At 60.2% G+C, this 56569-nt stretch carries 52 protein-coding genes and 1 pseudogene (1 of these 53 running past the window's edge); 24 read left to right on the plus strand and 29 right to left on the minus strand.

What is annotated here, in order from left to right; genetic code table 11:
- Positions 1–161 precede the first annotated feature (161 nt).
- Positions 162–1664, plus strand: a complete 1503-nt coding sequence (gene ppx, locus ACYZT8_RS28655) for an exopolyphosphatase (protein ID WP_461982643.1) — start codon at positions 162–164, stop codon at positions 1662–1664.
- A 164-nt stretch (positions 1665–1828) separates the two neighbouring features.
- On the opposite strand, the gene ppk1 is transcribed toward ppx, so the two are convergent.
- Both ppk1 and hemB read right to left on the minus strand, forming a co-directional pair.
- Positions 1829–4051: a polyphosphate kinase 1 gene (gene ppk1 / locus ACYZT8_RS28660; protein ID WP_131060759.1), complete on the minus strand. Its 2223-nt coding sequence runs from the start codon at positions 4049–4051 to the stop codon at positions 1829–1831.
- An 18-nt stretch (positions 4052–4069) separates the two neighbouring features.
- The gene (gene hemB, locus ACYZT8_RS28665; protein WP_059403946.1) at positions 4070–5083 is read right to left on the minus strand and encodes a porphobilinogen synthase; all 1014 of its coding nucleotides are present in this window, start codon (positions 5081–5083) and stop codon (positions 4070–4072) included.
- A 206-nt stretch (positions 5084–5289) separates the two neighbouring features.
- On the opposite strand from hemB, the gene ACYZT8_RS28670 reads away from it, so the two are divergent.
- Positions 5290–5913, plus strand: a complete 624-nt coding sequence (locus ACYZT8_RS28670) for a DedA family protein (protein WP_131060758.1) — start codon at positions 5290–5292, stop codon at positions 5911–5913.
- On the opposite strand, the gene ACYZT8_RS28675 is transcribed toward ACYZT8_RS28670, so the two are convergent.
- Positions 5894–7129 (minus strand): sterol desaturase family protein, encoded by a 1236-nt coding sequence (locus ACYZT8_RS28675; RefSeq protein ID WP_461977732.1) that lies wholly within the window; start codon positions 7127–7129, stop codon positions 5894–5896. The two genes, ACYZT8_RS28670 and ACYZT8_RS28675, sit on opposite strands and share 20 nt — an antisense overlap.
- Before the next feature lie 116 nt (positions 7130–7245).
- On the opposite strand from ACYZT8_RS28675, the gene elbB reads away from it, so the two are divergent.
- Positions 7246–7914, plus strand: coding sequence for an isoprenoid biosynthesis glyoxalase ElbB (elbB, locus tag ACYZT8_RS28680; RefSeq protein WP_461977734.1), 669 nt, complete (start codon positions 7246–7248; stop codon positions 7912–7914).
- A 126-nt stretch (positions 7915–8040) separates the two neighbouring features.
- Here the strand turns inward: elbB and ACYZT8_RS28685 are convergent, their stop codons facing one another.
- From ACYZT8_RS28685 to ACYZT8_RS28705, 5 genes are all read right to left on the minus strand, one after another.
- Positions 8041–8496 carry a YaiI/YqxD family protein gene (locus ACYZT8_RS28685; RefSeq protein ID WP_131060755.1) on the minus strand — a complete coding sequence of 152 codons (456 nt, stop codon included), beginning with the start codon at positions 8494–8496 and terminating at the stop codon, positions 8041–8043.
- 108 nt (positions 8497–8604) lie between these two features.
- A complete protein-coding gene (locus ACYZT8_RS28690; RefSeq protein ID WP_461977737.1) occupies positions 8605–10503 on the minus strand; it encodes an FTR1 family protein in 1899 nt (632 codons plus the stop codon).
- 150 nt (positions 10504–10653) lie between these two features.
- On the minus strand, positions 10654–11286 hold the full coding sequence (gene rhtB, locus ACYZT8_RS28695; RefSeq protein ID WP_461977739.1) for a homoserine/homoserine lactone efflux protein: 633 nt from the start codon (positions 11284–11286) through the stop codon (positions 10654–10656).
- Between the two features lie 269 nt (positions 11287–11555).
- Positions 11556–12137, minus strand: a complete 582-nt coding sequence (locus ACYZT8_RS28700; protein ID WP_461977741.1) for a mechanosensitive ion channel domain-containing protein — start codon at positions 12135–12137, stop codon at positions 11556–11558.
- On the minus strand, positions 12137–14047 hold the full coding sequence (locus ACYZT8_RS28705) for an ATP-binding cassette domain-containing protein (RefSeq protein ID WP_461977743.1): 1911 nt from the start codon (positions 14045–14047) through the stop codon (positions 12137–12139). The genes ACYZT8_RS28700 and ACYZT8_RS28705 overlap by 1 nt, the downstream gene beginning before the upstream one ends.
- Before the next feature lie 50 nt (positions 14048–14097).
- On the opposite strand from ACYZT8_RS28705, the gene ACYZT8_RS28710 reads away from it, so the two are divergent.
- Positions 14098–14562, plus strand: coding sequence for a TIGR02444 family protein (locus ACYZT8_RS28710; protein ID WP_461977745.1), 465 nt, complete (start codon positions 14098–14100; stop codon positions 14560–14562).
- On the opposite strand, the gene ACYZT8_RS28715 is transcribed toward ACYZT8_RS28710, so the two are convergent.
- Positions 14559–15635: an AlgP family protein gene (locus ACYZT8_RS28715; protein WP_461977747.1), complete on the minus strand. Its 1077-nt coding sequence runs from the start codon at positions 15633–15635 to the stop codon at positions 14559–14561. The two genes, ACYZT8_RS28710 and ACYZT8_RS28715, sit on opposite strands and share 4 nt — an antisense overlap.
- A 192-nt stretch (positions 15636–15827) precedes the next feature.
- Between ACYZT8_RS28715 and ACYZT8_RS28720 the strand changes: the two genes are divergently transcribed.
- Entirely contained in the window at positions 15828–16493 is a 666-nt protein-coding gene (locus ACYZT8_RS28720; RefSeq protein ID WP_461977749.1) for an FKBP-type peptidyl-prolyl cis-trans isomerase, read from the plus strand.
- 93 nt (positions 16494–16586) lie between these two features.
- On the opposite strand, the gene rsd is transcribed toward ACYZT8_RS28720, so the two are convergent.
- The 8 genes and pseudogenes from rsd to ACYZT8_RS28760 form a co-directional block, all read right to left on the minus strand.
- Positions 16587–17045, minus strand: coding sequence for a sigma D regulator (rsd, locus tag ACYZT8_RS28725; protein WP_461982645.1), 459 nt, complete (start codon positions 17043–17045; stop codon positions 16587–16589).
- Positions 17046–17222: 177 nt separating this feature from the next.
- On the minus strand, positions 17223–17774 hold the full coding sequence (locus ACYZT8_RS28730) for a disulfide bond formation protein B (RefSeq protein WP_461977751.1): 552 nt from the start codon (positions 17772–17774) through the stop codon (positions 17223–17225).
- A 336-nt stretch (positions 17775–18110) separates the two neighbouring features.
- Positions 18111–19349, minus strand: a complete 1239-nt coding sequence (locus ACYZT8_RS28735; protein WP_461977753.1) for a heme biosynthesis HemY N-terminal domain-containing protein — start codon at positions 19347–19349, stop codon at positions 18111–18113.
- Complete coding sequence (locus tag ACYZT8_RS28740) at positions 19346–20488, minus strand: uroporphyrinogen-III C-methyltransferase (protein ID WP_461977755.1); 1143 nt, start codon at positions 20486–20488, stop codon at positions 19346–19348. The genes ACYZT8_RS28735 and ACYZT8_RS28740 overlap by 4 nt, the downstream gene beginning before the upstream one ends.
- 16 nt (positions 20489–20504) lie before the next feature.
- Entirely contained in the window at positions 20505–21272 is a 768-nt protein-coding gene (locus ACYZT8_RS28745; RefSeq protein WP_461977757.1) for a uroporphyrinogen-III synthase, read from the minus strand.
- Positions 21269–22210, minus strand: a complete 942-nt coding sequence (gene hemC / locus ACYZT8_RS28750; RefSeq protein ID WP_461977759.1) for a hydroxymethylbilane synthase — start codon at positions 22208–22210, stop codon at positions 21269–21271. The genes ACYZT8_RS28745 and hemC overlap by 4 nt, the downstream gene beginning before the upstream one ends.
- Positions 22211–22348: 138 nt before the next feature.
- Complete coding sequence (locus tag ACYZT8_RS28755; RefSeq protein ID WP_461977761.1) at positions 22349–23095, minus strand: LytR/AlgR family response regulator transcription factor; 747 nt, start codon at positions 23093–23095, stop codon at positions 22349–22351.
- Positions 23092–23414: pseudogene (locus ACYZT8_RS28760) on the minus strand (sensor histidine kinase); the annotation flags it as partial. The gene ACYZT8_RS28755 and the pseudogene ACYZT8_RS28760, both read right to left, overlap by 4 nt.
- Before the next feature lie 142 nt (positions 23415–23556).
- Between ACYZT8_RS28760 and argH the strand changes: the two are divergent.
- Positions 23557–24951, plus strand: a complete 1395-nt coding sequence (gene argH, locus ACYZT8_RS28765; protein ID WP_461977763.1) for an argininosuccinate lyase — start codon at positions 23557–23559, stop codon at positions 24949–24951.
- Between the two features lie 122 nt (positions 24952–25073).
- Here argH and ACYZT8_RS28770 read toward each other — a convergent pair whose 3' ends face one another.
- Complete coding sequence (locus ACYZT8_RS28770; protein WP_461977765.1) at positions 25074–25733, minus strand: glutathione S-transferase family protein; 660 nt, start codon at positions 25731–25733, stop codon at positions 25074–25076.
- 126 nt (positions 25734–25859) lie between these two features.
- Here ACYZT8_RS28770 and ACYZT8_RS28775 point away from each other — a divergent pair, with 126 nt between their 5' ends.
- The 3 genes from ACYZT8_RS28775 to ACYZT8_RS28785 all read left to right on the plus strand — a co-directional run bounded on the left by ACYZT8_RS28775 (position 25860) and on the right by ACYZT8_RS28785 (position 29784).
- Positions 25860–26144 carry a hypothetical protein gene (locus ACYZT8_RS28775; RefSeq protein ID WP_007894899.1) on the plus strand — a complete coding sequence of 95 codons (285 nt, stop codon included), beginning with the start codon at positions 25860–25862 and terminating at the stop codon, positions 26142–26144.
- A 357-nt stretch (positions 26145–26501) separates the two neighbouring features.
- Positions 26502–26747, plus strand: coding sequence for a TIGR02647 family protein (locus ACYZT8_RS28780; RefSeq protein ID WP_094470036.1), 246 nt, complete (start codon positions 26502–26504; stop codon positions 26745–26747).
- 193 nt (positions 26748–26940) lie between these two features.
- A complete protein-coding gene (locus ACYZT8_RS28785) occupies positions 26941–29784 on the plus strand; it encodes a class I adenylate cyclase (RefSeq protein ID WP_461977768.1) in 2844 nt (947 codons plus the stop codon).
- A gap of 5 nt (positions 29785–29789) precedes the next feature.
- On the opposite strand, the gene rnk is transcribed toward ACYZT8_RS28785, so the two are convergent.
- The 3 genes from rnk to cyaY all read right to left on the minus strand — a co-directional run bounded on the left by rnk (position 29790) and on the right by cyaY (position 30913).
- On the minus strand, positions 29790–30200 hold the full coding sequence (rnk, locus tag ACYZT8_RS28790) for a nucleoside diphosphate kinase regulator (RefSeq protein WP_046045088.1): 411 nt from the start codon (positions 30198–30200) through the stop codon (positions 29790–29792).
- A gap of 157 nt (positions 30201–30357) precedes the next feature.
- Positions 30358–30576, minus strand: coding sequence for a DUF1289 domain-containing protein (locus ACYZT8_RS28795; protein WP_461977770.1), 219 nt, complete (start codon positions 30574–30576; stop codon positions 30358–30360).
- Positions 30577–30580: 4 nt separating this feature from the next.
- A complete protein-coding gene (gene cyaY / locus ACYZT8_RS28800) occupies positions 30581–30913 on the minus strand; it encodes an iron donor protein CyaY (RefSeq protein ID WP_461977772.1) in 333 nt (110 codons plus the stop codon).
- A gap of 337 nt (positions 30914–31250) precedes the next feature.
- Here cyaY and lptM point away from each other — a divergent pair, with 337 nt between their 5' ends.
- From lptM to ACYZT8_RS28830, 6 genes are read left to right on the plus strand one after another with little or no spacing between them, the layout of a single operon-like run.
- Positions 31251–31427, plus strand: a complete 177-nt coding sequence (lptM, locus tag ACYZT8_RS28805; protein ID WP_149630712.1) for an LPS translocon maturation chaperone LptM — start codon at positions 31251–31253, stop codon at positions 31425–31427.
- Positions 31428–31436: 9 nt separating this feature from the next.
- Entirely contained in the window at positions 31437–32684 is a 1248-nt protein-coding gene (gene lysA, locus ACYZT8_RS28810) for a diaminopimelate decarboxylase (RefSeq protein ID WP_461956266.1), read from the plus strand.
- 4 nt (positions 32685–32688) lie between these two features.
- A complete protein-coding gene (dapF, locus tag ACYZT8_RS28815; RefSeq protein WP_461956267.1) occupies positions 32689–33519 on the plus strand; it encodes a diaminopimelate epimerase in 831 nt (276 codons plus the stop codon).
- 13 nt (positions 33520–33532) lie between these two features.
- Entirely contained in the window at positions 33533–34258 is a 726-nt protein-coding gene (locus ACYZT8_RS28820; protein ID WP_461977774.1) for a DUF484 family protein, read from the plus strand.
- 2 nt (positions 34259–34260) lie between these two features.
- The gene (gene xerC / locus ACYZT8_RS28825; RefSeq protein ID WP_461977775.1) at positions 34261–35160 is read left to right on the plus strand and encodes a tyrosine recombinase XerC; all 900 of its coding nucleotides are present in this window, start codon (positions 34261–34263) and stop codon (positions 35158–35160) included.
- The gene (locus tag ACYZT8_RS28830) at positions 35157–35864 is read left to right on the plus strand and encodes an HAD family hydrolase (RefSeq protein WP_461977777.1); all 708 of its coding nucleotides are present in this window, start codon (positions 35157–35159) and stop codon (positions 35862–35864) included. Before xerC ends, ACYZT8_RS28830 begins: the two co-directional genes overlap by 4 nt.
- A gap of 186 nt (positions 35865–36050) precedes the next feature.
- Here ACYZT8_RS28830 and sutA read toward each other — a convergent pair whose 3' ends face one another.
- The 4 genes from sutA to glnK all read right to left on the minus strand — a co-directional run bounded on the left by sutA (position 36051) and on the right by glnK (position 38832).
- Positions 36051–36377 (minus strand): transcriptional regulator SutA, encoded by a 327-nt coding sequence (gene sutA / locus ACYZT8_RS28835; protein WP_461977779.1) that lies wholly within the window; start codon positions 36375–36377, stop codon positions 36051–36053.
- Positions 36378–36478: 101 nt separating this feature from the next.
- Positions 36479–36904, minus strand: coding sequence for a secondary thiamine-phosphate synthase enzyme YjbQ (locus tag ACYZT8_RS28840; RefSeq protein ID WP_461956272.1), 426 nt, complete (start codon positions 36902–36904; stop codon positions 36479–36481).
- A gap of 214 nt (positions 36905–37118) precedes the next feature.
- A complete protein-coding gene (locus ACYZT8_RS28845; RefSeq protein ID WP_461977781.1) occupies positions 37119–38456 on the minus strand; it encodes an ammonium transporter in 1338 nt (445 codons plus the stop codon).
- A 37-nt stretch (positions 38457–38493) separates the two neighbouring features.
- Entirely contained in the window at positions 38494–38832 is a 339-nt protein-coding gene (gene glnK / locus ACYZT8_RS28850; protein WP_002555808.1) for a P-II family nitrogen regulator, read from the minus strand.
- A 420-nt stretch (positions 38833–39252) separates the two neighbouring features.
- Here glnK and ACYZT8_RS28855 point away from each other — a divergent pair, with 420 nt between their 5' ends.
- Both ACYZT8_RS28855 and ACYZT8_RS28860 read left to right on the plus strand, forming a co-directional pair.
- Complete coding sequence (locus ACYZT8_RS28855) at positions 39253–39513, plus strand: accessory factor UbiK family protein (protein WP_010465113.1); 261 nt, start codon at positions 39253–39255, stop codon at positions 39511–39513.
- 409 nt (positions 39514–39922) lie between these two features.
- Positions 39923–40450, plus strand: coding sequence for a BRO-N domain-containing protein (locus ACYZT8_RS28860; protein WP_461977783.1), 528 nt, complete (start codon positions 39923–39925; stop codon positions 40448–40450).
- Here the strand turns inward: ACYZT8_RS28860 and ACYZT8_RS28865 are convergent.
- The 3 genes from ACYZT8_RS28865 to ACYZT8_RS28875 all read right to left on the minus strand — a co-directional run bounded on the left by ACYZT8_RS28865 (position 40447) and on the right by ACYZT8_RS28875 (position 42708).
- Positions 40447–40590: a helix-turn-helix transcriptional regulator gene (locus tag ACYZT8_RS28865; protein ID WP_461977785.1), complete on the minus strand. Its 144-nt coding sequence runs from the start codon at positions 40588–40590 to the stop codon at positions 40447–40449. The genes ACYZT8_RS28860 and ACYZT8_RS28865 overlap by 4 nt on opposite strands.
- Positions 40591–40715: 125 nt before the next feature.
- Positions 40716–41618: a hypothetical protein gene (locus tag ACYZT8_RS28870; protein WP_461977787.1), complete on the minus strand. Its 903-nt coding sequence runs from the start codon at positions 41616–41618 to the stop codon at positions 40716–40718.
- A 1-nt stretch (position 41619) separates the two neighbouring features.
- The gene (locus ACYZT8_RS28875) at positions 41620–42708 is read right to left on the minus strand and encodes a type IV toxin-antitoxin system AbiEi family antitoxin (RefSeq protein ID WP_461977789.1); all 1089 of its coding nucleotides are present in this window, start codon (positions 42706–42708) and stop codon (positions 41620–41622) included.
- Positions 42709–43183: 475 nt separating this feature from the next.
- On the opposite strand from ACYZT8_RS28875, the gene ACYZT8_RS28880 reads away from it, so the two are divergent.
- Positions 43184–44677: a YifB family Mg chelatase-like AAA ATPase gene (locus ACYZT8_RS28880; RefSeq protein WP_461977791.1), complete on the plus strand. Its 1494-nt coding sequence runs from the start codon at positions 43184–43186 to the stop codon at positions 44675–44677.
- 5 nt (positions 44678–44682) lie between these two features.
- Here ACYZT8_RS28880 and ACYZT8_RS28885 read toward each other — a convergent pair whose 3' ends face one another.
- The gene (locus ACYZT8_RS28885; RefSeq protein ID WP_461977793.1) at positions 44683–45897 is read right to left on the minus strand and encodes an aldose 1-epimerase family protein; all 1215 of its coding nucleotides are present in this window, start codon (positions 45895–45897) and stop codon (positions 44683–44685) included.
- A 267-nt stretch (positions 45898–46164) separates the two neighbouring features.
- Here ACYZT8_RS28885 and ACYZT8_RS28890 point away from each other — a divergent pair, with 267 nt between their 5' ends.
- The 6 genes in view from ACYZT8_RS28890 to ACYZT8_RS28915 are tightly spaced (at most 17 nt apart) and all read left to right on the plus strand, a layout consistent with a single transcriptional unit that may run on beyond the window.
- Complete coding sequence (locus ACYZT8_RS28890) at positions 46165–47535, plus strand: SrfA family protein (RefSeq protein ID WP_461977795.1); 1371 nt, start codon at positions 46165–46167, stop codon at positions 47533–47535.
- Positions 47536–47552: 17 nt separating this feature from the next.
- Positions 47553–50618, plus strand: coding sequence for a virulence factor SrfB (locus tag ACYZT8_RS28895; protein WP_461977797.1), 3066 nt, complete (start codon positions 47553–47555; stop codon positions 50616–50618).
- Positions 50615–53326 (plus strand): putative virulence factor, encoded by a 2712-nt coding sequence (locus ACYZT8_RS28900; RefSeq protein ID WP_461977799.1) that lies wholly within the window; start codon positions 50615–50617, stop codon positions 53324–53326. The genes ACYZT8_RS28895 and ACYZT8_RS28900 overlap by 4 nt, the downstream gene beginning before the upstream one ends.
- 3 nt (positions 53327–53329) lie before the next feature.
- Positions 53330–54346 carry a hypothetical protein gene (locus tag ACYZT8_RS28905; RefSeq protein ID WP_461977801.1) on the plus strand — a complete coding sequence of 339 codons (1017 nt, stop codon included), beginning with the start codon at positions 53330–53332 and terminating at the stop codon, positions 54344–54346.
- On the plus strand, positions 54346–56337 hold the full coding sequence (locus ACYZT8_RS28910) for a vWA domain-containing protein (protein WP_461977803.1): 1992 nt from the start codon (positions 54346–54348) through the stop codon (positions 56335–56337). Before ACYZT8_RS28905 ends, ACYZT8_RS28910 begins: the two co-directional genes overlap by 1 nt.
- Before the next feature lie 10 nt (positions 56338–56347).
- Positions 56348–56569, plus strand: partial view of an ABC transporter ATP-binding protein gene (locus ACYZT8_RS28915; protein ID WP_461977804.1) — the 5' end (the start) only. 480 nt of this gene lie beyond the right edge of the window; the window shows 222 of its 702 coding nt (coding positions 1–222); it begins with the start codon at positions 56348–56350; its stop codon lies beyond the right edge, outside the window.

Genomic DNA, 56569 nt, shown 5'->3' on the forward strand with positions numbered 1-56569 from the left:
ACAGGGGGTACGCATTCCAATGTGGGAGCTAGCCTGCTAGCGATTGACCGCGCAGCGGTCACCCTGTTTCCTGCACTGGATCAAGCCTTTGAACGCTGTGCGTTGGCGTCAGCCTTTGATCGTGGCACGATGTCGAGGTTATCGACTGAGACCCCATGACCATGCCGCAATCCCAAGCCAAGAATCTGTCCCTGATCGCCGCAATCGACCTGGGCTCCAACAGCTTTCACATGGTCGTGGCCAAGGCCCAGAACGGCGAAATCCGTATTCTCGAGCGTCTCGGGGAGAAGGTTCAGCTGGCCGCCGGCATCGACGAAGAGCGCCACCTCAACGAAGAATCCATGCAGCGCGGGCTCGATTGCCTGAAGCGTTTTGCCCAACTGATCAACGGTATGCCCCCTGGTGCCGTGCGGATCGTCGGCACCAACGCCCTGCGTGAAGCCCGCAACCGCGGCGAATTCATCCGCCGCGCCGAAGAAATCCTCGGGCACTCGGTGGAAGTCATCTCCGGTCGTGAAGAAGCACGCCTGATCTACCTCGGCGTGTCCCACACCCTCGCCGACACGCCGGGCAAACGCCTGGTCGCCGACATCGGCGGCGGCAGTACCGAATTCATTATCGGTCAGCGCTTCGAACCGCTGCTGCGCGAAAGCCTGCAAATGGGCTGCGTCAGTTATACCCAGCGCTATTTCAAGGACGGCAAGATCACCCCGGCCCGCTACGCCCAGGCGTACACCGCAGCGCGGCTGGAGATCATGAGCATCGAACACGCCCTGCACCGCCTGACCTGGGATGAAGCCATCGGCTCCTCGGGCACCATCCGCGCTATCGGCCTGGCGCTGAAGGCCGGCGGGCATGGCACGGGCGAGGTGAATGCCGAAGGCCTGGCCTGGCTCAAGCGCAAACTGATCAAGCTGGGCGATGTCGAGAAAATCGACTTCGAAGGCATCAAGCCTGACCGCCGCGCGATCTTCCCCGCTGGCCTGGCGATTCTCGAAGCGATCTTCGACGCCCTCGAACTGCAACGCATGGACCACTGTGAAGGCGCCCTGCGTGAAGGCGTGCTCTATGACCTGCTGGGCCGTCATCATCACGAGGACGTCCGCGAACGCACGCTCAGTTCGCTGATGGAGCGTTATCACGTCGATCTGGAACAAGCGGCGCGGGTCGAACGCAAAGCCCTGCATGCCTTCGATCAAGTCGCCGCGGATTGGGATCTGGATGACGGAGTCTGGCGCGAACTGCTCGGCTGGGCCGCCAAGGTCCATGAAGTGGGCCTGGACATCGCTCACTATCAGTACCACAAGCACGGCGCCTACCTGATCGAGCACTCGGACCTGGCCGGGTTCTCCCGCGAAGACCAACTGATGCTCGCACTACTGGTGCGTGGCCACCGCCGCAATATTCCCCGGGACCGGTTTGCCGATTTTGGCGATGAGGGCATCAAGCTGATTCGCCTGTGCGTGCTGCTGCGCTTTGCGATCCTGTTCCATCACATCCGTGGCACCCAGGAAATGCCGCAGGTGGTATTGCACGCCAACCGCGACAGCCTCGATGTGTTGTTCCCGGAAAACTGGCTGGACGAAAACCAACTGACCCAGGCCGACTTCGCCCTGGAAGCGGAGTGGCTGACCCGGGTCAGCTTCACGCTGAACGTCCGCTAAACCTTGTGGCGAGGGAGCTTGCTCCCGCTGGACTGCGCAGCAGGCCTTCTTTTGGGGCCGCTTCGAAGCCCAGCGGGAGCAAGCTCCCTCGCCACAGGTTACTCAGGCGGGATAAAAAAATGGCGATCCGCAGGGATCGCCATTTTTTATACCCGACTTGTGCGTTAGCGAACGGTCAGGATCGGGCTGCCCAATCGCTCCAGCAGCGTTGCCTGCGCACTGCGCGGGTTCTGGTTGCCGGTCGGCGTGTTGCGGATGTAACGACCGTCCGCCTGCAGGCTCCAGCTGTGAGTGTTATCGGTCAGATAAAGCTCCAGCTCTTTCTTGACCCGCATGATCAGCTTTTTGCCCTCGACCGGGAAGCAAGTCTCGACGCGCTTGTCGAGGTTGCGCTCCATCCAGTCGGCGCTGGACAGGAACATCTGCTCTTCGCCGCCATTGAGGAAGTAGAAGACCCGGGTGTGCTCGAGGAAACGCCCGATGATCGAGCGTACGTGGATGTTGTGCGAAACCCCGGCAATGCCTGGTCGCAGGCAGCACATGCCGCGCACCACCAGATCGATTCGCACTCCGGACTGACTGGCCTTGTACAGCGCGCGAATGATCTTCGGATCGGTCAGCGAGTTGAACTTGGCGATGATGTGCGCCGGTTTGCCGTCGAGGGCGAACTGGGTTTCGCGGGCAATCATGTCGAGCATGCCCTTCTTCAACGTGAACGGCGCGTGCAGCAGCTTCTTCATGCGCAGGGTTTTACCCATGCCGATCAGCTGGCTGAACAGTTTGCCGACGTCTTCGCACAAGGCGTCATCGGAGGTCAGCAAGCTGTAGTCGGTGTACAGACGGGCGTTGGCCGCGTGGTAGTTGCCCGTACCCAAATGCGCGTAACGCACGATCTCGCCGGCCTCGCGACGCAGAATCAGCATCATCTTGGCGTGGGTCTTGAAACCGACCACACCGTAAATCACCACCGCACCGGCCGCTTGCAGACGGCTGGCCAGTTGCAGGTTGGACTCTTCATCGAACCGCGCACGCAACTCGATCACCGCGGTGACCTCTTTGCCGTTACGCGCCGCATCCACCAGCGCATCCACGATTTCCGAGTTGGCGCCGGAGCGGTACAGGGTCTGGCGGACCGCCAATACATGCGGATCCTTCGCGGCCTGGCGCAGCAGGTCGACCACCGGGGTGAAGGACTCGAACGGGTGCAGCAGCAGAATGTCCTGCTTGCTGATCACGCTGAAGATGTTCTCGCTGTTCTGCAGCAGTTTCGGGATCTGCGGCGTGAACGGCATGTATTGCAGCTCACGCTGACTGTCCAGACCGGTAATGCTGAACAGGCGGGTCAGGTTGACCGGACCGTTGACCTGATACAGCTCGGTCTCGTGCAGGTTGAACTGCTTGAGCAAGTAGTCGGACAACTGTTTCGGGCAGGTATCGGCGACTTCCAGGCGCACCGCGTCGCCGTAGCGACGGGAGAACAACTCGCCGCGCAGGGCGCGGGCCAGGTCTTCTACATCTTCGGTGTCGACGGAAAGGTCGGCGTTTCGAGTCAGGCGGAACTGGTAGCAGCCCTTGACCTTCATGCCCTGGAACAGGTCATCGGCGTGCGCGTGGATCATCGACGACAGGAACACATAGTTGTCGCCCGCGCCGCCGACTTCTTCCGGCAACTTGATGACGCGCGGCAACAGGCGTGGCGCCGGGATGATCGCCAGGCCGGAATCGCGACCGAAGGCGTCGATGCCTTCGAGCTCGACGATGAAGTTCAGGCTCTTGTTCACCAGCAACGGGAACGGGTGCGTCGGGTCGAGACCGATCGGGGTAATGATCGGCGCGATTTCGTCGCGGAAATAGCGGCGCACCCAGGTTTTGATCTTGGTGGTCCAGTGACGCCGGCGGATGAAGCGGACCTGATGTTTTTCCAGCTCCGGCAACAGAATATCGTTGAGGATCGCGTACTGACGGTCTACGTGACCGTGTACCAGCTCGCTGATGCGGGCCAGGGCCTGATGCGGTTGCAGGCCATCGGCGCCGGCCTGTTCACGGGCGAAGGTGATCTGCTTCTTCAGGCCGGCAACACGAATTTCGAAGAACTCATCCAGGTTGCTGGAGAAGATCAACAGGAACTTCAGCCGCTCCAGCAACGGGTAGGACTCGTCCAGCGCCTGCTCCAGCACGCGGATGTTGAACTGCAGTTGCGAGAGCTCGCGATGGATATACAGGCTGCTGTCATCCAGACCGGGAATGGCAATCGCCGGTGCCGCTGTCGCGGTTTCGGTCACCGCTGCGGGTGGAGCGGGCTCCAGCTCCGGCGGCGTCTCGGCGATTTGCTCGACCACGGGTTGAGCCTCTTTTACGGCAACTTCAGTGAGTCCTTCGGTATTCATGGAATGTTCCTGGGAGGGCTATTTCTGCTCTCGTAACAATTGAGCGGCACGCACGGCAAAGTAAGTCAGGATGCCATCAGCCCCTGCACGTTTGAAAGCGGTCAGTGATTCGAGGATAACCCCTTCGCTCAACCAGCCATTCTGGATTGCCGCCATGTGCATGGCGTATTCACCGCTGACCTGATAAACAAAGGTCGGCACTTTAAATTCTTCTTTGACCCGGTAAAGGATGTCCAGATACGGCATGCCTGGCTTGACCATGACCATGTCCGCGCCTTCTGACAAGTCCGCCGCCACTTCGTGCAGGGCTTCGTTGCCGTTGGCCGGGTCCATCTGATAAGAGGCCTTGTTGGCCTTGCCCAGGTTCAGCGCCGAACCCACCGCGTCGCGGAACGGGCCGTAATAGGCGCTGGCGTATTTGGCAGAGTAGGCCATGATCCGCACGTTGACGTGATCGGCCAGTTCCAGCGCTTCGCGGATCGCCTGGATGCGACCGTCCATCATGTCCGACGGCGCCACCACCTGAGCACCGGCCTCGGCGTGGGACAGGGCCTGCTTGACCAGTGCGTCGACGGTAATGTCGTTCTGCACGTAGCCTTCTTCATCGAGGATGCCATCCTGACCGTGGGTGGTAAACGGGTCGAGCGCAACGTCGGTGATCACCCCCAGCTCCGGGAACTGCGCACGCAAGGCGCGAGTGGCGCGTTGGGCAATGCCGTTCGGGTTCCAGGCTTCGGCGGCGTCCAGCGACTTGAGCTCGGGAGGCGTGACCGGAAACAGCGCCAACGCCGGAATCCCCAGCTCGACCCACTTGGCCGCTTCTTCGAGCAACAGATCGATGGTCAGGCGCTCGACGCCCGGCATCGACGCCACCGCTTCGCGACGGTTTTCACCGTCCAGCACGAATACCGGCAGGATCAGGTCATCGACGGTCAGAACGTTTTCACGGACCAGTCGACGCGAGAAATCATCACGACGGTTGCGACGCAGGCGGGTTGCAGGGAACAAACGGTTGGCGGGGGTAAAGCTCACGGCAGACTCCTGAGCCCGCTGGCGTGCGAGCGTGACAGTTATAAGCGACCATTATGACCAACACGTGACAGTTATGTGCACCCCTGCGGCAGGTAGTCGCATTCCATTGTCCTTGTAGGAAATGTTCACGTCGAGACACATTTGGACACTTTCATGAATGTGCACGAAGGGTTAGGCTGCGCGTTCATTTCGCCAGCATCCAGACAATGCTCCAACAATTTCTTCAGGAATTCGGCTACTTCGCCCTCTTTCTCGGCACGTTCTTCGAAGGCGAAACCATTCTGGTGCTCGCAGGCTTCCTCGCGTTCCGCGGATACATGGACATCAAGATCGTCACGATCGTGGCGTTCTGTGGCAGTTATGCCGGCGATCAGCTGTGGTACTTCCTCGGGCGCAAACACGGCCGCAAATTGCTTGCGCGTAAACCACGCTGGCAAATGATGGGTGATCGGGCGCTGGAACACATCCGCAAACACCCGGACATCTGGGTGTTGAGCTTCCGCTTCGTCTATGGATTGCGCACAGTCATGCCGGTCGCGATCGGCCTGTCGGGTTATCCGCCGGGACGTTATCTGCTGCTCAACGGGATTGGTGCTGCGATCTGGGCTGCCGCACTGGCCGCCGCGGCATACCACTTCGGCGCGGTGCTCGAGGGGATGCTGGGCAGCGTCAAGAAGTACGAGCTGTGGGTGCTCGGCGCCCTGCTGCTGCTGGGCCTGGGACTGTGGCTGCGCCGGCGCTTCAAGAATGCCCGTCTGGCGAAGAAGATCTACGCCGACGAGCAAGCCGAGCTGGCCAAGGCCGCCGAGACTAAGACGCCAATCGAGTGAAACGGTCCCTGCAACAGTAGAGACCGATTCCGCTGAGCAGGCTGTAGCTGAGCAGGCCGATCCAGCCCACCGCGCTGGCCGGCCACAGCCCGACCACCGGCGCCAGCCACACCAGCGGCACATTCGATGCCAGCCGCAGCAGTTCCAGCTTCAAGGCCTGCGGGCGATTCTCCAGGGCCATGCCCAACGTAAACAAGCCCAATGCCACCGCGCCCCAGCCCAACACCAGCGCTGCGGTCGGCAAACGCGGCTCCAGGTTCATCAAGTAGCTGCCCAGCGCAATGTAGACGCAGAACTGCAACGCCACATACAGCTGCTGACGCCCGTCCAGCGCCACTTCGAATTTGCGGAACTGACTCAGGTCCGGTTTGTTCATCGGGTACCTGGCCGCCACATCCGCCGGCCGCCAACCGGTGCGCATGAACCAGATCCGCAGCTTGTCCCACTTGCTTTCAGCCCGCCGCGCGTCGTCCCATAGCTGCGCGTAAAACTGCACGTTCGCCCACAGCGGATTCCAGCTCGCCAACGGCGTGGTCACGCCGAAAATCACCGGCTCATTGTCGTCCTCTTCCTGGAACGAGCCAAATAGACGGTCCCAAATAATGAACACCCCGCCGTAGTTGCGATCCATGTAGAGAGCGTTCTGTGCATGGTGGGCCCGATGATTGGACGGCGTGACAAAGAACCACTCGAACCAGCCGAGCTTGGGAATGTGTTTGGTATGCACCCAGAATTGATACAGCAGGTTCAGCGCGGCGACGCTGATAAACACCAGCAATGGCACGCCGAGCACCGCCATCGGCAGGTAGAAAATCCAGCTCAGCAGGAAGCCGGTACTGGTCTGGCGCAGGGCCGTGGAGAGGTTGTAGTCCTCGCTCTGGTGATGCACCGAATGCGCGGCCCAGAGGATGTTGCGCTCGTGGCCCATGCGATGCAGCCAGTAATAGCAGAAGTCGTAGAGGACGAAGGCAAACACCCAGACCCAGACGCTGTCGGCCGAGAGTTCGAACAGCGCCAGATGCTTGAGGGCAAACGCATAGGTCACCAGGCCGACGCCTTTGGTCAACAGGCCGGTGGTGGTCGACAACACCCCGGTGCTGATGCTGTTGATCGCATCAGCCAACCGATAATTGCTCAACCCGCGCCAACGGTCCGCCAGTAGCTCGACGGCAATCAGTACAAAGAAAAACGGCACCGCATACAGAATGAAGTCCATTGACGCGCCCTGATCGGAATCTTGAGGACAGATGCTAGGTGTAGCTGCGAATTAACCCTATGGCAACGAGTGACAAATTAGTGGACATTTAACGCCATGAATCTGGAGAAAAACCCATGAGCAAAAAAATTGCAGTGATCCTTTCCGGCTGTGGCGTGTACGACGGCGCCGAGATCCACGAAAGTGTGATTACCTTGCTGCGCCTGGACCAGCGCGGCGCTCAGGTGCAGTGCTTTGCCCCCAATATCTCGCAATTGCATGTGATCAATCACCTGACCGGCGACGAAATGCCCGAGTCGCGCAATGTGCTGGTGGAATCGGCGCGGATCGCCCGGGGCAACATCAAGGACATTCGCGAAGCAGACGTCGAAGACTTCGACGCGCTGATCGTGCCCGGCGGTTTCGGCGCGGCCAAGAACCTGTCGAACTTCGCCGTCGAAGGCGCCGGCTGCACGGTTCAACCGGACGTCCTGGCGTTGACCGAGGCGTTTGCCGAAGCGGGCAAACCGGTGGGGTTGATCTGCATTTCGCCAGCGCTGGCGGCGAAAATCTATGGACCAGGCGTGACCTGCACCATCGGCAACGACGCCGATACCGCTGCTGCCATGAACAAGATGGGCGCCACCCACCAGGATTGCGCGGTGAGCGACATCGTCGAAGACAAAGCCCGCAAACTGGTGTGCACCCCGGCGTACATGCTGGCGCAGAGCATCAGTGAAGCCGCATCGGGGATCAACAAACTGGTCGACCGTGTCCTCGAACTGACCCACGAAAACGACGCCTGACACTGATCGTTTGATCGTTCCCACGCTCCGCGTGGGAATGCAGCCCGGGACGCTCCGCGTCCCAAAGCGGACGCAGAGCGTCCAGTGAGGCATTCCCACGCAGAGCGTGGGAACGATCATGAACGATCATTGTGAACGGGAAAGCCGGGTGAGGATCCGGTCCAGTGCATTGGCAAATGCCTGCTTCTCGCGCTCGCCAAACGGCGCCGGGCCGCCGCTCATCTGGCCCTGCTCACGGAGATCGGTGAACAGGTTACGCACCGCCAACCGATCGCCCATGTTCTGCGCATCGAACTCCTTGCCCCGTGGATCCAGAGCGGCAACGCCCTTTTTCACCAGCCGATCTGCCAGCGGCACATCGCTGCAAATCACCAACTCACCCGGCACCGCGTGTTCCACCAGATAGTCATCGGCGGCATCCGGACCGCTTGGCACCACGATCAGCTTCACCAGGGCCAGTCCCGGCTTGATCTGCGGCTGCCCGGCCACCAGCACCACTTCGAACTGCCGCTTGAGGGCGAACTTCACCACCAGATCCTTGGCCGCCCGTGGGCAGGCGTCGGCATCGATCCAGACACGCATCGTGTTTTCCTCTTCCAAAAAAAATCGCGAGCAGGCTCACTCCCACAGGTTATACGCAATCCTGTGTGAGCGAGCCTGCTCGCGAATATGAGCGCAGCGAATGCTCTCTTAAGAAACCTGCACCCGCCGCTTCTCCGCCATCCAGCTACGGCCATACAGCACGATAATCGCAATGATCGCCACCGCCTGAGCACTCAGCGAATACGCGTCCGCGTGAATGCCCAGCCAGTCGAAGTCGAAGAACGGCACCGGCCGCGTGCCGAAGATCCCGGCTTCCTGCAACGCCTTCACGCCATGCCCGGCAAACACCACCGACAGTGCGCACAACAGACCGGCATTGATGCTGAAGAACAACGACAGCGGCAGTTTTTGCGAACCGCGCAGGATCACCCACGCCAGCCCGACCAGCAACACCAGCGCCGTCGCGCCACCGGCCAGCACTGCGTTATGACCCGCAGGCCCGGCCTGCAACCAAAGGGTCTCGTAGAACAGAATCACTTCAAACAGCTCGCGATACACCGAGAAAAACGCCAGCGTCGCAAAGCCGAAGCGTCCACCGCCGCCCACCAGGCTGCTCTTGATGTAATCCTGCCACGCCGCTGCGTGGCGACGGTCGTGCATCCACACACCGAGCCAGAGCACCATGACGGCGGCGAACAACGCCGTTGCACCTTCCAGCAATTCACGCTGCGAACCGCTGACATCGATCACGTACGCCGCCAACGCCCAGGTTGCCAGACCCGCCAACAACGCCAGGCCCCAACCGACGTTGACGCTGCGCACCGCCGACTGCTGGCCGGTATTGCGCAGGAACGCCAGAATCGCCGCCAGCACCAGAATCGCTTCCAGGCCCTCGCGCAGCAGAATCAGCAAACCGGAGATGTAGCTCAGGGACCAGCTCAAACCGTCGCTGCCCAGCAACCCGGCGGACTCCTTCAACTTGGCCTTGGCCGCGTCCAGGCGCTGCTGGGCCTGGTCCACCGGCAGACCGTCCTGCAACGACTGACGGTAAGCCATCAGGGATTTTTCAGTGTCCTTGCGCACGTTGGCGTCGACGTTGTCCAGCGAGCTTTCGACCAACTCGAAGCCTTCCAGATAGGCCGCTACCGACAAGTCATAGGCTTGATCGTGATCACCGGCACGGTAGGCCGCGATACTCTTGTCCAGGGTTGCAGCGGTGTAGTCGAGCAACTGCGCCGGGCCACGTTTGACCTGCGGCGGTTGTGCCCGCTGGGCACGGAACGTCGCGGCGGTTTGCGGGCCATCGGCGGCCTGCACTTCGGCCGGCGTCTGACGTGCCAGGTCGGCGATGTTGTAGGTCTTTTCGGATTTTGCTGCGGCCGGATCGGCGCTGAAACTGGCGATGTAGGTTGCCAGGTCCCAACGCTGACGATCGTCCAGCTGATCGGCGAAGGCCGGCATGTCCGTGCCTTCGACACCCAGGCCCAAGGTACTGTAAATCGCGTAGAGGCTCAGATGGTCCAGGCGCGCCGTTTCCCGCAGATTGGCTGGCGGCGGCGTCAGACCGACACCCGCCGGACCGTCGCCGGCACCCGTATCGCCGTGGCAGACCGAGCAGTGCTGGGCGTACAGCGGCGCCCCACGAGTCGGGTCCGGGGTAATGATCGGCGCTTGGCTGACTTCATAGGCCACGGCCAGTTTCGCGCCGAGTTGCCGAGCCTGACGGGCCACGTCTGCGCCATCCTGACGGGCAGCGATGGCGCTGCGCAGCGTGCTGGCGCCCTGCTCCAGCCCGGCTTTTTCCGGCTTGGCCGGCATCGCGGCGATCAAGCCTTGCAACACCTTGATGAATTCCAGCTGCTCGCGGTATTCGGACTCGTCGGTGACCTTGCCCCCTTGCACCGTCTGCGGGTAATCCGCGCCAATGTAGTCGAGCAAATGCAGGGCTTGCGGCGCGCCTTCCACGGTGTCGGCCAGCAGATTGAAACTGCACAAGGCAAACAGCGGCAACACCAGCCAGGCCAGGAAACGGGACGGGGCAGTCATGAATGAATCTCAATTGGAAATACGAAGTAACACATTGTTCACTTCCAATGGCTTTCACTCAAGCTTTGTTAACGAATACCGGCGTTTGTGCGTGAATTCTGGACATGAAAAAGGCGACCTCGAGAGTCGCCTTTTTTGTACCTGAACGTTTTACACCGCGGCTTTGCGCAGCGTCGCCATAAACGCCGCCGCACCGATGAACAGTCCCGCAAAGGTCCGGTTCATGCGTTTTTGTTGCTTGGGCGTGCGCAACAGGCGCAGCACCTTCGACGCCAATCCGGTGTAACCGGCCATGACGATCAGGTCGACGCAGACCATGGTCACGCCGATGATCAGGTATTGGGCCAGCAGCGGTGCGTGGGGATCAATGAATTGCGGCAACACCGCCAGCATGAACACCAGCGCCTTGGGGTTGCTGATGTTGACCAGAAACCCACGGAACACCAAAGCCAGCGGTTTGCCGATCTGACGCACCGCCGCTTCGTCGCTCATGTCGCTGGGCAGCGCGCGCCATTGCTTGATCGCGAGGTAAACCAGATACGCCACGCCGAACCATTTGATTGCATAGAAAGCCGTGGCCGATGCCGTGAGAATCGCGCCAACCCCGGCGCCGACAATCGCGATCTGCACCGCCAGGCCCAATTGCAGGCCCAGGGCGTTCCAGTAACCGCGCCAGAAACCGTATTGCAGACCGCTGGACATCGACGCAATGGCGCCGGCACCGGGAGACAGGCTGATCACCCAGCAGGCGGCAAAAAACGCCAGCCATGTTTGAAGCTCCATCGCACACCTCGACTCAGACTCGTGACAGACGTCTAAGCTAATGCGGCTTTGGGCTGATGACCATCGATTTTTTTGCAGGATGTTGCGGTCGCCGATCAGTGTTAACGGCTTGAGGGGCTCATCGTCTGACATACCGCTATCGCGAGCAAGCTCGCTCCCACAGGGTTCCGGGCTAAATCACAAACCTGCAATCCAACTCAAAAACCTGTGGGAGCGAGCTTGCTCCTGGCGGCGTTCCGACGATGGCGATTTGTCAGTCAACAGAAGGCTTACTTTTCAAACCCGCCGGACGAAAACACATCCGTGCCCCGCCAGCGTCGAACCGAGCGCTGGAAGAACAGGCTGTTAGGCACTTGCACCATGGCACTGCCAGTGCCGAGTTCCTCTGCTTCGATCAACGTGGTGTAGAGCAAATTGATCGCCACCACCCGACCTTTGACGCCGGGCTTGTCGGTGGTGTCTACCAACTCGACGACGTCACCGATACGGAACGGGCCGACGGTAAAGATCAGGATCGCGCAGAGCAGGTTGGAGAGCACGCTCCACATGGCGAAGAACGCCACCGCCGCCACCGCGACAAACCCGGATAACGCGGTCCAGAGCACGGTGGCCGAAACCCCGAGGCGCTCCAGCACGAAAATCAGCGCACTGCCCATGATCAGCCAGCGCAAACCACCGCGCAGTGGCATCAGCAACTGCGGTGGAAACGGGTAGCGCTCGCCCAGGCGAGTCAGGCATTTGGCGACGAAGCGTTGGGCGAAGTAACCCGCCAACAGGATCAGCAGAATTTGCGCGGCGAACCAGATCGGCTCGCCCCACCCAGCCGGCAGCGGCAGCTTGAAGGCTTCCATCAGGACAGCGCCTCCAGCTCCGCCTGCATGCTTTCGAGCAGTTCCAGGGCTTCCATCCAGGCTTCTTCGAGTTCGGCTTCACGCACCTTCAGCTTGGCCTGTTCAGCCAGCAGATCACGCAAATCGTTCTTGCGCATCGGTTCGTAGATGTCGCTGTCGCCGAGGCTGGTATCGATCTTCGCCAGTTTCTCGTGCAGCTTGCCCAACTCGGCTTCGAGCTTGTCAGCCTCACGCTTGTGCGGTGCCAGTTGCTGACGCAACGCAGCAGCGGCCTGGCGCTGGGCCTTCTTGTCGGTCTTGTCCGGATTGACCGGGGTGTTACTGACCGGCGCATTGCGCTGACGGTAGTCGACCAGCCAACGGGTGTAGTCCTCGAGGTCGCCGTCGAACTCTTCGACCTTGCCATCCGCCACCAGGTAGAAATTGTCGGTGGTGCTTTTGAGCAGATGACGATCGTGGGAGACCACCAGCACGGCGCCACTGAATTCCTGCAGGGCCATGGTCAGCGCCAGGCGCATTTCCAGATCCAGGTGGTTGGTCGGTTCGTCGAGCAGCAACAGGTTTGGCCGGCCCCAGGCGATCAACGCCAGCGCCAGACGGGCCTTCTCGCCACCGGAGAAATTCAGCACCGGCTCATCGATGCGCGCACCACGGAAGTCGAAACCACCGAGAAAGTCGCGCAACGTCTGTTCGCGCTCGGTCGGCGCCAGGCGCTGCATGTGTAGCAACGGGCTGGCCTTGGAGTCCAGCGAGTCCAACTGATGCTGGGCAAAGTAGCCGACCACGGTGTTCTCGCCACGGGTCAGGCGCCCGGACAACGGTTCGAGTTCACCGGCAAGGTTTTTGATCAGGGTCGATTTACCGGCACCGTTGGGGCCGAGCAAACCGATGCGCGCGCCGGGGGTCAGTTGCAGCTTGACCTTCTCCAGCACGGCTCGCTCGCCATAACCCAGGCGCGCGTCGGAAATATCAATCAACGGGCTGGAGATTTTGTGCGACTCGCGGAACACGAAGTCGAACGGCGAATCAACGTGGGCGGCGGACAACTCTTCCATCCGCTCCAGCGCCTTGATCCGGCTCTGGGCCTGGCGGGCCTTGGTGGCTTGGGCCTTGAAGCGGGCGATGTAGCTTTCCATGTGCGCACGTTGCGCCTGCTGCTTCTCGTAGGCCTGTTGTTGCTGGGCCAGACGTTCGGCACGGGCGCGCTCGAAGGCGCTGTAACCACCGCGATACAGGGTGATCTTGCGCTGATCAACGTGAGCCACGTGATCGACCACGGCATCGAGGAAATCCCGGTCGTGGGAAATCAGCATCAAGGTGCCGGGATAGCTTTTGAGCCAGTCTTCGAGCCAGATAATGGCGTCGAGGTCCAAGTGGTTGGTCGGCTCATCGAGCAGCAACAGGTCCGAGGGGCACATCAAAGCCTGCGCCAGGTTCAGACGCATCCGCCAACCACCAGAGAAATCTCCTACCTGGCGATCCATCTGATCGTTGGTGAACCCAAGGCCGGCAAGCAACTTGCGCGCCCGGGCGTCGGCGGTGTAACCGTCGGCGCTGTCGAGTTCGGCATGCAAGCGGGCCTGAGCGGCACCGTCATGCGCCGTTTCGGCCGCGGCGAGGTCGCGTTGCACCTCACGCAGGCGCAGGTCGCCATCGAGCACGTAGTCGACCGCGATTCGATCGAGGGTGTCGATCTCCTGGCGCATGTGGGCGATGCGCCAGTCGCCCGGCAGCAAGCAGTCACCCGAATCCGGGTGCAGGTCACCCAGAAGCAAGGCGAACAGGCTCGATTTGCCGGCACCGTTGGCACCGATGAGGCCGGCTTTGTGGCCGGCGTGCAGGGTCAGCTCGGCGTCTTCTAGCAGACGTTGCGGGCCACGCTGTAAAGTCAGGTTCTGAAGTCGAATCATAATGGCGGCGGAGTCTACCAGCTTCGCTCGCAACTGGCGCGAGTAGCACTATGTCCTCTGACCTGTGGAGCTTTTCCCTTACCACTTATGCCCGTCCCGGCGTTGAAGACGCGTGCCTGCAGTTGCAGTCGGCGGGCGTGAATGTGTGCCTGCTGCTCTGTGGATTATGGCTGGTAGACCGAGGTGTCACCTGCAATGAACAACGATTGCAGCAGCTTCGCGACGTGGCCGAGCCCTGGGACGCCGATGTCGTGCGACCGCTGCGAGCATTGCGCACGCAATGGAAAACTGTTGCGACCGAGGATGCCGAGTTGAATGCGTTGCGCGAACAAGTGAAGACACTGGAACAGGAAGCGGAGCGACATCTGTTGTTGCGACTGGAGCGATCGGCGCAGAGTTGGCCGCAGTGTGAGGCGACCGATCTAACGGCCTGGCTGGAAGGTGTGACGGCGAGCGCCGCCAACCTGGACCGCGACGCGCTGCATCAGCTGCGCGTCGCGGCAACCGACGCTTAGGAAGCGCTGGTTGGGGTGGAGCTGTTGCTCGACGGTGCGGCTGGCGTTGGCGCAGACGATGAGGTCGAGGCGGTTGCTGCTGTAGCAGGCGAAGCCGATGCAGCTGGCGACGGAGTTGCAGTCGCTGGCTTGGCAGCAGCGGCCGGTTTTTTCACGGCTGGCTTGGCAGCAGGTTTTGCAGCTGGCTTAGCGGCAGCAGGTTTTGCTGCGGCTGGTTTCGCTGCAGCAGGTTTCGCGGCAGCGGCTGGCTTGGCAGCGGCAGCAGGTTTCGCGGCAGCAGTTTTGGCAGCGGGTTTTGCCGCAGCTTTTGCAGCAGGTTTCGCCGCTGGTTTTGCGGCAGGCTTGGCAGCAGGTTTGGCAGCGGCAGTTTTTGCAGCTGGTTTTGCTGTCGATTTTACAGCTGGTTTTGCGGCTGGTTTTGCAGCAGCAGTTTTAGCCACAGCCGGTTTCGCGGCAGCGGTTCTTGCAGCAGGTTTAGCGGCGGCAGGTTTGGCAGCCGTCGTTTTAGCAGCCGGTTTTGCAGCACTGGCAGCGACTGGTTTTTTCGCCGCAGGTTTTGCGACTGGTTTGGCTGCGGCTTTCACCGGTGCCTTGGCCGCAGGCTTGGCCGGTGCTTTTGCAGCAGCCGGTTTGGCAGCGGCTTTCTTGGCAGGTGCCGCAGCAGGCTTGGCCGAACGCAGGGACAACGCCTTGCCGACAGCCTCTTGTACACGACCGACACCCTGGGCCAGTTTCAGGCTTTCTTGAGCGTCGCGCTTGAGTTGCAGAATATAGCTGCGCGTTTCGGATTGACGATCCTTGAGGGCATCGAGCAAGTCCTCAAGTTCTTTCACCGCACCCTTCGCTTTGGTTTGTGCCTTGGCTTTACCGGCTGCCGCGGCGTCCTGCAATTTGGTACGGGACTTGTGCAATTTTTCCTGCGCTTTTCCGCGCTGCTTTTCCAGTTTGGCGAGCAGTTTTTCAGCATCAGCCAAGGCTTGGGAACAAGCGTTTTCCAAATGCTCGAGCAGGCTGCCCGAGAGTTGTTGGAGTAAGTGCAACGGGGTATTTACAGGCTTCTTGGTGGCCGACATGGTTTACCTCCTGGCTGACGTGGGTGCGGCTCATACTAGACCTCTGATGACACCGCCGCTAGGGCATGTTGACAGTATCGAAAGCGCTGCGTTGCAACAGATTGAAATTCTTCTGCCCTGGTGCAAAACCAGTTCACCTTTGAGCGCATTCACACTGGCATAATCCACCGCATCTCAGATCGGAGTGTGCCCATGTCGCGCTACTTTTTTTTATCGTTGTGTGTGTGTTTTTCCGTGGCTCAGGCCGCCGAAAAAACCACCCCAAATGAGGCTCACGATCTTGCGTACAGCCTGGGTGCGAGCCTGGGTGAGCGCTTGCGCCAAGAGGTGCCGGATCTACAACTTCAGGCATTGCTCGAAGGTTTGCAGCAAGCCTATCAAGGCAAGCCACTGGCATTGAAAGACGAACAGATCCAACAGATTCTGGCCGAGCATGAAGCTCAGATCGCCGAGCAACCCGCCCTCCCGCAAAGTGAAGTCGCGCTGGAAAAAGAGCAGCGCTTTCTCACCGAGGAAAAAGCCAAGCCGGGTGTTCGTGAATTGGCGGATGGAATTTTGCTGACCGAGTTGGCACCGGGTACGGGTGCCAAGGCTGGTCCTAACGGCAAGGTCGAAGTTTTATATGTCGGACGCCTTCCCGACGGCACAGTGTTCGATCAGAACAGCAAGCCGCAGTGGTTCAGTCTCGATAGCGTGATCAGCGGCTGGCGCAGCGCATTGCAAAACATGCCGGTCGGTGCGAAATGGCGCCTGGTGATTCCATCGTCTCAAGCCTATGGCGCGGACGGTGCCGGCGACCTGATCGCGCCGTTCACACCGCTGGTGTTCGAAGTGGAATTGCGCGGTGCCGCAAGCTGAAAACTGAAAACTGAAAGCCGGAAACGAAAAACGGCGCGCATGGCGCACCGTTTTTAGATTCTCGCTAGAAGCGAGGGTCTTGCCGGAAGAGGTTCAGGCCTGAACCGAGTCCTCTTCCTTGTGAGCCGTGTGCAACACTTCGATCAGGCAATCTTCCAGTTCGAAGCGTTCGTGCAGCAGCCCGCCCAGCTCTTTGAATTTCTCCGCGACGCACTTGCCTGCATCACACAGGTCATTGAACGCCAGCAGCTTCTCGGTGATGACGTCGATGCGCGGGTAAATCGTCTCGGCCAACTCCAGCCCGCGAGTGTCGCCAAACGCCTTGGCTTCGCCAGTCAGCTGTTCGTAGATCTCGAAGTGCCCGGCCGACACGTAATCGACCAGCACGCCGCAGAATTCCTGCAACGGCTTGCGGTTCTCGCCCAGAGACTCAGGCTTGGCGCCGAGATCATCATAGGCCCGAACCAGTTCGTGACGCTCCTGCAACCAGCGATCGATCAGCAGATGCACTCCACCCCAACGTTCCTGAGCATTCTGACAACTTTCGAGCATGGTGATCTCTCTTCCCTTGTGGGTCATGCTGCCCTACACCTGTCGCAGACTTGAAAATCAAGAATCGGCCAGGCAGAGCGTCATCGAGCAACATAATTCCAATGACACGTGCGGGCCAGATTATGCCCGCGCGACAATGGCTTCAAGGTACGCAGGAGATAAAGTTCATACAAGTGTTTAATCACCCGTCAATCCCCGGTGCGACGACATGCCGCTGAGCGGTCGCTCGCAGGCAAGCCAGACAACGCGCAGCAGCTGATAAACACCCAGAATCGACATCGCCACGAAGAGCAGCAGACTCCATTCCGGGATGCTCAGGTCGAACAGCGTCCAGGAAATTTCTGCGCAATCTTCGTCCCCTCTGAACATCCGCGTCACCTGACACAACCAGGGCAAGTTCTCGTAAAGGGCTTCTGGATTGGCTGAGCAAGTCGATAGCTGATGCGCTGGATCGCTTTGCAACAACACCTGCCGCGACGCCGTGACCATTCCCGCGAGGCTGCATGACAGACCGAGCAGCCAGTAAAGAAAAGTCCCGAAGCGGCCGGGGCCATGCACCGAAGCCACCAGACAGGTACCGGTAAACAACGCCAGGCAGACTCGCTGCAACAGGCATAACCCGCAAGGCTTGAGGCCGATTGCATATTCCAGGTAATAGGAAACGCCCAGGGCCAGGGCACCTGCAATAAAAGCCATGAAAAACAAGGAGCGTGAGCAGGCCAAAAACATGGCTTATCCGTAACAGTAGAGACAGGCGGTTACGGTAGAGGAAAGCGCGCCAGCCTTTCAAGGCAGGCCAGCACGGACACTTCACCAGAAGTGTAGGGAATTCCCGACAGCGTCGAGAGGACTTGATGTAGTCCGCTGTAGGACGATGCCGATCAGGGACTCCAAAGCTAAACATTCACGCGTCAAACAACGGTTCCCGCCCCTGCAGAAGCTGGCGCAGCCTGCGTCCGGCCGCGAAGCAGTCGTCATAAATTTAAACGCGATTTGCCTGATGAGACCGCCGTGCTCGTTTACGGATGCGTCGCAGCCAGACGCAGGCTGCTACAAGGCGTCGCTTCAGGCATAAACGGGGGCTGGCAGTGGTGCCGCCAGAAGGCGCTCGTCCAGCAGACCCAGGCCTTCCTGGAACAACTGATTACTGCGCTCTGTGTCGCCGAGCTGCGCGAGCAATCGTGCCAGTTCCGCGCAGGCTTCCGGATTGCGCTGCACCCGCAAGCTGCTTTCCAGATAGTCCCGCGCCTTGCCCCACAGACTGCTTTGCAGGCACAAGCGGCCCAGTGTCAGCAGAAGGCTTGGGTCGGCCGGATGATCCTTGAGCCAACCCTCCGCCGTTTGCAGTTGACGAGCCGGATCGCTACCGCGAACCAGTCCGTAGAGACGGGCCAGATGACTGTCGTACTTGCGCTTGAGGGCCGTGCGCAGCACCTCTTCCGCTTCGACCTGTGCGCCCAGCTGCCGCAGTTGCTCGGCATAGGCCAGCACCAGCTGAGGTTCCTGGCGTTGAGCGGAGGTGAGCTGCTGCCAGGCGCGATTGAGCGACTGCAGACCGACCGTGCCATCCGCTTCCTGATGCGCGGCCAGAGAAAGGTTTTCACCCCACGCACGGCGCTCCAGATCGGCCAGTTCGGCAGGCGGCAAGACTTTATCCTTGCGCAGCTCCGGCAGCAGGCGAATCACCGCCGACCAATCGCCGCGCTGCTGATGCAGACGCTGCAACTGGCGCAGGGTCTGGACGTTATGAGGATGACGCTCGTGCATGGCTTGCAGTGTCACCAGGGCGCCTTCAGTGTCGCCACGGTCGTTCTGCAACTGGGCGTGATTCAAGGCAATCGCCAACTCGGCCTGGGGCTGACGTTCGAGGGCGCGCTCCAGCAAGTTGTCGCATTCCTCGTAGTGACCTTGTTCATTTGCGGCGCGCGCAGCGCCGAGGTAGTAGAGCAGCGGCTGGCGCTCGGCTTCGGCGGCGCGATGCAGATGTCGCTGCGCACTGGCCCAGCGACCTTCTGCCAGGTCCAGCTGACCGTGCTCGATCGCCACTTGCACCCGGCGGCTGCGATTGCGCCGCGACCACGGGTTGACTACGCCGCTGGAAGTCGTCACCAGATCGACCAATGCCTTGATGCCCCAGAACACCAGCCAGAGCACCGCCACCAATGCCAAGGTTGCCCACAAGCTCGCTTCATAGCGGAAGGTCTTGTAGGCGATCAACACGTAACCGGAATGCTCGGCAATCGCCAGGCCCAGTGCTGCGGCTGCAGCGATAACCAGGAACACGATCACATAGAGGCGTTTCATGGCGTGGCCTCCTGCGCAGTGTTCGCGCCCGGTTTTGCCATCGGCCTGATCGAATCTTCGGCGTTCACATTACGTCGTTCCAGATACCCCTGAACCGCACTCAGTGTGCCGGTCAGGTCCGGCGTGACCACGGTGACCGGCTGTTTGCTCAACTCGCCCACCTGCTCAAGCATGACTTTGCTCTGAGGGTTGTCCTGGTTGAAGTTGCCCGTCAGTACATCCCGTGCTTCCGCCAGCGCCTGGGTGTAAACCGCTGCCTGACCATTGAGCGCGGCCCATTGCGCCTGCTCCAGCGCCAGGCTCAGTGCCAGGCGCACCTGACTCAGGCTCTGCCCGGCCAGCAATGGACGTACATTCTTGTCTGCGTTGAAGTCGATGCGGATGTAACGCGAAATCTGATCCCACCACTGTGCCCAACGACTGGCACCGTCACCGTCCGCCGTCAGGCCCAACAGCGATTCGCCGCGGTCCTTGTACTCGGGTGCCAGTTCGGTGAGGTCGATGACCTGGTCGCGCAATGCGCCCAGCCGCAGGAACAACCCGGTGCGATCCGGTTGTGCGGTGCTGCGCAATGCCACCAGGGTTTTGGCCACTTGCTCTCGAGCGGCAAATGCACCCGGATCATTTTGTTCACGCAGAATTTCATCGGCGCCCTGGACCAGGGCCTGAGCGCTGCTGATGTCTTGCAACGCAGAAAGGCGCAGGCTGGCCAGACGTAACAAATGCTCGGCTTCGGCCAGACGCCAGTCCTTGCGGCTCGCACCGAGAACGGTTTCCAGACGCTGATTCAAGCGTTGCTGATCGCCTTGCAACTGCGTCACCAGACGGCTGCGGGCGTCCAGCTCTTCGGCCGCCGGCATTTGCTCAAGACGCGCGCTCAGGCGCTGTTCGTTGAGCTTCAGACTTTGCGCCTGATCGTTCAACGCCTGGACCTGGCTCAACTGCTGCTGGTTAGTGGCTTGCAGGTGACGCACCTGCCAGACACCCCAACCGCCGACAGCAACACCGGCAGCGCCCAGCAGCAGCGCGACGATTGCCAGCCCATTGCCTCGGCGCTGCTCGGCAGCGGGTGGTGGAGTTTCAACCGGGGCTTCAAGCACCGGCAGCACGTCATCTTTTGGCAAGGCTGTTTCGCTCACGTATCCATCCTTTGCATTAGAGAACGGGTTCGGGATGCTCCCGTAACGCCGTCAGCAAAGCCGCGGCACTGGCGCCACGACAATCCACAACTGTTTGGGCCCCGGCGGCACGTGCCAGCTCGGCGACCCTGGGGCTTGGAACAAACAACGGCAACTGCGCAAGCGCAGGCCAGGCATCGCCCGCCAATTGGCGCAGGTGCTCGAAACCCTGTCCACTGCTGACCACCAGCCCGTTCAAGCGTTCCGCTTCGATCCGGTCAGGCAGCACCGTCGACGGGTATTGAGGCAGGCCGCGACGGTACAGCTCCAGATATTCGACACTAGCACCAAGCTCGCGCAAACGCTCAGCCAGCAACTCGCGCCCGCCCTCCCCGCGCAGGATCAGCACCCGCGGATCGGGTCGGGCAACAGCCTCGCGCAACGAGGGAAGTTCAAGCAAGGCTTCGCTGTCATCGCCCTCGGTGGGGAAACTCACGTCCAGCCCGTTATCCGCGAGAATCTGCGCAGTCGCCGCGCCCACGCTGAACCAGCGTGGGGACGGTGGCTGTGGCCAATACTGATTGAGCAGGTCAATGCCGATTCTGGCGGCCGGTTTGCTGACTACGATCACCGCACAGTAACGATCCAGCCCCTGAATGACTTCTCGCATTGTGTCAGAGACAGCAATCGGCTCGATCTCCAGAAGCGGCAAGCTGCTGCTGAAAATCCCCACTTGCGACAAAACGCTGGTCAGCGCCACCGACTCATCCGCAGGGCGCGTCAGCAACAGGCGCCAGCCGGTCACTCGTGACCTGCCTCGCCATAGACTGCCTTCAGAATGTCGTTGGCGCCTTGGCTCAGCAGGTCTTCAGCCACTTGCACGCCTAGGGCTTCTGCATCGCCACGTGGTGCACGGGCCTCGGCGCTGAGCAGCAGACCGCCGCTCGGATCGCCCACCAGACCCCGCAACCAGATCTGCTCGCCTTCAAGCACGGCGTAGCAGGCGATCGGCACTTGGCAGCCGCCATTCAGATGTTTGTTGAGGGAACGCTCCGCAGTCACGCGGGTGGCGGTGTCCTGGTGATGCAATGGCGCCAGCAACGCGTGAATTTCACTGTCAGCGCTGCGGCATTCGATGCCGACCGCGCCCTGGCCACCGGCCGGCAAGCTGTCGTCGACACTGATCGCTGAGGTGATGCGATCTTCAAAGCCCAGCCGAATCAGGCCGGCGGCCGCGAGGATAATGGCGTCGTATTCGCCGGCATCGAGCTTGGCCAGGCGCGTATTGACGTTGCCACGCAGGAAGCGGATTTCGAGGTCCGGACGGCGGGTCAGCAACTGAGCCTGACGGCGCAGGCTGGAAGTGCCGACGATGCTGCCTTGCGGCAACTCATCAAGGCTGGAGTAGGTATTGGAAACGAACGCATCGCGCGGGTCCTCGCGCTCGCAGATGCAAAACAGACCGAGGCCTTCGGGGAAGTCCATCGGCACGTCTTTCATGGAATGTACGGCGATGTCGGCTTCGTTTTCCAGCAGCGCGGTTTCCAGTTCCTTGACGAACAGGCCCTTACCACCGATTTTCGACAGCGGCGAATCGAGCAGCTTGTCACCACGACTGACCATGGGCACCAGCGTCACGAGCAGACCCGGATGGGCTTTTTCCAGACGGGTTTTGACGTATTCGGCCTGCCACAGGGCGAGAGCACTTTTACGGGTGGCGATGCGGATTTCGCGAGAGGACATGGATCAATCCGTACTGAATAGATACGGCGGATAATAACAGCTCAGCCAAATCCACTTTGACTTGAATCAGAAACTGCGCGGCCTCCCTGGCCTCGAACGTCCAGCAAACGGGTGTGAAGCTCGCCTGTGAACAGCGAATTAAAGCTGTTGCATCATTTTGCGCACGCCGGCCACATGGCGACGGCTGACGATCAGGGCATCGCCATTGAGGCCTTTGAGGAAGAGCTGAAAATGCCCCAGCGGCGTGCGTTGCAAACGTTCGATGCGTTCCCGGGCGACCAGAGCGTTACGGTGGATGCGCACGAAACGATCGCCGAACTCATCTTCCAGGGCCTTGAGCGGTTCATCCAGCAGCACTTCGCCGCCTTCATGTCGCAAGGTCACGTATTTGTGGTCAGCAATGAAGTAGACCACCTGACCCAACGGGATCAGTTCAATGCCTTTACGGGTTCGGGCACTAATGTGACTTCGTGGACCGCTACCGCTTTCGGCAGCCGGGCGGGTCAGGGCGGCGAGTTGGGCACGATTGGGTCGCTCGGCGCCTTTCAATGCGGGTTTTAAATGTTCAGTTTGCACAGGCTTCACCAGATAGCCCACGGCGCTGGCCTGCAGGGCTTCCACGGCAAATTCATCGGGCCCGGTGCAAAACACCACGGCGGGCGGGGTTTCGCGTTCGCACAACCGGGCAGCCACTTGCAGGCCATCAAGGCCTGGCATGCCAATATCGAGCAACACGATATCCGGCTTGTGGCTGTCGATCAGCGCCAACGCCTCTTCGCCGTTCGTGGCGCTAGGCTCCAGGACACTGTATCCCTCAAGTTCGCCAACCATTCGGCTCAGGCGCTCGCGGGCTAGGGGTTCGTCATCAACGATCAGGACATTCATATTGCGCTGGATTCCTGCGTGAGTCTCGCACAAGGATAGCGTAGACAGGTGAAGTGACGTCCGTCACCGCGATCCACGCTAAGACTAGCGCGAGGGCCAAAAAGTGCCGCGAGACCGGCGGCTAAATTTTCATCTGCCGATTGATTGGAGGCTCTGGCCCGCATAAGCGAGGTATCGCCGTAGGGTTTGCCGATACACAATATGAACACCCCCTCTTCTTATAGTCAGCCGCAGCGCCGGGAATTGCGCTGATCCTACTGTCCAACTGTAGACGGTTGCCGGGACGATATTGCTCAATTGAAAAATATCGTTGCGCAATTTCCCACAGGGCATGTCCTGAGTATGGACCGTGCTCCGAAAAAAAAACCTGTCGACCAGCGTCAGCGACAGGATTGGCAACCCTGTTATTATCCGCGGCAGCTTCCACCGTCATTTTTTCTTCAGCCGACACGAGCGAATTCATGAGCACTGACAAGACCAATCAGTCCTGGGGCGGCCGCTTCAGTGAACCCGTCGACGCCTTCGTCGCCCGCTTCACCGCCTCCGTCACTTTCGACCAGCGCCTGTATCGCCACGACATCATGGGCTCTATCGCCCACGCCACCATGCTGGCCAAGGTCGGCGTGCTGACCGACGCCGAGCGCGACAGCATCACTGATGGCCTGAAGACCATCCAGAGTGAAATCGAGGCCGGCCAGTTCGACTGGCGCATTGACCTCGAAGACGTGCACATGAACATCGAGGCGCGTCTGACCGACCGCATCGGCGTGACCGGTAAAAAGCTGCACACCGGCCGCAGCCGCAACGACCAGGTCGCCACTGACATCCGCCTGTGGCTGCGTGACGAGATCGACCTGATCCTGGCGGAAATCACCCGCCTGCAAAAAGGCTTGCTGGAGCAGGCCGAGCGCGAAGCCGGCAGCATCATGCCAGGCTTCACCCACCTGCAAACCGCACAGCCAGTGACCTTCGGGCACCACATGCTGGCCTGGTTCGAAATGCTCAGCCGCGACTACGAACGCCTGGTGGACTGCCGCAAGCGCACGAACCGCATGCCCTTGGGCAGCGCCGCGCTGGCCGGCACCACTTACCCGATCGACCGCGAGTTCACAGCCCAGCTGCTGGGCTTCGACGCGGTTGGCGGCAACTCGCTGGACAACGTTTCCGATCGCGACTTCGCCATCGAATTCTGCTCGGCCGCAAGCATCGCGATGATGCACTTGTCGCGCTTCTCCGAAGAGCTGGTGCTGTGGACCAGCGCGCAGTTCCAGTTCATCGATCTGCCGGACCGCTTCTGCACCGGCAGCTCGATCATGCCGCAAAAGAAAAACCCGGACGTGCCAGAGCTGGTGCGTGGCAAGACCGGTCGCGTCTTCGGCGCACTGATGGGCCTGCTGACCCTGATGAAAGGCCAGCCATTGGCCTACAACAAGGATAACCAGGAAGACAAGGAGCCGCTGTTCGACGCCGCCGATACGTTGCGCGACTCGCTCCGCGCCTTCGCCGATATGATCCCGGCGATCAAGCCCAAGCACGCAATGATGCGCGAAGCGGCGCTGCGTGGTTTCTCCACCGCGACCGACCTGGCTGACTATCTGGTACGCCGAGGCCTGCCGTTCCGTGACTGCCACGAAATCGTTGGCCATGCCGTGAAGTACGGCGTGGAAAGCGGTAAAGACCTGGCGGAAATGAGCCTGGAGGAACTGCGCAAGTTCAGCGACCAGATTGATCAGGACGTGTTTGCCGTGCTGACCCTGGAAGGCTCGGTGAACGCCCGTGACCATATCGGCGGGACTGCGCCGGCGCAGGTCAAGAAGGCTGTGGCTCGCGGTCAGGCGCTGCTCGCCAGCCGCTAAAAGCTTCGCGGGCAAGCCCGCTCCCACATTAGATTGATGGCGCACACAATTTCTGTGAACACCAAAGATCCAATGTGGGAGCGAGCCTGCTCGCGAAGGCTGACTTCAGAACACTTCAAAACCTACTTCTTAGACGCGACCATCGCCATAAACGCTGGCATCGCCGCTTCCTTGTCCGCCGCAATCCGCTGCACGTTCGGGTTCTGCTCCAGACGTTCCAGCAGCGCCTTGGCGGCTGGCATCTCAGCCAACAAATCGATATCGAACAGCTTCTTCCCTACCGCACAGGCCAACGGCACGCTGTACAGGAAATACAAATCCGCAATGCTCAGACTGTCGCCCGCCACATAAGGGGCAAACTTGCCGTGCCTGCCTAACGCCGCAAAACCCGCCAGCAACTCAGCCTTGGTCTTGTCCTTGATCGCCTCCGGCACCTGCATGCCGAAAAACGCCTCGGCGTAGCACGCACGCCCTGGCAGTTCGATGTACAGCTCGATTTCCTTTGCCAGCGCCAGCACCTGGGCCCGCTCAAACGGATCGTTCGGCAACAGTGGCGGGCCTTTCTGGCTTTGCTCGATGTATTCGAGGATCACCGCCGTTTCGTTGATGAAGCCCTGCTCAGCGCGCAACACCGGCACCTTGCCGCGCGGGCTGATGGCCAACGCTTCCGGGCTTGTGCCCGCGTAAAACGGTACTTCTTCAAACGGCACGCCCTTCTCCAGCAGCGCCAGCTTGACCATGTTGTAGTAGTTACTGACGGAAAATCCAAAAAGCTCGAGCATCACATAGCCTCCAGGCCGTGCGGGGTTGGCAGTGCCTGATTTATAGAACGCCGGGGCGATTCCTGCCAGCAGCATCACAGCGCTGAATGCAGGTAAACTGGCCGCCTTAAACTTGAGGAGCCTGCCATGAGCGAGCCAACCGATATCGAAATCGACGAAGAAGAGTTCGCCGAAAACACTTTGATCGAAGCCATCGAAAACCAGATCGAAAGCGACAACCCGCCAGCGGCCAAGGCAACCTTCAACAAGCTGACCCTGGTGGGTTACGAGCGTGAAGAAATCCTCAACCTGATGGCCCACGTGTTGGCGGTGGAAATCGACGCGATCCTCGAAGAAGACCGCGCGTTCAACACCGAATGGTATGAAACTGCGTTGCGTGCGTTGCCAGAGCTGCCGCCGGAAAAGAAATAACTCAGACTTCAGGGGCGCAGATTCCTGTGGCGAGGGAGCTTGCTCCCGTTCGACTGCGAAGCAGTCGCAAAGCTTGGGGCCGCTTCGCGCCCCAGCGGGAGCAAGCTCCCTCGCCACAAAAGCCCCATTGCCACAGAAGCTTCCCCGCCTCATAACCCGCGCTCCACACAGATTGTCACTAATCTATCCTGCCTCCCCCCAGACCCTGTCTACACTGGAAACCACCCCGCTGCCGCACCACCCACCGGGGAATGCTTCCCGAGGCGAAAAAACCCTGATGCAGGCACTGGACATGCCGCACAAGTGGGCTCACCTTAGGGGCGCTGTCGTCCAATTCCTAGAAAGTCTGGAGTCCTTATGTCGCTTACCCCTGAGTTGGTTGCCGAACTGGAAATCCTCGCCCTCTTCAACCTGGACAGTTCCCAGGAAGGTTTGAAAATTCATCAGACTGCTGCCCCGAAAGCCATTGCTGCCGCTCAACGCCTGTACGAAAAAGAACTGATCGACCAGCCTGATGGTGGTTATCTGACCAGTCTGGGTCGTGACGCCGCGCAAAATGTACAAACCGTTCTGACGATTCTGAGCGTCCAGGAAACAGCCTGAGTTTTACCGCATCGCCCACGGAAACCCCTGCTACGGGATTTCCGCGGGCACACTTGTGACCTGCGGTCGCCGCACGATGGAAATCTGACGTCAAAAATACAAAATCAGCTTAAAAGTCCCGGGCCCGAGGCGCTAAACTCCCCCTCATCCGCAGACACCCACGTCCGAGCCTCGCGAGCCGGTTTGAGCTGACATGACCCGCACCCATGAAATCCGCCCCGATCTGGACGAGGGAATCGACCGTAAGGTTCTCAGCCAGCTGCGCGCACGTTTTCTGAAGCTCAACGAAGGCCGCATGGCCCGTGCCATGGAAGGGCTGTCGACCCGCCAGCAAACGGTGCTGACGCTGCTGCCGCTGTTTTTCCACGTTAATCACCCGCTATTGCCGGGCTATGTGTCGGGCAGCACGCCGGCTGGGCTGTCGAATTTCGAGCCTGACGCCAACGCCCTCGCTGAAGCCCAGCGCCTGACCCGATCGTTCTCCTATAAGCCGCGCCACGGCAGCAATCCACCGCGACCGATCCACGGACTGTTCCTGATGGGCAGCCTCGGCACACTGGCCCAGGCCGATCAAAGCGACATGGACGTGTGGGTCTGTCACAGGCCGGACCTGAGCGAGAGCGAACTCGCCGAGCTGCGTAAAAAGTGCCAGTTGCTTGAGATCTGGGCCGCCAGCCAAGGCGCCGAGGCGCATTTCTTTCTGATCGACCCGGCTCGCTTCGTACTCGGCGAGCGCGATACGCAATTGAGTTCGGATGACTGCGGCACGACCCAGCACTACCTGCTGCTGGATGAGTTCTACCGCACCGCGATCTGGCTGGCCGGCCGCACACCGATCTGGTGGCTGGTGCCGGTCTACGAAGAAGCCGCCTACGACCGTTACACCCACACGCTGCTGTCCAAGCGTTTCATCCGGGCTGACGAGGCGCTGGACCTGGGCCATCTGGCCTATATCCCTCCAGGCGAATTCATCGGTGCCGGGCTCTGGCAGTTGTTCAAGGGTATCGAGTCGCCCTACAAGTCAGTGCTCAAACTTCTGCTGATCGAGGTTTACGCCAGCGAACACCCGAAGGTTCATTGCTTGAGCCTGCGTTTCAAACAGGCGGTGTTCGCCAATCAACTGGACCTCGACGAGCTCGACCCCTACATGGTCGTTTACCGACGCATCGAGGAATACCTGACCGCGCGTGGCGAGCCGGAGCGCCTGGAACTGGTACGCCGCGCGTTATACCTGAAGGTCAACCGCAAGCTTACCGGCAGCAGTCGCACCCAGAGCTGGCAGCGCTCACTGCTTGAGCGGCTGGCTCACGAATGGAATTGGGATCCGCGGCAACTGGCGCTGCTCGACAGCCGCAGCCAATGGAAAGTCCGCCAGGTCAGCACCGAACGCCGAGCCTTGGTCAACGAGCTCAATTACAGCTACCGCTTCCTGACCCAGTTCGCCCGCAACGAGCAAACCGTCAGCCTGATCAACAAACGCGACCTCAACGTGCTGGGTCGCCGGCTGTATGCAGCCTTTGAGCGCAAAGCGGACAAAGTCGAGTTCATCAACCCCGGCATCGCCCCGGACCTGGCCGAAGACACCCTGACCTTGGTGCAGGCGCCGAACAAAAAAGAACCCGGGCAAACCCAGTGGGGCTTGTATAACGGCAGCCTGACCGCCCACGAATGGGAACATTTCGCGCCGATCAAGCGCAGCCGCCAATTGCTGGAGCTGCTGACCTGGTGCCACCGCAATGGCGTAATCGACAGCAGCACCCGCCTCGCCTTGCACCCGGGCACCAGCGACTTGAGCGAATTTGAACTGTTCAACCTGCTCGGCAGCCTGCAACAAAGCATCGCCCTGCCGTTGGCGGCCGTTGCCGAAGAGGCGTTGCTGCGAGCCAGTGTGCCGAGCGAAGTGCTGATTCTGGTTAACGTTGGCGTCGATCCGCTCAAGCACCATCGCGACCTGAATATCCTGATGACCACCGAACGCACCGACTCCCTGAGCTATGCCGGTGTCCGTGAAAACCTGGTGCTGACTCTGGACCAGGTCACGCTCAACAGCTGGAACGAAGTGTTGGTCAACCGCTACGACGGCCCTCACGCTCTGCTCGACTGTCTGCGTGATTACCTCAACAACCTGCCTGACGGACCACAACAACCGAGATTGAGGGTTCGTTGCTTCTGCCACAACCGCGCGCAATTCATCGCCCGGCGGGTCGAAGAAGTCCTCGATACCGCGCAGAACCTGCTGCTGAGCAAGCTCAATCATCGCTACCTGGTTCAGGTCCAGCAGCATTATCACGTTCTGGAACTGGTGCCCGGCCACGTCAATCACGTCGCCCTCGCCACACTGCCAGCGCTGTTCGATTACCTGGGTGAAGAACTGGCGAGTTACAGCCCGCTGCACCTGGACCCGATGGCACTGGAAGACAACGACCTGGCGCTGCTCCTGCCCATGGGCCAGCCCGAATGCATTCAGGTGTTCTACCGCATCAACGAACAGCAGGCTGATCTGTACGTCCTGGATGAGTTCAATGCCCTTTGGCAACAGCGATTGCCCTATCACGACGAGCAAAGCCTGCTGGTGCCGCTGCAGCGGTTCCTGCAATCGATCCAGTATCGGCGCGACGCCTTGCTGCCGATGAACACCGTCCAGCCACTGAACCTGGACACGTTGTATTACCAGCTATTGCCGTCCGGTCCCGGACGGGCGCGTCGGGTCGAAGCCCGGCCGGCACCGCAAACCCCGATCAACAAACCGTTCTACGACGTGCAGGCGATCATCGGCAAAGCCGCTCCAGGTCAGGTGCAGGTCACGTTGTACTGCAATCAGCGGGAGTTTTCAGAGCTGGAACATGGCGACCAATTGTTCATCGTGGTCGCCCAGGAGATCGTCGAGCAGCGCCGGGAAACCGAGCGCTATCGCTGCTACATCACCGACCTGGATTTGTCGGGCCTGCTCGGTGATGGTCAGAGCTCAAGCAATCTGTACTTGCGCTACAAGGCCGACCTGGAGCGCGCGTTGAATGAGGCGCTCGAGCAGGTCTAAGCGATTTATTCCGGGAAGTGGCCGCCCTCGGCCGGTTGCGATTCGACTTCCAGCAGGGTCAGCTTCAGGGTCTTGCCGCCCGGTGCCGGCCAGTCGATGTGCTGGCCAACCTTGAGGCCAAGCAGTGCACTGCCGACTGGCGCCAGAATCGAAATCTTGCCTTCGTCGGCGTTGGCATCCTTGGGGTAGACCAGCGTCAGGTGATAGTCCTTGCCACTGCCTTCTTCGCGGCAATGCACACGGGAATTCATGGTAACGACATCGGCGGGCACTTCATCGTGACCGACCAGGGTATCGGCGCGATCCAGTTCGGTTTGCAGCGCGATAACGCCCGGCAGCGTGTCATCCAGGCTGTCGATCAGGCGCTCCAGACGTTGCACGTCCAGACGGGTAAGGGTGATGGAAGGTGCGGTCATGATTGAGGCAGACTCCTTTCTTCTGCACAGAAAAAGCAAAACCCCGCCAGAAAAAGGCGGGGTTTTCACGAGCCTCGATGGGTTGAGGCGTTTCTGGACACTATCACAGCTCAATAAATATACAAGTCAGGCCCGACCACACACATCTGTAGCAGGGTCAGGCGCAGGATTTGCGCTGGGTCGCCTCGGCGCAGATGACACGGCGGCGATCATCATCCGCCGAGCGCCATTCGCGGATGTCTTCGACATGGCGAAAACAGCCCAGGCAGACCTTCTGCTCATCCAGCCGGCACACACCGCTGCACGGCGAAGGCACCGCCGGGCTGACGTTGCTGTAGAGCGGCTTGGGCGGGCGAACGGGCGCAGGCTGCGTCACGATCTCACAGGCCTTCGAAATCGAGTTCGACGCCGGCCTGCTGCATGACGATCCGCTCGAGCATTTCGCCCAGCTGCTCTTCGCTTTTGTCGCACATCCAGCGCTCGCTCTCGGCGTCGTAATCGAAGTGGAAACCACCGGACACGGCCGCCAGCCACAGCTGACGCAGCGGTTCCTGGCGGCTGAAGATCAACTGGCTGCCGTTTTCGAACTTGACGGTGAGCACACCGGCCGAGCTCTCCAGATCGATATCCAGGTCACTCTCATCGAAAACATCCTCCAGCGTCTGCTGGGTGGCATCGACCAGATCGTGGAAACGGGCTTCGGTCAAACTCATTACGGCAACCTCAAAAAGTGTCTGTTCACGCTCAAGCGCCGCAAGATACGGGCGAGCCCCGGTGATTGCAAAGGATAACGACCAAGGGCCGATATAGGTACATCAAACGCTGCACATGTGGGAGCGGGCTTGTGTGGCGAGGGGATTTATCCCCGTTGGGTTGCGAAGCAGCCCCAGCAGTTCAAGGTTAAACGGGAGTGCTTGCGACTGCTGCGCAGCCGAACGGGGATAAATCCCCTCACCACAAGCCCCGCCGGACGGGAGCCCCGTCGCATAGGCAAGCTGCCGGGTGGCCGGTATACTCCGGCGCAATTAACGCATTTTCAAGGATTTCGCCATGAAGCGCCTGATCTCTTCCCTTGCCGCGCTCCTAGCGGTTGCCTGTCTTGTGTCGGCCTGTGGTCAAAAAGGCCCGCTGTACCTGCCCGACGATTCCCAGGACCCTGCCGAGCAGGCCAAGTCGTCGCAAAAGCAGCCTGCTTCCAAAGCACACAAGCACGACGTCTACCAATAAGGGAACGCCATGGACGCTTTTAACTACCGTGACGGTGAGCTGTTCGCGGAAGGTGTTGCCCTGTCCGCCATCGCCGAGCGCTTTGGCACACCGACTTACGTCTACTCCCGCGCCCACATCGAAGCCCAGTACCTGGCTTACGCCGATGCGCTGGCCGGCATGCCGCACCTGGTCTGCTTTGCGGTCAAGGCCAACTCCAACCTGGGTGTACTGAATGTCCTGGCGCGTTTGGGCGCCGGTTTTGACATCGTTTCCCGTGGCGAGCTGGAACGCGTACTGGCCGCTGGCGGCAGCGCCGACAAGATTGTGTTCTCTGGTGTCGGCAAGACCCGTGACGACATGCGTCGCGCCCTGGAAGTCGGCGTTCATTGCTTCAACGTCGAATCCACCGATGAGCTGGAGCGTCTGCAAGTGGTCGCCGCCGAACTGGGCGTTCGCGCACCGATCTCGCTGCGCGTGAACCCGGACGTCGATGCCGGCACGCACCCGTACATTTCCACCGGTCTCAAAGAGAACAAGTTCGGCATCGCCATCGCCGACGCCGAAGACGTGTACATCCGCGCCGCCCAGTTGCCCAACCTGGAAGTGGTCGGCGTCGATTGCCACATCGGTTCGCAACTGACCACCCTGCCGCCCTTCATCGACGCCCTCGACCGCCTGCTGGGCCTGGTCGACCGTCTCGGCGATTGCGGCATTTACCTGCGCCACATCGATCTCGGTGGTGGTTTGGGCGTGCGTTATCGCGATGAAGAGCCGCCATTGGCTGCCGACTACATCAAAGCCGTGCGCGAGCGTCTCGACGGTCGTGACCTGGCACTGGTGTTCGAGCCGGGCCGTTTCATCGTCGCCAACGCCGGCGTGTTGCTGACCCAGGTCGAATACCTCAAGCACACCGAACACAAAGACTTCGCCATCGTCGATGCGGCCATGAACGACTTGATCCGCCCGGCGCTGTACCAGGCCTGGATGGACGTCACCGCCGTGCGCCCTCGCGCTACCGCCGCTCGTGCCTACGACATCGTCGGCCCGATCTGCGAAACCGGCGACTTCCTGGCCAAGGATCGTGAACTGGCCCTGGAAGAAGGCGACTTGCTGGCCGTGCATTCGGCCGGTGCTTATGGGTTTGTCATGAGTTCCAACTACAACACCCGCGGCCGTGCCGCTGAAGTGTTGGTGGACGGTGATCAGGCATTTGAAGTGCGTCGCCGTGAGACGGTAGCCGAGTTGTTTGCTGGCGAAAGCCTGCTGCCGGAGTAATCCCATGCTGCTGCGTTTTACCAAGATGCACGGCCTGGGCAATGACTTCATGGTCCTCGACCTGGTCAGCCAGCACGCACACATCCTGCCCAAGCATGCCAAGCAATGGGGCGATCGGCACACTGGCATCGGTTTCGACCAGTTGCTGATCGTCGAAGCGCCGAGCAACCCGGACGTGGATTTCCGTTACCGGATCTTCAACTCCGACGGTTCCGAAGTGGAACAGTGCGGCAACGGTGCGCGCTGTTTCGCCCGCTTCGTGCTCGACAAGCGCCTGACTGCCAAACGGCAGATTCGCGTCGAGACCAAAAGCGGCATCATCGAACTGGATATTCGCAGCGACGGCCAGATCGGTGTCAACATGGGCGCACCGCGCCTGGTGCCGGCCGAGATTCCGTTCGAGGCGCCAGAACAGGCCCTGAGTTATAAGCTCGATGTCGAGGGTGCGACGGTTGAACTGGCCGCTGTGTCCATGGGCAACCCCCATGCCGTACTGCGGGTCAGCGACATCAACAACGCACCGGTGCATGAACTGGGGCCGAAAATCGAACACCACCCGCGCTTCCCGGCGCGGGTCAATGTCGGTTTTCTCCAGGTCATCGACCGGAACCGCGCGCAGTTGCGCGTCTGGGAACGTGGCGCCGGGGAAACCCAGGCCTGCGGAACCGGCGCGTGCGCTGCCGCAGTGGCTGCGATCAGCCAGGGGTGGATGGATTCGCCGCTGTTGATCGACCTGCCTGGCGGGCGTCTGTCCATTGAATGGGCAGGCCCTGGCCAACCGGTCATGATGACCGGTCCGGCAGTACGCGTTTATGAAGGACAAGTGCGTCTTTGAGAGAGTCGAATACATGAAAGATAAGCCCCAGGTTCCCGCCCAACAGCCCGACGAATCCCCTTCCGAAAGCCTTGAGGCGGCGGCGATTGCCGCGTACCTGGAGGCTCATCCGGATTTCTTCGTCGAGCATGAAGAACTGCTCCCGGACTTGCGCATTCCGCACCAGCGCGGCGATACCGTCTCGCTGGTCGAGCGCCAGATGAAGATCCTGCGCGACCGCAACATCGAGCTGCGTCATCGCCTCTCGCACTTGATGGATGTAGCCCGCGACAACGACCGCCTCTTCGACAAAACCCGCCGCCTGATTCTCGCGCTGATGGACGCCAACAGCCTGGAAGACGTGGTGATCAGCGTCGAAGACAGTCTGCGTCAGGACTTTCAGGTGCCTTTTGTCAGCTTGATCCTGCTGGGCGACAACCCGATGCCAGTGGGCCGCTGGGTCACCCATGCCGAGGCGCAAACGGCCATTGGCGGCTTGCTCTCGGAAGACAAAAGCGTCAGCGGCAGCCTGCGTGAGCACGAACTGGACTTCCTGTTCGGCGAAGAACAACGCAAGCAGATCGGCTCCACCGCCGTCGTCGCCATCAGCTTTCAAGGCATCCACGGCGTCCTGGCCATCGCCAGCCGCGACCCGCAGCACTACAAAAGCTCGGTCGGCACGCTGTTTCTGAGCTACATCGCCGAAGTCATGGGCCGCGTACTGCCTCGGGTCAACAGCTCCCTGCGCTCGGTACGCTGACCATGGAACGGCAACTGGACGCTTACTGCGAACACCTGCGCAGTGAGCGACAGGTGTCGCCCCACACGCTGTACGCCTACCGCCGCGACCTCGACAAAGTGCTGGGCTGGTGCGTCAAACAGAACATCAGCAGTTGGGCCGCACTGGATATCCAGCGTCTGCGCAGCCTGATCGCGCGCCTGCATTCACAGGGCCAATCGTCCCGCAGCCTGGCACGGCTGCTGTCGGCAGTCCGTGGGCTCTATCACTACCTGAACCGCGAAGGTCTTTGCGATCACGACCCGGCCAACGGTTTGGCGCCGCCCAAGGGTGAACGACGGCTGCCGAAAACCCTCGACACCGACCGCGCACTGCAGCTGCTTGAAGGCGCGGTGGAGGATGATTTCCTGGCGCGTCGGGATCAGGCGATTCTGGAACTGTTCTATTCCTCGGGTCTGCGGCTTTCCGAACTGACCGGACTCAATCTGGATCAGCTGGATCTGGCCGACGGCATGGTTCAGGTGCTCGGCAAGGGCAGCAAGACCCGACTGCTTCCGGTGGGCAAAAAAGCCCGCGAAGCCCTGGATCTGTGGCTGCCCTTGCGGGCGATGACCAACCCGGCGGACGACGCGGTGTTTGTCAGCCAGCAAGGCCGGCGCCTTGGGCCTCGGGCGATTCAGGTCCGGGTCAAGGCGGCCGGCGAGCGCGAGCTGGGGCAGAATCTGCACCCGCACATGCTGCGGCACTCCTTTGCCAGCCACTTGCTCGAATCCTCACAAGACTTGCGCGCCGTACAGGAATTGCTCGGCCACTCGGACATCAAGACCACCCAGATCTACACCCACCTGGACTTCCAGCACCTGGCCACGGTCTACGACAGCGCCCATCCACGGGCCAAACGCATTAAGGGCGATGATTCATGACCATCCAATTGATCACCTTCGACCTCGACGACACCCTGTGGGACACCGCCCCGGTGATCGTCAGCGCCGAAGCCGTACTGCGTGAATGGCTGACCGAGCACGCACCAAACCTGGGCGCGGTGCCGGTAGAGCATTTGTGGGCCATTCGCGAGCGGGTCCTGAGCAGCGAACCGAGCCTCAAACACCGCATCAGTGCGCTGCGGCGCCGGGTGTTGTTCCATGCGCTGGAAGAGGCCGGCTACGGCCACGGCGAGGCTTCGGACCTGGCCGACAAGAGTTTTGAAGTGTTCCTGCATGCCCGGCACCAGATCGAGGTGTTCCCTGAAGTCGAACCGACGCTGGAGACGCTGGCCAGGCATTACGCCTTGGGCGTAGTCACCAACGGCAACGCCGATGTGCGCCGGTTAGGGCTGGCGGATTACTTCAAGTTTGCGTTGTGCGCCGAGGACATCGGCATCGCCAAGCCCGATGCGCGACTGTTTCATGAGGCGTTGCAGCGTGGTGGTGCGACGGCGGAGACGGCGGTGCATATCGGCGATCATCCCGGCGATGACATTGCCGGAGCGCAGCAGGCGGGGTTGCGGGCGATCTGGTTTAACCCGGCGGGCAAGGTGTGGGAAGCCGACAAGGCGCCGGATGCGGAGATTGGCAGCCTGACCGAGTTGCCGGCGTTGCTGGCGCGATGGAATGCGGCTTCGACCTGACACAAAACCTGTGGGAGCGGGCTTGCCCGCGATAGCTGACTATCAGCCAGCATTACTGTTGGATCTGATGGCCTCATCGCGGGCAAGCCCGCTCCCACAGGGTGCCCGTCAACTTCGACTACTTTCCCCCGCCCATGAAAAAGCCCGCAGCGACGGCGGGCTTTTTCAGCAAGCAAGGGCAGACGCTTAGATAGGCCGGCTGCCGTACTTGTTGTCAGGCTTCTTGGGAGGATCGGCGACCACATTGGCCTCCACTTCCTGCACCTTGCCGCCTTTGGCCAAAAACTCTTCCATGGCCCGCGCGAGAGCATCGCGTTCCTTGTTCTTGGCTTCAACGCTCGGCAGTTCATCGACCGACACCGCAGCCTTGGCTTTGCCTTTGGCAGTAGGGGCCGGCGTATCCTCGCCACCGTCGTCTTCAACGACGTCGTCCGTCGCTGCTTCCAGACCTTCTTCGGTTTCGTCTTCGTCGCCTACTTCCAGGTCGTCGTTTTCCAGATCATCGTCGCTCATGTTCTACCTCATGACTTGCGAAAAGCAGATTAGTTATAGCCCAGCTTCACCGTCTGTCGACAGCCGCCGGAAAAATTCAATAACCGCTGGTGACCAGCGGTTCATGCCTCTTCACCGTGCACGGTGGCGAGGACTTTACGGGCACCGCCAAAATCACGGTGCTCGCCCAGATAAACGCCTTGCCAGGTCCCCAGCGCCAGTCGGCCTGCCGAAATCGGCAAACTGAGCTGACAGCCAAGCACGCTGGCCTTGAAGTGCGCCGGGAGGTCGTCCAGGCCTTCGTCGTTATGCTCATAGCCGTCTGCTCCTTGTGGGATCAGACGATTGAAAAATCGTTCGAAGTCGAGACGTACCGCCGGATCGGCGTTCTCGTTGATAGTCAACGACGCCGAGGTATGCTGCAGCCACAAGTGCAACAGACCGACCCGACACGCCTTGATTTCAGGCAGGCCGGCGAGTAACTCGTCCGTTACCAGATGAAAGCCCCGGGGCCGTGCCCGCAGGGTAATCAGAGTCTGTTGCCACATACAGTTCTCCGCTCGTTCGGGGCGCATTCTAGCGCGCTCAGGGAAAAAACAAAGGCCCTAATATTCCTTCAATCGTGTAAGCCATTGGCCGCAGAAAAGCGCCCGTCGTAAACGCCCCTAAACGTGTAAGAAAAAACCTTTCAGCATTCCCTCCGCTGACAAAACCCAGACAAAAAAATGCCCGGCAAGCCGGGCAAGTTTTATATGCGCGTGCTTACAAGTTGTAGCCGCGTTCGTTGTGGAGTGCCAGGTCGATGCCGACGGCCTCTTCTTCTTCAGTGATACGCAGGCCCATCACAGCATCCAGGACCTTGAGAATGATGTAGGTGACGATCGCCGTGTAGATCACCGTGAAGCCGACGCCTTTGCACTGAATCCAGACTTGAGCGGCGATGTCGGTAACGGTGCCGAAGCCACCCAGGGACGGTGCAGCGAACACACCGGTCAGGATTGCGCCGAGGATACCGCCGATACCGTGTACACCGAAGGCGTCCAGGGAATCGTCATAACCGAGTTTACGTTTCAGGGTGGTTGCGCAGAAGAAGCACACCACGCCCGCTGCCAGGCCGATCACCAGAGCGCCCATCGGGCCCACGGTGCCAGCGGCCGGGGTGATGGCAACCAGACCGGCCACAACACCCGAAGCGATACCCAGCGCACTTGGTTTGCCGTGAGTGATCCACTCAGCGAACATCCAGCCCAGTGCAGCAGCGGCGGTGGCGATCTGAGTGACCAGCATCGCCATACCGGCGGTGCCGTTGGCCGCAGCGGCGGAGCCGGCGTTGAAGCCGAACCAGCCGACCCACAGCATCGCGGCGCCCATCAGGGTGTAACCGAGGTTGTGCGGCGCCATCGGCGTGGTCGGGAAGCCTTTGCGCTTGCCCAGTACCAGGCAGGCAATCAGACCGGCCACACCGGCGTTGATGTGCACCACGGTGCCGCCGGCGAAGTCGAGTACGCCCCAGTCCCACATCAGGCCGCCGTTGCCGGACCAGACCATGTGCGCAATCGGTGCGTAAACCAGGGTGAACCACACGCCCATGAAGATCAGCATGGCGGAGAACTTCATCCGCTCGGCGAAGGCACCGACGATCAGCGCAGGGGTGATGATGGCGAAGGTCATCTGGAAGGTGATGAACACCGCCTCAGGGAACAGCGCCGCAGGACCGGTCAGGCTCGAAGGCGTGACACCGGCGAGGAACGCCTTGCCCATGCCGCCGAAGAACGAGTTGAAGTTGACGACGCCCTGCTCCATGCCGGTGGTGTCGAACGCGATGCTGTAGCCATAAATGACCCACAGAATGCTGATCAGACCGGTAATGGCGAAGCACTGCATCATCACGGAAAGAATATTTTTCGACCGAACCATGCCGCCGTAGAACAGCGCGAGGCCGGGAATGGTCATGAACAGCACGAGGGCTGTCGAGGTCATCATCCAGGCGGTGTCGCCGGAGTTGAGGACTGGGGCCGCCACTTCGTCTGCCGCCATAGCCAGGCTGGGCATTACGAGGGACAACAGGGCTCCTAGCCCTGCGAATTTACGCAGAGTCATATTGTTTTCTCCTGGGGCGTTGGGTTTGTGGCGGCGTTTAAATCGCGTCGGTATCGGTTTCGCCGGTACGAATGCGAATCGCCTGTTCCAGATTGACCACGAAGATCTTGCCGTCACCGATCTTGCCGGTGTTGGCTGCCTTGGTTATCGCCTCGATAACCCGGTCCAGATCCTTGTCGTCAATGGCGACATCGATCTTCACCTTGGGCAGGAAATCGACCACGTATTCCGCGCCGCGATACAGCTCGGTGTGACCCTTCTGCCGACCGAAGCCTTTGACTTCAGTAACGGTAATGCCCTGCACGCCGATCTCGGACAGCGACTCGCGCACGTCGTCCAACTTGAACGGCTTGATGATGGCAGTGACTAGCTTCATGAAAACTCTCTCCCGAATTGGTGGACTTGCCCCAGGAAAACAAACCCGACTCAAGTCTAAGCGCAGTGCCTGGCTTTGTAACGCATCGTCGGCCTTTTGATTGCCCCTCCGACGCCTGCTAACCACTCCGCGCGAAACACTTCCCCCGTTCCGCTTGGCGCACTGCATTCGTCACAGCGACTGCATCAGTGCATGGGTCACTACCGACTAAGCAGAAAGCTTGCCATCTCGCCAAAACCCACTGAATTCAATCCCTTGAACGCTTCATACCTCCGCTTCACCCAGCCAGCCCGGCGGATACGCACAACAACAGTGCGCGGCCGTCCGTCCTCATGCGCGAAAAGCGTGCATCCCTGCGGTCGGAATTGACTATAGACACTGCGTGATACACTGCCCGCCATTGTTGACAGGACATTCCCCATGCTCGCACCCAAAGACTTCCTCGACGCCCTGAGCGGCACCGCTTCGCGCCTCTTCAGCGGCGAAACCCCGTTGCCGAAAAGCGAAATCGAAAGCCAGTTCAAGGCACTGCTGCAGAGCGGCTTCAGCAAGCTGGACCTGGTGAGCCGGGAAGAGTTTGACAGCCAGATGGTCGTGCTGGCACGGACCCGGGCACGGTTGGAGAGCCTTGAGGCGAAGGTGGCGGAGCTGGAAGCGAAGCTCAATCCGCCGGCCGAGTAACCCCATCGATCCCACGGTGAAGCCCAATCCACTGTAGGAGCGAGCCTGCTCGCGATAAGGTCGGAACGACCTTCAGATTTACCTGTAGGCGTTGCCAAGGGCGGCGAGCTTTTGATCTTCCGCCCCGCCATAATCTCGGCAACGTCCTACAAAGATCACCACCGCCGTCCGATAGCGCCGCGAAGCCCAGGTTCCTAAGCTCATCCTCAGCTGAATATTCAGCACTGGGTTTGGCGACCTGGAAGCTTAAGGCGCACGGCGACCATCTCTCGAGTCATGGCGGCTGTGCGTGGGAGACCTTCGGGTCTGCCGGGTTCCTTTTGCTCCGGTTCGCCAACCCGCGTACAGCTGCCACCCAATCGTTTGGCGACGATTGACGGCAGCCTCTTTAGCAAAAGGAGCTGTAACAATGAATAGCGATGACTCTTATCTAATCCCCCACGTCTTCATCCGCCACAAACTCCACCTTCACGCGCTTTTGATCGAAAACCAGCCTTGGTTCAGCGCCCGAGACCTGGGCCGTCTGCTTCGCCTTTTCCTCGACGAACGCGCCGTCCGAAAGCTCGATCCCGATCAACACCAATCCGCGCGAGTCGTCATCCACGGCACCCTGGAAAACACCCTGCTGATCAGCGAATCCGGCGTCTACGCCCTGCTCGTCTACCATTACTGCCCCGAATACCGAGGCCTGCGCGAATGGCTGACCCACGACGTAGTGCCGGCCCTCAGAGATGCCCAACAACCGACGTCAACTGAACGCCCGGTCCTGAGCCTGCTGAACTGGCCGGAGATGTCATTGAGTTTGCTGCACTGGAATAACCAGCCGTGGATTCGGTTGCAGGATGTTCCGCAAATGCTGCCGGAGGGTGAACGGTCGCGACCGGCGGTCAATGCACCGTGGTGGAAGCGTGCTTCGCGGATGCTGCAATCGCTTTAAATGGCTAAAGCGTGACCACGTTCGATTTCGGCTTTACGCAGATCGTAAGTCGCTTGCAGGTTCAGCCAGAACTCGGGCGTGGTGTTCAGGCAGCGAGAGAACTTCCTCGCTAGATCAACACTGACACAACGCTGGTGCATCACGATTTCGTTTACAGCTCTTAACGACTCGTTCAATGAACGAGCTACCTCCGTACTTCATGTCCACGACCTGGAGAGAACAATCCGAAGCGATTATTGGACGGTCCTCCGAAAGTAGGAACGATTCAGCCATTGCGGATTAGCCGCAAAACCTCGGTCACAAGCCCGGTAGCGAACCGCTGATCTCGAACCCGCTCATCAGCGGTTTCCTCGTCGCGACCATGGAGAAACTGACCGTACAGCACCGGTCCGGTAAGGAGGTAACCTTCGACACCATTCCCTTCCGCAAACTTCCTTTGTAGTGCGTCGATCCCGTCATTGATTGCCTCAGGATGCTCTTGGGTTTGGATTTTCTCGAGGAATTGTGACGCGATGTAGTCTGGGGTGCCTGCATAGCGCATTACGTGGATCAGGTCACCCGCATCCTTAGGCTCCCCACGCGAGTCGAACGCAAGTGCTTTGAGGATAATGAAAGCCACGACGTCGGCATAACGAATGGTTTCAATCGCGATGCCAGCATCATCGAGCAATTGAGCAGTAACTTGCTTCTCATCAAACCATGCGTGCGTGATCCCGGCGTGCTCAATCGCAAGTGCCGACACATTCTCGCCGACAACAACAACTTTGTTACCAGGATCATGGTCATCCGCACCTCGTAGAAACTCGACCAATACGTACTCGTGTTCCGAAATATTCCGCTTCCAGCGCCAACCCGAACCCCAGCCGTTGTCCTCAACGAAGCGTTCAAAGCCCCTCTCACCGAGTTGATCGTCTAGCGATGCGTATCCCTTGCCTTCGGCAATGAGTTGAATATTCAGGACAACATCGACATCCGAGGTTCCAAAGTGCGCAGGTACATCAGGCGGCGTAGCAGGGGTCAGGTACCGGGGAACAAGTCCGCCCACCAAACGGAGGGTCGATTTTAGCGTGCCAAATGCGCCCAAGAGCGTGACTAGTACACGCTCACATGTCTCGGTATGGTCAAGGGAGTAACCCTGTGCGGTTTTTGGCTTAGGTCCAAGTGCCATTTCAAATCTCCAAAATGTCCTGTCGTAACTGGGCAGCAAGCTCTGCGTTTCTTCCCCGACCGTCAAGGAGGTCGAGGTATTGGATGAATGGGCTTGCTAACCACGCACCTTCGTATTGCTGTCGAAACAACATGCCGGCACCACTACGCTCAATCAGTACGACGTTGTACCCCTTCTCCGCAGGAGTCAAAGCCAGTTCTTTCACAAAATCGTCAGGTGACGCAGGTGAAACGGCAATCTCGGCTATGTCCACGCTTGTCAACAGAGGGGACTGTATGTTCGCAGCTATCGCCCCCGTAAACGCCCAGTCCGTCCATGCGCCGGCCTGCATCACCTCCTCTGTGAGCCTTGTCATAAGTTGCTTCGGGTTCGAACAGAACAGGTACCAGCGGGTTCGCTTCTCTTTGGCTTTTGTCCACTCCTTCGCCCATGCATCTAGCAATGCACCAGGTCTTATTAGCTTTCGTCGTTTGTCACGTCCCCGCCCCTCCGATTCAACAACCCATTCACGCCGTTCCAGCTCTTGAAGCACACCGGACACTGAGTAAACTGAGGTTTCGGATAGTTCCGCAAGCTGAACACCCGTGAACCATTCACCCTTAGTTTGAAGAAGAGCATGGACAACCTTCTCCCGCGAGCCGGTGAAGAGCGGGAGTGGGCGTTGCTCACGAGCTGAGGCGTGGGGTCGGTCGATGTGTATAAACCAGCGATCATGGCGCAGATACAGTGAACCACTGGCATCGTAGTATCCGATATTTCTAATTTTCAGTTCTTCGCGGGCACCATTGCTCAATCTTTCAGCGACCACCATAGGCACGACTTGGGTAGGCCGATCAGTTCTTGCTCGGTAACCATCAAGAACCCAAACGGCGCTCCTAACATCCCGTGGATAGGCTTCCTGCAACAACTCGATGGGGACAGTCCAATGACCTTCAGGTGTAGCAATTTCTAGCACAGCATCGACCTCGTGATCTGTGCTCGACACGTGGTATGAAATTCCTTCAACCGATACACCGGTCGCTTCCTTCAGCGTCGTAATGAAGGTATCCAGCAAGAGTTTCTGCTTAAAAATCGGCTTGGTCTTAGGCATGTCTTTTCCAGATAACAAGGTGGCAAGTAACCGTTCCTTATGGAATTATCATAGTTTATCTGCACGGATAAACAAGCTAAAAACTCTTTTCGTTATGGAATAACGCTTTGTTATCTGTACAGATAACAAAGCTAAATCACATAAACCAGAAGATAATTAGGCATAACGAAGCATAATGAAGCGCGGCAATAGCGGGTAATAACGGGATAGATCAATTAATACTCTCAAAAACCAAGGCTGGACCAGCGCGCACACCCTTCCGTCGCCGTCATTCATTGACCCAGGCAAAAGTCCTGCAAAACCTTCCCGCGATTGACTACGTCGGCAACCACACTCGCTTACGCTTCATTGCTAGAAAGACACTCGCAATATCCAGTGAAAGTTTGCCGCCTCATTCGTCACTCCGAAACACGGCGCTCCGGCTACCCTTCAAAAAACCGCAGGAAGCGGTTCCCGTAAAGCTCAAGGAACGACCATGTCCCTCTCCATCGTCCACAGCCGCGCCCAGATTGGCGTGGATGCGCCTGCCGTCACCGTCGAAGTCCATCTGGCCAACGGTTTGCCATCGCTGACCATGGTCGGGTTGCCCGAAGCGGCAGTAAAGGAAAGCAAGGACCGGGTGCGAAGCGCGATCATCAATTCGGGCCTGCAATTTCCGGCGCGGCGTATCACCCTGAATCTCGCTCCAGCTGATTTGCCGAAGGACGGCGGACGATTCGATCTGGCGATCGCCCTGGGGATTCTGTCCGCCAGCGTGCAGGTGCCGACGCTGACGCTGGATGACATTGAATGCCTGGGAGAATTGGCGCTGTCAGGCGCGGTACGTTCCGTGAGAGGCGTATTGCCGGCTGCACTGGCCGCACGCAAGGCCGGGCGCTCGCTCATGGTGCCGCGGGCGAATGCCGAGGAGGCGTGCCTGGCGTCGGGATTGAAGGTGATTGCCGTCGACCATCTGCTGGAAGCGGTCGCGCACTTCAATGGACATACGCCCGTCGAGCCCTATGTTTCCAACGGGTTGCTCTACGCCAGCAAGCCCTATCCGGACTTGAATGAAGTGCAGGGCCAACTTTCGGCCAAGCGTGCCTTACTGATTGCGGCGGCGGGCGCTCATAACCTGTTGTTCAGCGGTCCGCCGGGTACGGGGAAAACGCTGCTGGCGAGTCGTTTGCCGGGTCTCCTTCCTCCTTTGGCCGAAAATGAGGCACTGGAAGTCGCCGCCATTCAATCCGTCACCAGTTGCGTGCCCTTGAGCCACTGGCCGCAAAGGCCCTTCCGCCAACCCCATCACTCGGCCTCAGGCCCGGCGTTGGTAGGCGGTGGCTCGAAGCCGCAACCCGGCGAAATCACTCTCGCCCACCATGGCGTTCTATTCCTCGATGAGCTTCCGGAATTCGACCGCAAAGTGTTGGAGGTTTTGAGAGAACCGCTGGAATCCGGCCACATCGTAATTTCCCGAGCCAAGGATCGCGTTCGATTTCCGGCACGTTTTCAATTGGTGGCCGCAATGAACCCGTGCCCCTGTGGATATCTTGGCGAACCCAGCGGCAAATGCAGTTGCACACCGGACATGGTCCAGCGCTACCGCAACAAACTATCGGGGCCACTGCTGGATCGCATCGACTTGCACCTGACCGTCGCTCGGGAAGCCACCGCGTTGAATCCTGCGCTCAAACCCGGCGATGACACCGCCACCGCCGCGCTGCTGGTCGCCGACGCAAGAGAGCGGCAACACAAACGCCAGGGCTGCGCGAACGCATTCCTTGATCTGCCGGGCCTTCGAAGACACTGCAAGTTATCCACAATCGACGAAACCTGGCTGGAAACAGCGTGTGAACGACTGACCTTGTCGCTGAGGTCCGCGCATCGATTGCTAAAGGTAGCGCGAACCCTCGCAGACCTTGAGCAGGTGGATGGCATCACCCGTAGCCATCTGGCAGAAGCGCTGCAATACCGGCCGACCTCCAGCTGATGAAATCACTCTTTGGTGAGGTCCACCAAGGGCGTCTGCCGCACCTCGGTTTCCCGCCCGTTTTGAATGTCACTCACCCGCTTCAACGCCTTATCCACAGCCCCTTTATCCGCCAACAAGCTATAGCTGATCTGAAACTGCTTGTGTTCCTTCGGCGCAATCGTCGGCACCAGCCCCAGCGGCCGCTGATAGCGCCGGTTATAGGAAAAGCTGGTCCCCGGCTCGAGCCCGGTGACATAGCCCTGGCCTTGGGTATCGGTGTTTTTCCACAGCGAAAACACTGGCAGCGTTTGAGTGTTGAAGCCGAGCGAAACGCCCAAGCTGCCCGCCTTGTTATGCAACACAGTCAACGTATCGCCCTTCGCATCGCCATACGGCACAACGTTGTAAACCGTCTCGTCATAGTCCTTGGTCGGCGCACGGTAAGTCTGCCAGTCCGGCAAATCCCCTTTGGCCTTGTCGTTGAACGGCGAAACCTGCTTCACCGGCGCAGCAAAACGCGCGCCCTGTTCCAGAAACGGAGTGCTGAAGTTGCTGTGGTAAAGCGCTTGATACTCCTTCGGATAATCACCGTTGTTGGTCAGGGTGTCGTTCAGGGCAAACGAAACGCTGCCGGGCTCAGTGACCAGTTCAGTCACCACCGAGAAGTCGACTTTCTTGAACGCCTGCTCTTTCAGCTCGCCGCGCAGACTGATGGCGTACGGCGGTTTTTCATCTATATGCAGGGTAACTTTGCTGGCCGGGATGTTGGCTGCTCGGCCATGCAGGGTCAGAAGTTCACCGTTATCCATACCGGGATGGCCGACCCATTCGTAGCCGCAGCGGGCGACCAGTTCGTTGAAGCCTTCGAGCCAGCCCAGTCCGCCACGGCCATTGAGCTCGATGAAGGACGGATTGACCACATCCTTGACCGGCGAATCCCAGCCCATGCGCACATCACCGACAGACGCTTGCAAGACGTTCATCCCGCGAGTCGGTACCACCGAGAGTTTCATTGTGCCGTTATCGATGTCGACGATGCTGACGCCCTCCTGCCGGCCGCCGTGCAAGGTGCGCAGGGTGACGGAGAACGGTTTGTCGGTTTTTACGCCGAGTTGTTGGCTGGTGATCTGCCAGTTCTGGGCAGCCTTGTCTGTGTCGAGCAGCACGTAATCCCAGGCCATGGCGTGGGAGGCAGCGGTCAGCGCGCCAAGGGCGACGGCGAGTTTGAGCAGGGTCATGAGGAAAGCCTTTCTTGGAGTTGTGCATTTTTTATAGCGCTGATGAAACGTTTCAGCAAGCTTAAAAAAGCGGACGTCCGACCCTTACAAAGTCAATTCACATTGACCTCATGCAACCTCCGCACACTTACGCTAGTCTCATACGGTTTGGGACCTCCTCTGATTGACGGCGACATCATTATGACATTAAGGTCGCCAGCTAATTGCAGGAGCAAGAGCAGACACCTCTGTCTGTCATTTTTGCGCAGCGGAACATATGGAGTTTGAATGCGCGGGGCACTATTACGCAGCGGTAAGAGCGGGTCATTCACTGCCCTGGGCGAGACAGGTCAACCGGTTTACCGGGCGGCCCTGCAATTGCGCGAAGCCATTCGCCGCAAGAATCCCGACATGGTCGATCACCTGGCCATTCCTCAAAGCGACGAACTTGGAAACCAGATCGATTGGTACAGCGGCCTCGACGGCGATGTCATCCCGTGGAGCAGCGCGACCGAAGAAGAACGCGCACCTGCCCGTCGCCAACTTGAAGCCCTGAAGACTGCCCTCGATGAGTTGAGCCAGCGTTTCCTGGGCACTGACCCGGCCGAACAGCAGCAAGGCGACAAAGCCGTGTTCGGCAAGTTGCTCAAACGCGTCATTCATTTCCCTGACGAAAACTTCGTCTACCTGGTGCAAGGCAAGCCGGTATTGACCTTTTGGGGTTTCGAGCACGCCGGTACCGGCAATCGCGATCCCCTGCACTGCCTTTATCAGGTTCCGCCCGTATTCACGCTGCCACCCGTGGTCGAAGAACCGGTTGTAGTGCCCGTCGTGCCGGTGGTGGCTCGTCCGTGGTGGCGTCGTTGGTGGTGGCTGTTGCTGCTGCCGTTCTTGTTGCTGCTGTTGTGGCTGTTGCTCGGCTTGCGCGGTTGCGTGCCGATTCCGTTGGTGGCGGTGGACTTGCTGCCTGAAGGCATCGTGCCGGTGGAAAAACAGCTGGAAGAGCCGCAACTGACCGGCAATGCCACAACAGTGAATGGCGTTCCCGTCACCGGCACCGTCACAGGGGCCACCACAGGCACAGCCGTGAACGGCACTCATGGCGTGGAAGCTCCGGCGGTTGAAGGTAACGAAGCTGACACCGCGCCCGCCGGCGTCACACAAGACCCGGCAGCCGAATCCCCAACAGCCCCAACCACGCCACCCGACGCCAAAACCGAGGCGCCTGCCGTCACTCCGCCCGACGCGCAAAAATCCGAGGCCGCAGCCGCAACCACTAAAACGGGCCCGCCCCTGAGCATTCCGGCTGACGCCGCCGACGGTGCCGCCAAGTTCCTCGATGGTCAGTACCGTGCCGGCGCCGGCATTCAGGATCGCCGGACCGGCAAGCCCCTGCGTCTGGAATACCAGCTCAAGGACGGTAAGGGCGAAGTCACCGTACACCAGGCCGACGGTACGAAGTGCAGCGGGCCAGTGAGCGCTACCATGAAGGGAGGCAGCCTCGCCATCGACAGCCAGGGCCAGGCCGTGTGCGGCGATGGCAGCACTTACGACATGCCCAAGGTCAACTGCCGCAAAGGGGCGACCACGGTCGCGGACTGCACCGGCGGTTACGGAAAAGATCAATTCCCCATGTCCATGCGGCAGATGGGCGAATAAGACTGGAATAACCCGACATGTTGCCTGAAGTCACCCAATTCGAAGACACCGTCACGCTCGTCAGTGACACCGGTATCCAGTTCATGGATTTCGCCCTGCGCCTGGATCCTCGCAAGGAACCGGCGGGCGAGTTCGCGCCGATGATCAGCGGGCTGATCTGCCGCCTGATGTACAACGAAGAGAAAGACTTCTACTTCTACGAGCCCGAACCGGAAAAGGTCGAGAAGGCCAAACCGGCGTTCAGCGTCGACATGAAAAGCAGCCTGGAACTGCTGGATGGTGTCTGGCTGCCGACGCCGTTTTTCCGTTTCATGCCGCCGCACCGCTTCGACGAAGGCCCGACCAACTGGTCGCGGATGCGCCTGGTGAAACTGGCCACGCCAGACATCGACGGCAACACCCACCGCCTGACGATGGCGTTCGACAGCCGCGTCATGCCCAAGCGTGACGGCACCGCCTACCTGGCGCCGAACGAAGAAGACATCAGCTCCGGCGTGTCCTTCAAACTGGCGACCAAGGCCAGCGAAACCCGTTGGTTCCTGGCCCAGCCGTGGGTTAACGAGTGGCTGCTCGAAGTGTTCAACGAAGGCAACGCCCATCGTTCACGCGAAGAGCTCGACATCGACATCCGCGCCAACCATCACCTGGCGCACTACCTCAACCTGCTAAGTCTGTTGAGCACGCCGTCCGCGGCGGCGCAGTCGACGGCCAGGCCGAAGGTGGAAATCCCTGAACTGAAAGTGGTCGCCAATGACAGCAATGGCCTGGTCAAACCGATTCCGGTGGACCTGGTGCTGGACGTCGGCAACTCGCGCACCTGCGGCATCCTGATCGAGAACCATGGTCAGGCCGGCTCCGGGCTGAAGCAGAATTACGTGCTGGAACTGCGCGACCTGATCACCCCTGAACACACTTACAACCTGCCGTTCGAAAGCCGAGTCGAGTTCGCCCAGGCGTATTTCGGCAAGGACCATTGTTCGGTCAAGAGCGGCCGTCACGATGCGTTCCAGTGGGCGACGATCGCCCGCGTCGGCAACGAGGCAAGCCGTCTGGCCAGCCGCCGTCGCGGCACAGAAGGCTCGACTGGCCTGTCCAGCCCGAAACGTTACCTGTGGGACGAAAACGCCTACGGCCACGGCTGGCGTTTCAACTGCTCCTACATCAAGACCGACAACGAGCCGTACGCCACGGCCGCGCCGTTCTCGCACCTGATCAACGAAACCGGCGAGGCACTTTACAGCCTCGAAGAAGACGATCGTCTGCCGGTGTTCATGCCGCGTTACTCGCGCAGCTCGCTAATGACGTTCATGCTCGCCGAAGTGCTGGCCCAGGCGCTGTCGCAAATCAACAGCCCGGCCCAACGCTCCCGCCAGGGTCACACCCGCGTGCCGCGCCAGCTCAACAGCATCACCCTGACCGTGCCACCGGGCATGCCGCAGGCCGAGCGCAGCATTCTCAACGAACGCATGCTGCAAGCCATCGGCCTGGTGTGGAAAAGCCTCGGCTGGCACGCCGGCGAGGAAGATCCACATCAGGATCAGGCCGCCAGCCCGCGCACGCCGATCCCGAGCATTCGCGTGGAATGGGACGAAGCCTCGTGCGGCCAGTTGGTGTACCTGTACACCGAGGTCAACGAGAACTTCGCCGGTCACCCGGAAGAGTTTTTCGACACCATCGCCCGGCCGGACAAGACCGATCGCGAACGCATTACCCTGGCGACCATCGACATCGGTGGCGGCACCACGGACCTGGTCATCACTGACTATCGCCTCGACCGCGCCGGCAACACGGGCAGCGGCAGCAACGTGCACATCGTGCCCGAGCAGCGTTTTCGCGATGGTTTCAAAGTAGCCGGCGACGACATCCTGCTGGACGTGATTCAGGACTTCATCCTGCCGAGCTTCGAGAAGGCTTTGCAGAATGCCGGCGTGAAAGCCCCGGATTCGTTGATGTCGCGGCTGTGCGGTGATGAGTCGGTCAGCGCCCAGGACATGATCCTGCGCCAGCAATTGAACCTTCAGGTGTTTGCACCGTTGGGCCTGGCGTTGCTCAAGGCTTACGAGCATTACGACCCGCAAGTTCCGCAGGAAGTCAGCCCGCAAAGTTATCGCCAGTTGCTGGGCGACAACGCGATCAGCCAGACCGTGCTCGACTACGTCAACGCCGCCGTGCGCCGCGATGTCGGTGGCCAGAGCGGTTTCGACCTGTACGAATCGCTGATCGGCTTCGACCTGCAAAAGCTCCACGCCGCGTTCCTCAACGATCAGATCAACATTACCAAAATCCTTGGTGCGCTCTGTGAAGTGGTCGCCCATTACCCGTGCGATGTCCTGCTGCTGACCGGCCGCCCTTCGCGGCTGCCCGGTATCCAGGCTTTTATTCGCAAGGTGCTGCCGCTGCCACCGGGGCGCATCCTGGCGCTGCAGAATTACCGCACCGGCGGCTGGTACCCGTTCCACAAGAACGGCCGCATCGACGACCCGAAAAGTACCGCTTCGGTCGGCGCCATGCTGTGCCTGTTGTGCGCCAACCACAGCGTGCCGAACTTCTACTTCCGTTCTTCGGCGCTCAAGCCGTATTCGACGGTCAAGCACATCGGCGTCATCGACCTGAACAACGTGATCAAGGATGCCGACGTGCTGTACCGCGACATCCAGTCCGAAGATTACAAAATCAAGTTGCCGGAAATCGGTACGGGCGATGACGCCGACACGCCGCAGCTGGAAATGCGCGGCGATCTGCGCCTCGGTTTCCGCCAGTTGGCCGCCGATCGCTGGGCCGCTTCGCCGCTGTACACCCTGCGTTTCACCAAGGCCGGTCGGGAGAAATTCTCCCGCGCGATCGGTGAAAACGGCAGTGCGCCGCTGCTCAAGGTGCGCTTCGAGGTCAAAGCGGCCGACAAGTACACGCGCAAGCAGGATCTGGTCAGCGACCGTCTCTCGGTACGCGACATCGAATCCAACAGCAGCAACGTCAACTTCAACCCGCGCAGCGACCTCGAGCTGGAACTCAACACCATGCTCGACGCCGGCCTGAGCGAGACCAAGTACTGGCTCGACAGTGGAAGTGTGAAACGCAAATGAACGACCTGACCCCCGAACAAACTCAGCTCTCAGCCAGTTGGGCCGCTGTTTATGAAGGTGCCGGTCAGGCGCTGGAATGGATTGGCCAGACGCGTGGCAACGCGCCGCGCCTGGACAGCGAAGCCGATAACCTCAACATCCGCTTGCACCGCGCCCGCAACCTGGCTCACAGCCTGGGTCGCGTGGCCTGCACGCCGATGACCATCGGCTTTTTCGGCCTGTCCCAGGCCGGTAAGTCCTACCTGATCTCGGCCCTCGCGGCCGGTCAGAACGGCAAACTGGAAACCGATTTCGGTGGCCAGCGCCTGGACTTCATCAAGCACATCAATCCGGTGGGTGGCGGCAAGGAAGCCACCGGCCTGGTGACGCGCTTCAGCCGCCGCGCCACGCCGAGCCAGGATCCGCAGTTCCCGGTCGAACTGACACTGTTCAAGGAAATCGAGCTGGCGAAGATTCTCGCCAACTCCTGGTTCAAAGACTTCGACCTTGAGCGGATCTCCTACGAGATCGACGAAGAGCGCATCCAGCGCGTGCTGAAACCGTTTGAAGGCCGCGAAACCGGGCCGATGCAACCGGGCGTCAGCGCCGACGATCTGGTGTCGTTGTGGGATTACCTGCGGGACAACTTCCGCAACTCGGTGAAGAAGCTTGAGCACCTGTATTGGCCCACGGCGTTGCAACTGGCACCACGGCTGAATTTCCAGGAACGTGCCGAGCTGTTTTCCATCCTGTGGGGTGAGCAAAGCGAGCTGACGCGCGTGTATCAGCAACTGGCCGGCGCGCTGCACAAGCTGGGCCTGCCCGAGACTGTATTCGCGCCACTAAAGGCTTTGGTGAGTTTCGAAAACGACACTTACAGCCAGCGCGACAGCATCATGAACGTCGACATCCTCGAGCGTTTCGGCAGCCCGCTGGACGTGCCGATTGACGTGCGGCCCCAGGTCGATGGACGCCTGCAAAACAGCCAGGGCATCCCCGTTGCGCAACTGGCGGCACTGACCGCCGAGATGACCTTCGGGCTGATCGAAGCCCCGGCGGACGACATCGTCAACCAGGTCGACTTGCTGGACTTCCCCGGTTATCGCGGGCGCAAAAAACTGCACGAGATCGCCGACTCCAACGACCCGGAGTCCGCCACCAAGGACAACTCCGTCTCGCAGCTGATCCTGCGCGGCAAGGTCGCTTACCTGTTCGAACGCTACACCGACAACCAGGAAATGAACGCGCTGGTGGTCTGCACCGGTTCGACCAAACAGAGCGACGTCAATGACGTCGGCCCGGTGCTGACGCGCTGGATCGAGAAGACCCAAGGCCCCGACGCCACCGCCCGAAGCAAACGCGACACCGGCCTGATCTGGGCGCTGACCATGCTCGACCTGCGCATCACCAACTCCCTGAGCCTGACGCCTGATCAGTACGACGAGAGCTGGAATGGCATGGTCAAGCTGACCATGCTCGAACGCTTCGGCAGCCTGAGCTGGATGAACGACTGGGCCGGCACACCGTTCCAGAACACCTTCCTGGTGCGCAAACCACGCATGGATGCGGCGTTCATCGTTCAAGACGCCAGCGGCGCCGAAACCGGCCTCAACGCCAGCTACCAGGAACGCGTTGACGCCTTGGGTACAAGCTTTGCCGGCAATGAGCTGGTGTGCAAACACATCAGCAATCCTGCCAACGCCTGGAAAGAAATGCTGCGCAACGATGACGGTGGCATCAGCCACTTCAGCGGCAGCTTCAAGGGCGTGGCGAACATTGAATTCAAACTGCAACGCATCCGCGAGCAGCTGAACGAATGCCTCGAAGGCCTGACCACTCACGGCCTGAGCACCTGGTATCACGCCGATGGCGACGGTGCCGCAGCCGCCAAGAAAGCCCAGGCACAGATGATTCTGTCGGGCCTGGGCCGTCGCCCGGCCGTGCTCGGCGAGTTCATTGATGAACTCGACATGCCGAGCGAATCGGTGCGCGACCTGTACCTCAGCGGTGTGTACGAAACCGATGACGCGCCCGCCGCCAGCGATGAACCGGCCGCCCCGACGCCGAGCCAGAGCCTGTACGGCAACGACGCCGGTTTCGACTTCGATTTCGGCGATGATCTGAGCCACGAAGCGCCGGTCAGCAGCAAAACCAGCACCCCAGTTCCGGAACTGCAAAGCAACGAACACCGTTTTGCCAAAGCCGCGTTCAAGGCCTGGATTGCACACCTGCGCGAGCTGACCACCCGTCAAAGCTTGCTCAACCTGCTGGGGCTCGAAAAGGCACTGATCGAAGCGGTGGTCGACGAACTGATCACCGCCGGTTACCGCCAGGACTTGCCGGGACAACTGAGCCGTGCGGTGCTCAAACGTGCGCAAAGCGGCGCGCGGCGCGATCAACTGGTCGAGCGCCAAGTGCTGGAAGTGCAACGTGTGCTGCGCGATTTCGTGTCCTGGTTCGGCTACCTGCAGAAACCGGTCAACGAGCGCCCGAATAGTCGTGCGGGTGCCAAAGCGCCGTTGTTCTCGTTCTACACCGACATCGATCCTGGACAAGTGCCGGTGCTGCCGCCACAACCGGCGAACCAGGCGCAGCGGTATCTGGGCGACTGGCTCTCGGGCCTGGCTTACATCACACAGGACAACGCCGGCCATGGTGCCGGTCGCGAAATCACCCCTGAACAGAATGAACGGCTGGGCCATGTGCTCACAGCCTTCACAGCGAGATAAGCAATGCCAATTCGTGTCGACCTGCTCGCGTTAGAGCCCAATGTGCCTGGTCAGGCCTGCCTCACTGTGAAGAAATGGCAGGGTGGCGAGGAACAGCTGGAGTTCTCCATTCAGCGTAACCAGGACGGTTTCTACCTCCAGGACCAGAAGGCCTGGAGCAACAACCCGTTCTGGTTCAAGGTCTCGCGCTTCAGCCTTGCGGCCAGTGGCGACGCTCTTGAAGCACAGGTTGGCCCGGAAGTGGTCGATCCGCTGCTCGAAGGTGGAGCCAACTCGCAATTCATGATCGAGCTACGCGAACAGAACCAGGGACATACCGACAAAGGCGTGGTTCGGCCAGGCGTCGGGGTGCTGCCGTCCACGGCGGGCGGCCAGACACGCTCGACTTATGGCGGCGCAGACCTGACAGCGCCAAGTGCGCCAGAACCAGAAATTCCAGAGCTGCCGGAACTGGTCCTGCTCACCGCCGAGCCAGAAATCGAACTGGAATCGGTGCCCAACGAACCCGCTTATACCCCTCCTCCGCCTCCGGTGAAGAAAAGCAACAAAGGCCTCATCGGCCTCGCGCTTGTCGTGCTGTTGCTGGTGGCTGCGGCGGCTGGATTCTGGTTTTACAAACGCACTCCGGCGCCTGTCCCGGCCGTTGCTGGCGCCGCACCGGCCGGTGCCGACGTACAAGCCTGCACCCTCGACAGCATGAACAGTTTGCCCGAGCTGACCTTCGTCCAGACCTGCATCAAGGCCGCGCCCGACAGCGCCAAGTTGCTGGAGATCATCAACGAAGCCAAGGCCGGCAAGCACTGCGGCGTTGCCCAGCGTCTGTACGCCAACCGTGCCCAGGCCGGTGACTCTTTGATTGCCAACGCCTATGCCCGCGAATACGACCCGAAATACCTGAAGGCCAGCGAGTGCTTCCCGGCCGCGGACAACGCCACCGCCGCCTACTGGTACGAAACCATCCTGACCCAGGATCCGAACAACGCCGAAGCCAAGCAGCGTTTCGAGGAGTTGCAGAAGTGATGCGTTCTCCCCTGAGTCGTTTTTTGCTGAGCGGCGCCGCGCTGTTGGCGCTGTGCATCAGCCCGTTGTCCCAGGCCGATGACAAACCGCTGATCCAAGCCGGCAAAAAAACCTTGTTCCAGCGCGTGCTGACCACCCCGGGTTGCAAAATCAGCCCGACGGCGGGCGGTGCTGCGGGTGACGAGCAACCGGTGTTTAGCCGTTTTTATGTGTACGAGCGTGCGCAAGCTGCCAACGCCGAATGGCTGAAAGTCGGCCCCGACAGCTATGGCAAAACCATTGGATGGTTGCCGGCGAGTTGCACCACCGACTGGAAAATGCAGCTGACCCTGGCCTTTACCAACCCGGCCAACCGCGACCGGCTGCTGTTCTTCAAGGAACGCGCCACCATCGAAGGCATCCTCGATGCGCCGGATCCGGTGAGCAAAGTCGCCCCGCTGCGGGCCACGCTGAAAAAGGGCAAGCAAGCCCCCGGCGTGCTGGCTGAAGAGCCTGAATACTTCGTCGACCTGCAAAAGCAGTTCTACCTGCTGCCGGTCCTCAGCGGCGAAGAAGTGATGACCGAAGGCGGTTTCCGCACGCGTCTGCTCAATGTGGCATCGGTCAGCAAGCCTGATGACAAAGACCCCAAGGGCACTGCTGCAAAAAGCGCGGCCGGCGGTAAGGAAGCCGAAGACAAAGCGGCCAGCCAACTGAAGGAATTCAGTGCGGCGGTGGTGTTTGTCATCGATTCGACGATCTCGATGGACCCGTACATCGACCGCACCCGCGAGGCGATTCGCAAGGTTTATCAGCGGATCGAAGCGCAGAACCTCGGCAAGCAGGTCAAGTTCGGCATGGTGGCTTTCCGCTCCAACACCCAGGCGGTGCCGGGGCTGGAATACACCACCAAAATGTACGCCGACCCTACCAAGGTGAAAGACAGCGCCGACTTTTTCGCCAAGATCGCCGACCTCAAACAGGCCGCCGTGTCGAGCAGCAGCTTCGATGAGGACTCATTTGCCGGCGTCATGGAGAGCATCGACAAAGTCGACTGGAGCCAGTTCGGTGCGCGCTACGTGGTGTTGATCACCGATGCGGGCGCCATCGAGGGCGACGACAAACTGTCGAAGACCGGGTTGAGCGCAGCGCAGGTGCGTATCGAGGCCGCCAATCCGGGCGTAGCTATCTATACGCTGCACTTGAAAACCCCGGCCGGGGCCAAGGACCACGCCAAGGCCGAGGCGCAGTACCAGGATCTGTCGACTTACCCGGGCACCAACACCTCGCTGTACTACCCGGTAAATGCGGGCGATGTGCAGGAGTTCGGCCGTAAGGTCGACGCACTGGCCGCCGCGATCACGACGCAGGTGAAAGCCGCCTACATGGGCGAAGACGCCATCGGCAGCGCGGCGAACGCCAAGCAGGACCCGGCCGAGAAGAAAATGCTCGAAGACGCGGCGCTGATCGGCCATGCCATGCAACTTGCCTATCTCGGCGAGAAGACCAACAGCAAGGCCCCGCCGGTGTTCAAGGCTTGGATCACCGACCGCGACCTGATCAAGCAGAACATCCCCACCACCGACGTGCGGGTGTTGCTGACCAAGTCCCAGCTCAGCGACTTGAGCGATGTGATGAAGCAGATCCTCGACGCGGCCAACGAAGGCCTGATCTCGCCGACGGAAATGTTCGACCGCTTGCGCTCGGTCGCCGCAACCATGGGCGCCGATCCCAATCAGCTCAAGCAGAACAGCAAAGCCAAACTGGCGGACATGGGTGTGCTCGGCGAGTACCTCGAAGACCTGCCGTATCAGAGCGAAGTGTTGAATCTGGACGAAGAAACCTGGAAGAGCTGGGATGGCCTGGCGCAGGAGAAATTCATCCGCACGCTCAACACCAAGCTGCGGCACTACCAGCGTTACAACGCTGACGTCGACCGCTGGGTTGCTTTAGCCAAGGACAGCGATGCGCGGGACAACGTGTACCCCGTGCCACTCGAAATGATGCCTTAACGAGACGCTGATGCTCGATATCAAGAACCTGCTGGTGCGCCGTGGTGAAGGCGCGCTGGCCCATCACGTGCGCCTGCCGCATTTGCAGGTCGGTGCCGGAGAAATCCTCGCCATCACCGGCGAGAGCGGCAGCGGCAAAAGCACGCTGCTCGAAGCCATCGGTCTTTTGCTGGTGCCGGTCGAGCTCGAGCGCTTTCGGCTGGGCGCAACCCACGATCAGGACATCGCCCAA

It is taken from the genome of Pseudomonas sp. LB3P93, assembly GCF_054898025.1.

Coding starts and splice junctions, on each gene's coding strand:
- ppx (WP_461982643.1), top strand. CDS start 162: ATGCCGCAATCCCAAGCCAAGAATCTGTCCCTGATCGCCGCAATCGAC.
- ppk1 (WP_131060759.1), bottom strand. CDS start 4,051: ATGAATACCGAAGGACTCACTGAAGTTGCCGTAAAAGAGGCTCAACCC.
- ACYZT8_RS28670 (WP_131060758.1), top strand. CDS start 5,290: ATGCTCCAACAATTTCTTCAGGAATTCGGCTACTTCGCCCTCTTTCTC.
- ACYZT8_RS28675 (WP_461977732.1), bottom strand. CDS start 7,129: ATGGACTTCATTCTGTATGCGGTGCCGTTTTTCTTTGTACTGATTGCC.
- elbB (WP_461977734.1), top strand. CDS start 7,246: ATGAGCAAAAAAATTGCAGTGATCCTTTCCGGCTGTGGCGTGTACGAC.
- ACYZT8_RS28685 (WP_131060755.1), bottom strand. CDS start 8,496: ATGCGTGTCTGGATCGATGCCGACGCCTGCCCACGGGCGGCCAAGGAT.
- ACYZT8_RS28690 (WP_461977737.1), bottom strand. CDS start 10,503: ATGACTGCCCCGTCCCGTTTCCTGGCCTGGCTGGTGTTGCCGCTGTTT.
- rhtB (WP_461977739.1), bottom strand. CDS start 11,286: ATGGAGCTTCAAACATGGCTGGCGTTTTTTGCCGCCTGCTGGGTGATC.
- ACYZT8_RS28700 (WP_461977741.1), bottom strand. CDS start 12,137: ATGGAAGCCTTCAAGCTGCCGCTGCCGGCTGGGTGGGGCGAGCCGATC.
- ACYZT8_RS28705 (WP_461977743.1), bottom strand. CDS start 14,047: ATGATTCGACTTCAGAACCTGACTTTACAGCGTGGCCCGCAACGTCTG.
- ACYZT8_RS28710 (WP_461977745.1), top strand. CDS start 14,098: ATGTCCTCTGACCTGTGGAGCTTTTCCCTTACCACTTATGCCCGTCCC.
- ACYZT8_RS28715 (WP_461977747.1), bottom strand. CDS start 15,635: ATGTCGGCCACCAAGAAGCCTGTAAATACCCCGTTGCACTTACTCCAA.
- ACYZT8_RS28720 (WP_461977749.1), top strand. CDS start 15,828: ATGTCGCGCTACTTTTTTTTATCGTTGTGTGTGTGTTTTTCCGTGGCT.
- rsd (WP_461982645.1), bottom strand. CDS start 17,045: ATGCTCGAAAGTTGTCAGAATGCTCAGGAACGTTGGGGTGGAGTGCAT.
- ACYZT8_RS28730 (WP_461977751.1), bottom strand. CDS start 17,774: ATGTTTTTGGCCTGCTCACGCTCCTTGTTTTTCATGGCTTTTATTGCA.
- ACYZT8_RS28735 (WP_461977753.1), bottom strand. CDS start 19,349: ATGAAACGCCTCTATGTGATCGTGTTCCTGGTTATCGCTGCAGCCGCA.
- hemC (WP_461977759.1), bottom strand. CDS start 22,210: ATGTCCTCTCGCGAAATCCGCATCGCCACCCGTAAAAGTGCTCTCGCC.
- ACYZT8_RS28755 (WP_461977761.1), bottom strand. CDS start 23,095: ATGAATGTCCTGATCGTTGATGACGAACCCCTAGCCCGCGAGCGCCTG.
- argH (WP_461977763.1), top strand. CDS start 23,557: ATGAGCACTGACAAGACCAATCAGTCCTGGGGCGGCCGCTTCAGTGAA.
- ACYZT8_RS28770 (WP_461977765.1), bottom strand. CDS start 25,733: ATGCTCGAGCTTTTTGGATTTTCCGTCAGTAACTACTACAACATGGTC.
- ACYZT8_RS28775 (WP_007894899.1), top strand. CDS start 25,860: ATGAGCGAGCCAACCGATATCGAAATCGACGAAGAAGAGTTCGCCGAA.
- ACYZT8_RS28780 (WP_094470036.1), top strand. CDS start 26,502: ATGTCGCTTACCCCTGAGTTGGTTGCCGAACTGGAAATCCTCGCCCTC.
- ACYZT8_RS28785 (WP_461977768.1), top strand. CDS start 26,941: ATGACCCGCACCCATGAAATCCGCCCCGATCTGGACGAGGGAATCGAC.
- rnk (WP_046045088.1), bottom strand. CDS start 30,200: ATGACCGCACCTTCCATCACCCTTACCCGTCTGGACGTGCAACGTCTG.
- cyaY (WP_461977772.1), bottom strand. CDS start 30,913: ATGAGTTTGACCGAAGCCCGTTTCCACGATCTGGTCGATGCCACCCAG.
- lptM (WP_149630712.1), top strand. CDS start 31,251: ATGAAGCGCCTGATCTCTTCCCTTGCCGCGCTCCTAGCGGTTGCCTGT.
- lysA (WP_461956266.1), top strand. CDS start 31,437: ATGGACGCTTTTAACTACCGTGACGGTGAGCTGTTCGCGGAAGGTGTT.
- dapF (WP_461956267.1), top strand. CDS start 32,689: ATGCTGCTGCGTTTTACCAAGATGCACGGCCTGGGCAATGACTTCATG.
- ACYZT8_RS28820 (WP_461977774.1), top strand. CDS start 33,533: ATGAAAGATAAGCCCCAGGTTCCCGCCCAACAGCCCGACGAATCCCCT.
- xerC (WP_461977775.1), top strand. CDS start 34,261: ATGGAACGGCAACTGGACGCTTACTGCGAACACCTGCGCAGTGAGCGA.
- ACYZT8_RS28830 (WP_461977777.1), top strand. CDS start 35,157: ATGACCATCCAATTGATCACCTTCGACCTCGACGACACCCTGTGGGAC.
- sutA (WP_461977779.1), bottom strand. CDS start 36,377: ATGAGCGACGATGATCTGGAAAACGACGACCTGGAAGTAGGCGACGAA.
- ACYZT8_RS28840 (WP_461956272.1), bottom strand. CDS start 36,904: ATGTGGCAACAGACTCTGATTACCCTGCGGGCACGGCCCCGGGGCTTT.
- ACYZT8_RS28845 (WP_461977781.1), bottom strand. CDS start 38,456: ATGACTCTGCGTAAATTCGCAGGGCTAGGAGCCCTGTTGTCCCTCGTA.
- glnK (WP_002555808.1), bottom strand. CDS start 38,832: ATGAAGCTAGTCACTGCCATCATCAAGCCGTTCAAGTTGGACGACGTG.
- ACYZT8_RS28855 (WP_010465113.1), top strand. CDS start 39,253: ATGCTCGCACCCAAAGACTTCCTCGACGCCCTGAGCGGCACCGCTTCG.
- ACYZT8_RS28860 (WP_461977783.1), top strand. CDS start 39,923: ATGAATAGCGATGACTCTTATCTAATCCCCCACGTCTTCATCCGCCAC.
- ACYZT8_RS28865 (WP_461977785.1), bottom strand. CDS start 40,590: ATGCACCAGCGTTGTGTCAGTGTTGATCTAGCGAGGAAGTTCTCTCGC.
- ACYZT8_RS28870 (WP_461977787.1), bottom strand. CDS start 41,618: ATGGCACTTGGACCTAAGCCAAAAACCGCACAGGGTTACTCCCTTGAC.
- ACYZT8_RS28875 (WP_461977789.1), bottom strand. CDS start 42,708: ATGCCTAAGACCAAGCCGATTTTTAAGCAGAAACTCTTGCTGGATACC.
- ACYZT8_RS28880 (WP_461977791.1), top strand. CDS start 43,184: ATGTCCCTCTCCATCGTCCACAGCCGCGCCCAGATTGGCGTGGATGCG.
- ACYZT8_RS28885 (WP_461977793.1), bottom strand. CDS start 45,897: ATGACCCTGCTCAAACTCGCCGTCGCCCTTGGCGCGCTGACCGCTGCC.
- ACYZT8_RS28890 (WP_461977795.1), top strand. CDS start 46,165: ATGCGCGGGGCACTATTACGCAGCGGTAAGAGCGGGTCATTCACTGCC.
- ACYZT8_RS28895 (WP_461977797.1), top strand. CDS start 47,553: ATGTTGCCTGAAGTCACCCAATTCGAAGACACCGTCACGCTCGTCAGT.
- ACYZT8_RS28900 (WP_461977799.1), top strand. CDS start 50,615: ATGAACGACCTGACCCCCGAACAAACTCAGCTCTCAGCCAGTTGGGCC.
- ACYZT8_RS28905 (WP_461977801.1), top strand. CDS start 53,330: ATGCCAATTCGTGTCGACCTGCTCGCGTTAGAGCCCAATGTGCCTGGT.
- ACYZT8_RS28910 (WP_461977803.1), top strand. CDS start 54,346: ATGCGTTCTCCCCTGAGTCGTTTTTTGCTGAGCGGCGCCGCGCTGTTG.